Annotated in this window: 54 protein-coding genes (1 of these 54 running past the window's edge); 29 read left to right on the top strand and 25 right to left on the bottom strand. The window is 34.9% G+C overall.

Translation table 11 applies throughout. From position 1 onward, the window contains the following. From lepA to BW926_RS03680, 4 genes are all read right to left on the bottom strand, one after another. On the bottom strand, positions 1-241 hold the 5' portion of the coding sequence (gene lepA / locus BW926_RS03695; RefSeq protein ID WP_076444295.1) for a translation elongation factor 4. Its footprint begins 1,556 nt before the window's first position; the window shows 241 of its 1,797 coding nt (coding positions 1-241); the start codon lies at positions 239-241; the stop codon falls past the left edge of the window. Positions 242-589: 348 nt separating this feature from the next. Further along, positions 590-1,099, bottom strand: a complete 510-nt coding sequence (locus BW926_RS03690; RefSeq protein ID WP_076444447.1) for a hypothetical protein — start codon at positions 1,097-1,099, stop codon at positions 590-592. Positions 1,100-1,107: 8 nt separating this feature from the next. Continuing rightward, a complete protein-coding gene (locus BW926_RS03685; protein ID WP_228403388.1) occupies positions 1,108-1,743 on the bottom strand; it encodes a hypothetical protein in 636 nt (211 codons plus the stop codon). Between the two features lie 19 nt (positions 1,744-1,762). Beyond that, complete coding sequence (locus tag BW926_RS03680) at positions 1,763-2,314, bottom strand: RNA polymerase sigma factor (RefSeq protein ID WP_076444293.1); 552 nt, start codon at positions 2,312-2,314, stop codon at positions 1,763-1,765. 355 nt (positions 2,315-2,669) lie between these two features. On the opposite strand from BW926_RS03680, the gene BW926_RS03675 reads away from it, so the two are divergent. The 4 genes from BW926_RS03675 to BW926_RS03660 all read left to right on the top strand — a co-directional run bounded on the left by BW926_RS03675 (position 2,670) and on the right by BW926_RS03660 (position 7,212). Beyond that, entirely contained in the window at positions 2,670-3,419 is a 750-nt protein-coding gene (locus BW926_RS03675; RefSeq protein WP_076444291.1) for a Rossmann-like and DUF2520 domain-containing protein, read from the top strand. Then, the gene (locus BW926_RS03670; protein ID WP_076444289.1) at positions 3,409-3,927 is read left to right on the top strand and encodes a KdsC family phosphatase; all 519 of its coding nucleotides are present in this window, start codon (positions 3,409-3,411) and stop codon (positions 3,925-3,927) included. Before BW926_RS03675 ends, BW926_RS03670 begins: the two co-directional genes overlap by 11 nt. 10 nt (positions 3,928-3,937) lie before the next feature. Continuing rightward, a complete protein-coding gene (locus BW926_RS03665) occupies positions 3,938-4,492 on the top strand; it encodes a Maf family protein (protein ID WP_076444443.1) in 555 nt (184 codons plus the stop codon). A gap of 86 nt (positions 4,493-4,578) precedes the next feature. Then, the gene (locus tag BW926_RS03660) at positions 4,579-7,212 is read left to right on the top strand and encodes a type IX secretion system periplasmic lipoprotein PorW/SprE (RefSeq protein ID WP_228403387.1); all 2,634 of its coding nucleotides are present in this window, start codon (positions 4,579-4,581) and stop codon (positions 7,210-7,212) included. A gap of 15 nt (positions 7,213-7,227) precedes the next feature. Here BW926_RS03660 and tsaB read toward each other — a convergent pair whose 3' ends face one another. From tsaB to rpiB, 7 genes are all read right to left on the bottom strand, one after another. Further along, positions 7,228-7,908: a tRNA (adenosine(37)-N6)-threonylcarbamoyltransferase complex dimerization subunit type 1 TsaB gene (tsaB, locus tag BW926_RS03655; protein WP_076444287.1), complete on the bottom strand. Its 681-nt coding sequence runs from the start codon at positions 7,906-7,908 to the stop codon at positions 7,228-7,230. An 85-nt stretch (positions 7,909-7,993) separates the two neighbouring features. After that, positions 7,994-8,743, bottom strand: coding sequence for an SDR family NAD(P)-dependent oxidoreductase (locus BW926_RS03650; RefSeq protein ID WP_076444285.1), 750 nt, complete (start codon positions 8,741-8,743; stop codon positions 7,994-7,996). Between the two features lie 79 nt (positions 8,744-8,822). Beyond that, entirely contained in the window at positions 8,823-9,194 is a 372-nt protein-coding gene (locus BW926_RS03645; protein WP_076444283.1) for a YraN family protein, read from the bottom strand. Positions 9,195-9,225: 31 nt separating this feature from the next. Next, complete coding sequence (locus BW926_RS03640) at positions 9,226-10,152, bottom strand: S66 peptidase family protein (RefSeq protein ID WP_076444281.1); 927 nt, start codon at positions 10,150-10,152, stop codon at positions 9,226-9,228. Next, the gene (locus BW926_RS03635) at positions 10,149-10,835 is read right to left on the bottom strand and encodes a LysE family translocator (RefSeq protein ID WP_076444279.1); all 687 of its coding nucleotides are present in this window, start codon (positions 10,833-10,835) and stop codon (positions 10,149-10,151) included. Before BW926_RS03635 ends, BW926_RS03640 begins: the two co-directional genes overlap by 4 nt. A 64-nt stretch (positions 10,836-10,899) precedes the next feature. After that, a complete protein-coding gene (rnr, locus tag BW926_RS03630; protein ID WP_076444277.1) occupies positions 10,900-13,053 on the bottom strand; it encodes a ribonuclease R in 2,154 nt (717 codons plus the stop codon). A gap of 306 nt (positions 13,054-13,359) precedes the next feature. After that, positions 13,360-13,794 carry a ribose 5-phosphate isomerase B gene (rpiB, locus tag BW926_RS03625; RefSeq protein WP_076444275.1) on the bottom strand — a complete coding sequence of 145 codons (435 nt, stop codon included), beginning with the start codon at positions 13,792-13,794 and terminating at the stop codon, positions 13,360-13,362. Between the two features lie 555 nt (positions 13,795-14,349). Here rpiB and BW926_RS03620 point away from each other — a divergent pair. Continuing rightward, positions 14,350-15,540, top strand: a complete 1,191-nt coding sequence (locus tag BW926_RS03620; protein ID WP_076444273.1) for a phosphoglycerate kinase — start codon at positions 14,350-14,352, stop codon at positions 15,538-15,540. A gap of 264 nt (positions 15,541-15,804) precedes the next feature. Here the strand turns inward: BW926_RS03620 and BW926_RS03615 are convergent, their stop codons facing one another. The 7 genes from BW926_RS03615 to BW926_RS03580 all read right to left on the bottom strand — a co-directional run bounded on the left by BW926_RS03615 (position 15,805) and on the right by BW926_RS03580 (position 25,022). After that, a complete protein-coding gene (locus BW926_RS03615) occupies positions 15,805-16,626 on the bottom strand; it encodes a class I SAM-dependent methyltransferase (RefSeq protein ID WP_076444271.1) in 822 nt (273 codons plus the stop codon). A 102-nt stretch (positions 16,627-16,728) separates the two neighbouring features. Continuing rightward, complete coding sequence (mnmG, locus tag BW926_RS03610; protein WP_076444269.1) at positions 16,729-18,591, bottom strand: tRNA uridine-5-carboxymethylaminomethyl(34) synthesis enzyme MnmG; 1,863 nt, start codon at positions 18,589-18,591, stop codon at positions 16,729-16,731. A gap of 136 nt (positions 18,592-18,727) precedes the next feature. After that, positions 18,728-19,138: an rRNA maturation RNase YbeY gene (gene ybeY, locus BW926_RS03605; protein ID WP_076444267.1), complete on the bottom strand. Its 411-nt coding sequence runs from the start codon at positions 19,136-19,138 to the stop codon at positions 18,728-18,730. Positions 19,139-19,142: 4 nt separating this feature from the next. After that, positions 19,143-21,302 (bottom strand): patatin-like phospholipase family protein, encoded by a 2,160-nt coding sequence (locus BW926_RS03600; protein ID WP_076444265.1) that lies wholly within the window; start codon positions 21,300-21,302, stop codon positions 19,143-19,145. A 6-nt stretch (positions 21,303-21,308) separates the two neighbouring features. Beyond that, positions 21,309-23,756 (bottom strand): bifunctional UDP-N-acetylmuramoyl-tripeptide:D-alanyl-D-alanine ligase/alanine racemase, encoded by a 2,448-nt coding sequence (locus BW926_RS03595; RefSeq protein WP_076444263.1) that lies wholly within the window; start codon positions 23,754-23,756, stop codon positions 21,309-21,311. 282 nt (positions 23,757-24,038) lie between these two features. After that, on the bottom strand, positions 24,039-24,377 hold the full coding sequence (locus BW926_RS03585) for a hypothetical protein (protein ID WP_076444259.1): 339 nt from the start codon (positions 24,375-24,377) through the stop codon (positions 24,039-24,041). Between the two features lie 54 nt (positions 24,378-24,431). Next, positions 24,432-25,022: a thymidine kinase gene (locus tag BW926_RS03580; RefSeq protein ID WP_076444257.1), complete on the bottom strand. Its 591-nt coding sequence runs from the start codon at positions 25,020-25,022 to the stop codon at positions 24,432-24,434. A gap of 61 nt (positions 25,023-25,083) precedes the next feature. Between BW926_RS03580 and BW926_RS03575 the strand changes: the two genes are divergently transcribed. From BW926_RS03575 to BW926_RS03560, 5 genes are all read left to right on the top strand, one after another. Then, the gene (locus BW926_RS03575; RefSeq protein WP_076444255.1) at positions 25,084-26,508 is read left to right on the top strand and encodes a hypothetical protein; all 1,425 of its coding nucleotides are present in this window, start codon (positions 25,084-25,086) and stop codon (positions 26,506-26,508) included. An 8-nt stretch (positions 26,509-26,516) separates the two neighbouring features. After that, positions 26,517-27,191, top strand: a complete 675-nt coding sequence (gene rsmI / locus BW926_RS03570; protein ID WP_076444253.1) for a 16S rRNA (cytidine(1402)-2'-O)-methyltransferase — start codon at positions 26,517-26,519, stop codon at positions 27,189-27,191. 273 nt (positions 27,192-27,464) lie between these two features. Beyond that, entirely contained in the window at positions 27,465-27,632 is a 168-nt protein-coding gene (locus BW926_RS14145; RefSeq protein WP_143756495.1) for a WG repeat-containing protein, read from the top strand. A gap of 289 nt (positions 27,633-27,921) precedes the next feature. Further along, a complete protein-coding gene (fabG, locus tag BW926_RS03565; RefSeq protein ID WP_076444251.1) occupies positions 27,922-28,665 on the top strand; it encodes a 3-oxoacyl-[acyl-carrier-protein] reductase in 744 nt (247 codons plus the stop codon). A 4-nt stretch (positions 28,666-28,669) separates the two neighbouring features. Continuing rightward, positions 28,670-29,989, top strand: a complete 1,320-nt coding sequence (locus tag BW926_RS03560) for a DUF6056 family protein (RefSeq protein ID WP_143756494.1) — start codon at positions 28,670-28,672, stop codon at positions 29,987-29,989. A gap of 21 nt (positions 29,990-30,010) precedes the next feature. On the opposite strand, the gene BW926_RS03555 is transcribed toward BW926_RS03560, so the two are convergent. From BW926_RS03555 to BW926_RS03545, 3 genes are read right to left on the bottom strand one after another with little or no spacing between them, the layout of a single operon-like run. After that, positions 30,011-30,520: a hypothetical protein gene (locus tag BW926_RS03555; RefSeq protein WP_076444247.1), complete on the bottom strand. Its 510-nt coding sequence runs from the start codon at positions 30,518-30,520 to the stop codon at positions 30,011-30,013. 3 nt (positions 30,521-30,523) lie between these two features. Next, complete coding sequence (locus BW926_RS03550; protein ID WP_076444245.1) at positions 30,524-30,745, bottom strand: hypothetical protein; 222 nt, start codon at positions 30,743-30,745, stop codon at positions 30,524-30,526. Between the two features lie 2 nt (positions 30,746-30,747). After that, complete coding sequence (locus tag BW926_RS03545; protein WP_076444243.1) at positions 30,748-31,788, bottom strand: GMP reductase; 1,041 nt, start codon at positions 31,786-31,788, stop codon at positions 30,748-30,750. Between the two features lie 245 nt (positions 31,789-32,033). Between BW926_RS03545 and BW926_RS03540 the strand changes: the two genes are divergently transcribed. From BW926_RS03540 to BW926_RS03530, 3 genes are read left to right on the top strand one after another with little or no spacing between them, the layout of a single operon-like run. Further along, positions 32,034-32,795, top strand: a complete 762-nt coding sequence (locus BW926_RS03540) for a prolipoprotein diacylglyceryl transferase (RefSeq protein WP_076444241.1) — start codon at positions 32,034-32,036, stop codon at positions 32,793-32,795. Continuing rightward, positions 32,792-33,025 carry a hypothetical protein gene (locus BW926_RS03535; protein WP_076444239.1) on the top strand — a complete coding sequence of 78 codons (234 nt, stop codon included), beginning with the start codon at positions 32,792-32,794 and terminating at the stop codon, positions 33,023-33,025. Before BW926_RS03540 ends, BW926_RS03535 begins: the two co-directional genes overlap by 4 nt. Positions 33,026-33,034: 9 nt before the next feature. After that, positions 33,035-34,438, top strand: a complete 1,404-nt coding sequence (locus tag BW926_RS03530; protein WP_076444237.1) for a radical SAM protein — start codon at positions 33,035-33,037, stop codon at positions 34,436-34,438. Between the two features lie 103 nt (positions 34,439-34,541). On the opposite strand, the gene surE is transcribed toward BW926_RS03530, so the two are convergent. Continuing rightward, entirely contained in the window at positions 34,542-35,312 is a 771-nt protein-coding gene (gene surE, locus BW926_RS03525) for a 5'/3'-nucleotidase SurE (RefSeq protein WP_076444235.1), read from the bottom strand. Positions 35,313-35,743: 431 nt separating this feature from the next. On the opposite strand from surE, the gene BW926_RS03520 reads away from it, so the two are divergent. Further along, positions 35,744-37,873 carry a carboxy terminal-processing peptidase gene (locus tag BW926_RS03520; RefSeq protein WP_076444233.1) on the top strand — a complete coding sequence of 710 codons (2,130 nt, stop codon included), beginning with the start codon at positions 35,744-35,746 and terminating at the stop codon, positions 37,871-37,873. A 73-nt stretch (positions 37,874-37,946) separates the two neighbouring features. Here the strand turns inward: BW926_RS03520 and BW926_RS03515 are convergent, their stop codons facing one another. Next, positions 37,947-38,450 carry a superoxide dismutase family protein gene (locus tag BW926_RS03515; protein WP_076444231.1) on the bottom strand — a complete coding sequence of 168 codons (504 nt, stop codon included), beginning with the start codon at positions 38,448-38,450 and terminating at the stop codon, positions 37,947-37,949. 303 nt (positions 38,451-38,753) lie between these two features. Here BW926_RS03515 and BW926_RS03510 point away from each other — a divergent pair, with 303 nt between their 5' ends. From BW926_RS03510 to BW926_RS03465, 10 genes are all read left to right on the top strand, one after another. Continuing rightward, entirely contained in the window at positions 38,754-40,991 is a 2,238-nt protein-coding gene (locus BW926_RS03510) for a TonB-dependent receptor (protein WP_076444229.1), read from the top strand. A 95-nt stretch (positions 40,992-41,086) separates the two neighbouring features. Then, positions 41,087-41,737: a hypothetical protein gene (locus tag BW926_RS03505; protein WP_076444227.1), complete on the top strand. Its 651-nt coding sequence runs from the start codon at positions 41,087-41,089 to the stop codon at positions 41,735-41,737. Positions 41,738-41,871: 134 nt separating this feature from the next. After that, a complete protein-coding gene (locus BW926_RS03500) occupies positions 41,872-43,188 on the top strand; it encodes a 2TM domain-containing protein (RefSeq protein WP_083672252.1) in 1,317 nt (438 codons plus the stop codon). A gap of 14 nt (positions 43,189-43,202) precedes the next feature. Beyond that, complete coding sequence (locus BW926_RS03495; RefSeq protein WP_076444223.1) at positions 43,203-43,526, top strand: 2TM domain-containing protein; 324 nt, start codon at positions 43,203-43,205, stop codon at positions 43,524-43,526. A gap of 30 nt (positions 43,527-43,556) precedes the next feature. Further along, the gene (locus tag BW926_RS03490; RefSeq protein ID WP_076444221.1) at positions 43,557-44,126 is read left to right on the top strand and encodes a methyltransferase family protein; all 570 of its coding nucleotides are present in this window, start codon (positions 43,557-43,559) and stop codon (positions 44,124-44,126) included. 264 nt (positions 44,127-44,390) lie between these two features. Then, positions 44,391-44,687 (top strand): 2TM domain-containing protein, encoded by a 297-nt coding sequence (locus BW926_RS03485; RefSeq protein ID WP_076444219.1) that lies wholly within the window; start codon positions 44,391-44,393, stop codon positions 44,685-44,687. Between the two features lie 184 nt (positions 44,688-44,871). Beyond that, positions 44,872-45,147, top strand: a complete 276-nt coding sequence (locus BW926_RS03480) for a 2TM domain-containing protein (RefSeq protein WP_076444217.1) — start codon at positions 44,872-44,874, stop codon at positions 45,145-45,147. Between the two features lie 60 nt (positions 45,148-45,207). Beyond that, a complete protein-coding gene (locus BW926_RS03475; RefSeq protein WP_083672251.1) occupies positions 45,208-45,951 on the top strand; it encodes a LytR/AlgR family response regulator transcription factor in 744 nt (247 codons plus the stop codon). A gap of 313 nt (positions 45,952-46,264) precedes the next feature. Continuing rightward, positions 46,265-48,514, top strand: a complete 2,250-nt coding sequence (locus BW926_RS03470; RefSeq protein ID WP_083672250.1) for a TonB-dependent receptor — start codon at positions 46,265-46,267, stop codon at positions 48,512-48,514. 2 nt (positions 48,515-48,516) lie between these two features. Continuing rightward, complete coding sequence (locus BW926_RS03465) at positions 48,517-49,320, top strand: DUF4249 domain-containing protein (RefSeq protein ID WP_083672249.1); 804 nt, start codon at positions 48,517-48,519, stop codon at positions 49,318-49,320. 277 nt (positions 49,321-49,597) lie between these two features. Here BW926_RS03465 and mnmA read toward each other — a convergent pair whose 3' ends face one another. After that, positions 49,598-50,785: a tRNA 2-thiouridine(34) synthase MnmA gene (gene mnmA / locus BW926_RS03460; RefSeq protein ID WP_076444213.1), complete on the bottom strand. Its 1,188-nt coding sequence runs from the start codon at positions 50,783-50,785 to the stop codon at positions 49,598-49,600. Positions 50,786-50,898: 113 nt separating this feature from the next. Between mnmA and BW926_RS03455 the strand changes: the two genes are divergently transcribed. Continuing rightward, positions 50,899-51,426 carry a hypothetical protein gene (locus BW926_RS03455; protein WP_083672256.1) on the top strand — a complete coding sequence of 176 codons (528 nt, stop codon included), beginning with the start codon at positions 50,899-50,901 and terminating at the stop codon, positions 51,424-51,426. A gap of 151 nt (positions 51,427-51,577) precedes the next feature. Here BW926_RS03455 and BW926_RS03450 read toward each other — a convergent pair whose 3' ends face one another. Next, entirely contained in the window at positions 51,578-54,115 is a 2,538-nt protein-coding gene (locus BW926_RS03450; protein ID WP_076444209.1) for an ATP-dependent Clp protease ATP-binding subunit, read from the bottom strand. A gap of 343 nt (positions 54,116-54,458) precedes the next feature. Here BW926_RS03450 and BW926_RS03440 point away from each other — a divergent pair, with 343 nt between their 5' ends. Genes BW926_RS03440 through BW926_RS14320 form a run of 4 tightly spaced genes read left to right on the top strand, consistent with a single transcriptional unit; the run spans position 54,459 to position 57,211 of the window. Next, positions 54,459-55,553 carry a glycosyltransferase gene (locus tag BW926_RS03440; protein WP_076444207.1) on the top strand — a complete coding sequence of 365 codons (1,095 nt, stop codon included), beginning with the start codon at positions 54,459-54,461 and terminating at the stop codon, positions 55,551-55,553. A 46-nt stretch (positions 55,554-55,599) separates the two neighbouring features. Beyond that, positions 55,600-56,019: a SufE family protein gene (locus tag BW926_RS03435; protein WP_076444205.1), complete on the top strand. Its 420-nt coding sequence runs from the start codon at positions 55,600-55,602 to the stop codon at positions 56,017-56,019. 2 nt (positions 56,020-56,021) lie between these two features. Further along, complete coding sequence (locus BW926_RS03430; RefSeq protein WP_228403386.1) at positions 56,022-56,990, top strand: glycosyltransferase family 9 protein; 969 nt, start codon at positions 56,022-56,024, stop codon at positions 56,988-56,990. Between the two features lie 53 nt (positions 56,991-57,043). Next, positions 57,044-57,211 carry a hypothetical protein gene (locus BW926_RS14320; protein WP_179077975.1) on the top strand — a complete coding sequence of 56 codons (168 nt, stop codon included), beginning with the start codon at positions 57,044-57,046 and terminating at the stop codon, positions 57,209-57,211. Positions 57,212-57,671 lie beyond the last annotated feature (460 nt).

Raw genomic sequence — 57,671 nt, 5'->3', positions numbered from 1 at the left:
CGTGCCCCGGTGTATCAATTAAGTTTAATATAAATTTTTCGCCTTTATATTCATAATCCATCTGGATGGCGTGAGACTTAATAGTAATCCCACGTTCTTTTTCCAAATCCATATCATCCAGCGTCTGAGACTGTAATTCTCTTTGAGTCACCGTATTGGTGTACTCCAAAAGACGATCTGCCAAAGTACTTTTACCGTGATCGATATGAGCGATTATGCAAAAATTTCGTATGTTTTTCATTTAAGAACTTGTAATTTGCAAAGATAAGAAAATGATAGAGAATTTCTTATTCTTAATTTTAATAGAGAGAATTTAATTTGTGATTAATTTGATTTTGAACTTGCAACTCTTTTTGAGACAAAATTTATATCCTCTTTAACTTAAAGAGTATAAGAATTGTGTCCTAACAAAGTTAGCAACTCCAATATATTGTGTCTTCTGCGCAGAAACAACGACAGAAAATAACAGGAATAAAATAATTTTTTTCATAATGTTTTTAAGTTTCTGCAAAAATAGAGATTAATCTAAAAATCAAACGACCCTCACAAATAAATTGCAAGAGTCGTCCAACATTAAAAAAATAAACTATTATGGAGTTTGTCTTTGTCTTGGAGCGTTATTGTTGCCGCGAGGTTTTCTTTCGTTCATCTTATCTCTCATCATTCCCTCAGACTGAAACAGCTTCAAGACTTTTTGGCAAGGAATTACCTGCTGCATTTTATCCGCGTATTTTTTTCTATTATCCAATAACTTTTGTCCTACCTCAAAACTCTGCTGAAGTTTAGCCTTGGCTTCTTCATTGGACAGCGTTTCAGGGTTAAACTTAGAATTAAACTGGTTTTTAATCTGCTTCTGGCTTTCCAGATATTCATTATAGATCTCTGTAAATTCGGTTTTATCACTAGGATCTATATCCAGATTTTCCATCACCATATTGTTTCGGAACTTGGTAAGGAGCATTTTTCTTTCCTCCGGAGAAAGATTGTTTATTACTTCCTTTCTTTGTTTAGGGTCCATTTTTTTCCAGTCATAATCCATTCTTTGGGCATTCAGTCCAAAACCATAAATAATCAAAAGTGTAAATAATATCTTTTTCATCTTTCTCATTAATTATATAAATCCAGGTAAACGTCCTGTGTTGAATTGCTTGCCAACTCTGAGATTTCAGAATTTGTAAAAGAATCCAGGTATTCGTTCATCTGAGTTTCTTCTTGTTGTGAAACAGATTTTAAAGCTTTACTTATCGTTTCAGCTTTTGTTTCTGTTCCGCTGTTATCTTGAACTAAGACTTTATTATTATTTTGATTTTCAATTATTTGATTATTATTTTCGATAGAAGTTAAATCAGATTTCAAAGTTTCATAAGCCTTTTCGCTTTCAGACTTTTTTTCCTTGATATTCGAAGCATAAGCTGTCTGAGAATTTGTTCCTTTTGAATCATTATTGCTGTCAAAAATAAAAGTCGCTCCAAAAATCAAAGCCAGTGATGCGGCAGCTGCATAAGCCCAATTTAATTTAAAAATCGATACTTTTTTCTTAGCCGTCAGCACACTACTCAATACATTTTCCTGAATATTCTCAAACAGATTTTCAGGGACTGTGTAAATATTTTTACGTTCTAATTTTTCCAGATCAAAATTATTGAGCCCACTCAATACCCTCCCCTGAATGTTTTCAAACAAATTTTCAGGGACTTTATAGATGTTTTTGCGTTCTAATTTTTCCAGATCAAAATCTTTCATCTTGTCGTTTTCTCAAAAATTATCTCTCATAATTCTCTTTAATATATTCTTCTATTTTCTGTTTGGCATAATGATAATTCGTTTTCAGTGTCCCTACCGACATATCCACAATTTTGGATATCTCTTCGTAAGGCAGATCATCATAATACCGCATCATAAATACCAGTTTCTGCTTTTCCGGCAGGCTTTGTATAGCACTCTGTAGCAATATCTGTATTTCTTCGGCATCTCCGTCTGTATTATCCGCAACAAGATTCTGCATGTGATACTCAGCATCCCCATCAGTTTTCTGCATTTTCTTCAGTTTATTGACTTGCTGTAGTGCTTCATTGGTAGCAATTCTGTACAGCCATGTATATAACTGGCTATCATTTTTGAACTGGTGAAAATTCTGATAAGCTTTAATAAAAGTCTCCTGCAAAGTGTCCTGAGCAAGATCTCCGTCCACAATAATTCTTCTTATGTGCCAATACAATCTACTTTGATAAGCATCCATTAAAGCACGAACTCCTTTTTCCTGAGTTCGTGGATCTTGCATCAACGAAATAATTTCCGTGTCCTTAATCTTCATAAGATGCTTTCATTGTTTTGGATTACAAAAATAACTGAAAGTTAAATTACTTCTTCAATTTTTAGTCCAAATATTTTTTATTGTTAAAATTAATTTTTAAGATTTAAATTAAGAGGTAATATTTAACGCAGGTTCGTAAGGATTTTTTTAAAATAATTGAAAATATTTTCCGTTCGCAAGGCCGTTTCACCAGCCAAGGCTATATCACATTCATACTCAATTGCTGAGTAAAACGCCCTGCGAACGCATCCTACATAAAGATTCTCCGCAAACCCTGCATTGAAAATTACTCATACTAACTTTGTACCCCAACTTCTCTTCCAAAAAACTCAACACAAAATCCTATCTTTGTTATATGCAAATTGTAATCATCGGTTCCGGAAATGTAGCCTACCATATGGCAAAAGCTTTTGTTCTGAATAAAATTCCTTTAGCACAGATTTTTGGCAGGAATGAAGAGGAACTGAATAAAATCTCCGAAGAACTCAAAATCCCGGTTTCTACGCAGACCCTGGAGGATGCGGATGTGTATTTCATTTGCGTAAGTGACAATTCTGTGGAAGCCGTTTCTAAAATTATTACTAAAAAAGAAGCCTTGGTAGCCCATACTTCAGGTTCGATTTCCAAAGAAATTTTAGCAGGGGAGTACAGAAAATCAAGCTTTTATCCTTTACAGACCTTTTCAAAATCAAAAGAGCTGGATTATTCAAAGATTCCGTTTTTTATTGAAGCTGAAAATGAAAATGATCAAAAAACATTGTTTGAAATTGCTTCCAAAATCTCCAGAAATGTAATGGAAAGCACTTATAATAAAAGAAAATACATTCACTTGACAGCCGTTTTTGCTTGTAACTTTGTGAATCATCTTTTTTCAAGAGCCAAGGAAATTTCTGATTCCCAAGAAATTCCCTTTGAATATTTTTTGCCGCTTATTGATGAAACAGTTCAAAAAATACATGAAATTGATCCCAAATCTGCACAAACCGGACCAGCCGTGAGAAACGACAAAAGAATTCTGGAATTACACGAGCAGTTGCTAAAAGACGAAAGCCTTGAGATTTATAAAACAATGAATCATTCTATTCAAAAAATGTATGAGCTATAAAGACAAATTAAAAAATATTAAAGCATTTGTATTCGATGTAGACGGAGTTTTCACAGATGGGAACGTTTATCTGATGCCTGGAGGAAATATGTGCAGGGTAATGAACGTCCTGGATGGTTACGCAGTGGTTAAAGCATTGAAAAATAACTATATCATCGGAGTAATCACCGGCGGAAATGACGAAATGGTAAAACACAGAATGAACTATCTCGGGGTAAAGGATTACTATCCAAAATCACCAGATAAAATGATAGATTTTGAAGATTTTAAGGCTAAGTACAATCTTAAAAATGAAGAAATTTTAACAATGGGAGACGATATTCCCGATCTTCATATTATGAAAAATTCTGCTGTTGCTGCCTGCCCGGAAAATGCCGTCTCGGAAATTAAAGAAATTGCAACATACATTTCTTCAATAAAAGGCGGAAGCGGGGCAGTACGTGATGTAATTGAACAAGTAATGAAGGTTCAGGGAAAATGGCATGATGATAACACACAATCAGTTTAATTATTTAGAAATGAAATTATTACTAGCCTCACAGTCTCCTAGAAGAAAAGAATTATTATCCAGCCTAGGCTTCGATTTTGAAGTGGTAAAAATTGATTGTGAAGAGATTGTTCCCGAACATATCAAAGTAGGAGAGTCCGCAGCTTATCTGTCAGAATTAAAAGCGGATGCCTTCCGAAAACTGGAAGAAGGAGAAGTTTTATTAACAGCTGATACCGTTGTAGCCATTGACAATCAGTTTCTTGGAAAACCAAAAGACAAAGAAGAAGCTACACAAATGTTGAAAATGCTTTCCGGAAAAATACATCAGGTGTACACAGCTATTACCATTAAAACTTTAACAAAAACCATTACACAAACAGATATTGCGGATGTAGAGTTTGATAATATTACAGATGATGAAATTGTATACTATATCCAGCATTACAAACCTTTCGATAAGGCAGGAAGCTACGGCATTCAGGAATGGCTGGGGATGGCCAAGATCAGAAAAATGAATGGCAGTTTCTATACCATTATGGGACTTCCCACTCATTTAGTTTACAAAATTTTGAGAGAAATATAAAGAGTTTCAATACAAAATTTTATTATTTTTACAAAATCATCAATCCTACTGATAATAAAAAGTAGATTAGCGAGTTATATTGAATAATGAAAAAGAATATTTTATTCCTTTTAGTGCTTTGTATCGTAGCTTCCTGTGCCACAAAAACCAAGAGGCCGGAGCAGCGATCGAAGTTTATGAAAGGTTTTTCCACATACTACAATACTCTTTTTAATGCAAAGGACGCATTAAACAGTGAGTTTGAAACGAGAGACAAGGGTCATAAAGATAATTTTTATGCACCTTACATTCCTATTCTTACATACGAAGATCAGCCTTTGGGAAGTAACCTTGGACAGTCTACCGCATTTGCAGAAAACTCCATGAAAATGGGAGAGGTAAATAAGCAGTCTGCTTCAAACCAGAATAATAATAGTAGAAATGGCCCTCCGGAAATGCCATCTGGGATATCAGGAGGTTCTGGAAACAATCCACTTTCAGGAGCATTGGGAACAGGCTCCGGTTCGGGCACAAATCCTAATCAACCTGATCAGAAAGGAGCTACCGTATTAGAAATTGCAGAGGCAAAAGCTTTAAAGGCAATTAATAAATATTCTGTAATAAAGCATGGGGAAGAGCAAAACAAACAGATCTTTGATGCTTATATGATTCTTGCCCAAGCCAGGATTTATAGCGGAAAATCTTTAGAAGCACTAGATGCCCTGAACTACGTCTTTACCCACATGAAAGATGATAAAAGGCTTCCTTTAGCCAGAATTTATCAGGGTTTGGCGTATGATCAGCTTAAAAATTACCATAAAGCGCATGAAGTTTTCGCAAAATTAAAAGGAGAAACAATCAGTAAGGACTATGATAAATTATTAAGTATTTATTATGCAGAATCTCTTTTGGATGCAGGAAAAAAAGAAGAATCCGTAAAAGAGCTTGACCGCGCTTTTGAGCTTAACAGCAACAGAAAACTGAAAAGCAGAGTTGCCTATCTGAGAGGGCAGGTGTTATTCGGACTTAATCAACCGGAAAGAGCAAGGGAAAGCTTTATGGCCGCCTACAAATATGCCAATGATTTTGAATTTGAAGTGAAATCCCAAATCGAAATTGCTAAAACTTTCAACGGAAAAGGAGATTACAGCGGGGCAAAAAAGTACCTAGAAGACATCAGTAAAAAAGGAACCTACGGATCAAGAAAAAATGAATTTTACTATGCATTAGGTTTAATGGCCAATAAAGCCGGAAAAAAAGACGATGCCCAAGAATATTTCAGAAGATCTTTAAAGGAAAAAGTTTCAGATCCGCAGATTCGTGGTCTTACTTATTATGAAATAGGGAAGGGATATCTGGATAAAAATGACTATATCGGGGCCGGGGCTTACTATGATTCTGCTTTGGCTGTAATGACATATGAGCCTTCTAAAGTTCTTCTTACAGACCAGTCAATATACATAAAGAAAATCTCGAAAAATTATTATTTAATTAAAAAAAATGACAGTATTCTGAATTTAGCCAAAATGAGCGCTGAACAAAGAACTGATTTTTTCACAAAATATATTGCAAAATTAAAAGCCAAAGAAGAAAAGGAAGAGCTTGAAAGAAGACGCGCAGAACGAAGCAAAGGCTTTGATACAGGAGATTACAGCGCTAATTCTATTTTTGCCAATAGCTCAAATTCTTTCGAAGATTTTGGTGTAGCCACAAAAGGTTTTTATTTTTCAAATGCAGGAACCGTAAGCAAGGGAAGTTCTACCTTTAAGCAGACCTGGGGTGATAGAGCTTTGGTAGACAACTGGCGTTTCTCTAAAAAGATGGCAACCATTGATGATATGAAGAATGAAGCGCTGGGGGCAACAGATGTACCAAACCCAAGACGTTTCGAACCTGCTTTTTATATCGAACAAATACCTACTGATGCAGCAAAATTAAGCCAGCTGAAAAAAGACAGAGATACAGCCTCATTAGGACTTGGGGTAATGTACGAAAACTACTTTACCAACACTCCTTTAGCCACAAAAACTTTGTATGACCTGGTAGATGTAAAGCCGGAAGAAAAAGTAATGCTACAGGCCTTATATGAAATTTTTGCGATGAATTATCTGAAAAATCCTCAGGCTGCAGAAAGAGCAAAACAGATCCTCCTGACAGATTATCCGTATACTTCGTACGCAGAATTTGCCAGAAATCCTAAGAGCACAACATTTGTAAAATCTTCTGAGGATGTAGAAAACCAGTACAAACAGGCCTTTGCTTTGTATGAATCTGAGAAATTCGGGGAAAGTAAGGATATTATTAACCAGACGATCCAAAAGTACCCGAAAGATGCTCTGGTTCCAAAATTATATTTATTAAATGCCTTCAACGCAGGAAAAACGAATGGGAAAGAAGTAATGATCCTTCAGCTGGAGCAGATCGCATTGAATTACGGCAAAACCCCGGAAGGAGAAAGAGCCAAAGAAATGCTCAATTATCTGAAAAGTGACCTGAGCTTTCAGGCAACAGATAATAAAGGAAATGCAATTCCTCAACAGCCGGGAAATCCTAATAATAATGTTCCTCAACAGCCTTCACAGCCGTTCAACGGCACCGGGGCCCCGCCAAAACCGGGAATGAATAACGAACAACAGCTACAGCCTTCAAGCGGAAACAGCAATCGCCCTTCGAGAAGATCTGCCAACAGTAACGTTCCTCAGCAGCTACAGAATGGCACATTACCTGCAAAACCACAATAAAATAAAAAGCGAAGATTATTCTTCGCTTTTGTTTTTCTTTACTCCATGAAAATCTTTGAGATAAAAAGGCTCAAAATAGGCTATGTCCTCAAAGTTTTTTTTATTTATTTTTTCTAAAGTTTTTTTTACCAAATATTGGGCAGAAGGATAAACATTTTCATCATAAACAGCATCAGGAAGCAGTATAATTTCTTTTGCCTTTTTGGCTCCGTCTCCTACAAAAATTACTTTTTTATCCCTAAATTCTTCAAAAGAAGCTTCATCTAAAATTTTAGCCTCTGTCGGAGAGATTTCTTCCCCTGAATTCCCTTCATAAACAGCTGTATAAACTTCCATTCTCCTTGCGTCGATCAAAGGTATTATAAAATCATAGTTTTTTCCTAAAAAAGGCTCTATCATGCTTTCTAAAGAATTAATGGCAATTAATGGAACTTTTAATCCATAGCAGAATCCTTTTGCGGATGATGCTCCGATTCGTAAGCCGGTGTAAGAACCGGGACCTTTGCCTAAAGAGACGGCTTCAATTTCTTTCAATGAAATACTGGCACCTTCCAAGGCCCATTCTACAAAAGTATGAAGGCTTTCCGACTGCTTATAATTTTCCGAAACCTCTTCAGTAAGGCAGAGCAGTTTTTCATTATCAGAAATGGCCACTGAACAGTTTTTGGAAGAAGTTTCTATGTATAAAATTTTCATTTTTAAATATTAAGCTAATTTGCAAAATCGCGAAAAAGCGAAATTGCTTTTATTTTTTATCCAAATTTAAGCCATTCTTTTGAAATTATTTTCTGTAAATCGTTCTGGGTTCCGCCTGGGCAGCAGGGTAGATGGTCATATCAGAAATACAGATATGTTTGGGAGCATTCACACAATAGGCGATCGAATCGGCAATATCTTCGGCTTTCAATGGCTCATAGCCTGCATACACTGTTGCTGCCCTTTCCTGATCTCCTTTGAATCTTATCAAAGAAAAATCAGTTTCTACGGCTCCCGGCTGAATATTAGTAACCTTTATTCCAAATTCTGTCAATTCTAATCTCATGCCTTCAGAGATAACGTCTACTGCCTTTTTTGTCGCACAATACACCACACCGTTTGCATAGGTTTGTCTTGCAGCAACAGAGCTAATGTTCACAATATGTCCGGAATTTCTTTCTTTCATTCCGGGGATGATCATTTTTGAAACATACAAAAGTCCTTTCACATTTCCGTCAATCATAGAATCCCAATCATCCGTTTTGCCAGCAGAAAGGGAATCAAGACCATGCGCATTCCCTGCATTATTGATTAAAATATCGATATTTTTCCAGTCTTCCGGAATTGAATTGATCGCTGCTTCAACTTCTTCAAGGTTCCTGACATCAAATTTTAAACTAAATATTTCGGTGAAGGTAGAAAGTTCAGTTTTCAGTGATTCCAAAACCTCTTGTCTTCTCCCGCAGATAATGATTCTGTTGCCTTGTTTTGCCAGCAATTCTGCAGTGGATTTTCCTATCCCGGAAGTGGCTCCGGTCACTAATATTGTTTTCATAAAAATTTAATTTTTTAATGTAAAAATATAACAATGCAACAATTGGCAAACTGGTATATTGATACATTATTACATTGAATTAATTCGCATCGAATGCTTCAAAGGCATCCTGAATATGTTCGATCATTAATTTTCCTGTTTCATCGGGAAGTACAGAAATAATATCAAATCTTACTTCCAGATTTTTATTAAATTCTTCCAGATAGTGATTCGCTGCGGAAACAATCAGTTTAATTTTTCTTTTATTAACAGCTTCCTGCGGCAGAATAAAAGCATCTGTGGAACGTGCTTTTACTTCAATGATAATGACCAGATTATCTTTTTCGGCAAGAATATCAATTTCAGCCTTTTGAAATCTGAAATTTCTTGTCAGAATCTTATAGCCTTTTTTAATTAAATATTCTGCTGCGAGATCTTCTGCCAGTTTTCCGAGGTCATTGTGTTCTGCCATATTGTGTTTGAGAGTTTGAGGGATTTGAATATTAAAATTCAATCTTAACCTTATCCTTAACCTGTATTTTCACATCTCCACCAATAATCAGTGGACGGTTGTCTTTGATATGGCCATTCGGGAAACCAAAAACTACCGGGAAATTATACCTGGAAATTCTGTCTGAAATCAGTTGATAAGCAAATTCATCAAAGCTTTCTTCATATTGTTTATTCTCTTTTTCATCACCCATATTGGTCATTCCGCCGATGATTAAACCTTTTATTTTTTTGAAAACTCCGGCTAATTCCAGGCTCATAATCATTCGGTCCAGAGCATAAAAATTTTCACCGATATCTTCGATAAAGAGTATTTTATCTTTAAAGTCAAAGGAATATTTTGTTCCTAAAAGCGCGTAGATTAATGCTAAATTCCCTCCAACTAATTCACCTTCAATAGTTCCTTTTTTATTCAATTGATGAGATGTAAGGCTGTATTTTGGAGTTTTTCCTTTTAAAATATCAAATATCAATTCATAGCTTTCTTCGGTCACACCAAAACTTGAAGTTTTAATGGTCTGCCCGTGAATGGAAACAAAGCCTTTTTTTAACAAATAACTCTGGATCACCGTATTATCAGAATAGCCGATGTACCATTTTGGATTTTTGGTGAAGTTTTTTAAGCTTAGATTTTCAATTAAATGCTGGCAGCCGTAACCGCCTCTGGAAGCCCAGATGGCAGAAATTTCACTGTCATTTAAAGCCCAGTTGATATCTTTTATTCTTTCCTGTTCTGTTCCTGCATAATTGTATCCGTTGGAAAATCTGGTGTAAAGGTGCTCACCCAAAACAGGCTCATAGCCTTTATTTTTTATCATTTCTATTCCCTTTTCGAGTTGGGACTGATCTACGGCTCCGGCAGGGGAGATGATGGCAATTTTATCGCCTTTCTTTAATGATTTTGGAAAGATTTTTTTCATTTGTCTTTTTGATATTTTACTTCTTTTTTCTCGGCTTCTTCTAATCTTTTATCAAATTGATTAAATTTTTTAAAGCTTTGCAGAAAAATAAAGAAACTGAATATAATTAAGATTCCGCCTACGATTCTTCTGATCTGATTAGCGAGCTTTTGTGTTAATCTGTCGTGAAATTGTTTGGCAAGAAAGATTTTAGCAAGATCAATACATAGGTAAGTAGCAATGACAATCCCGATGTATAAAATAAAATTGCTGGTATCCGGATATTGATTCCTCACAGAAATTACCGTTACCAGCCAGAATAAGATCACTCCTACATTCAAAAGATTAAAGAAAAAACCATTAATAAATGTTTTAAAATAATTCTGATTAATGATTTTCTCTTCACCGGGCATGTGCATTTTGGTTTTTGTAACCATCATTACAATTCCGTATACAAAGATGAGTATGGCTGTGATCCTGTAAAAACCGGGATGTTTGTCAATTAAAGTTACAATGTCTGCACTTGCATAATAGGCAGCCAAAATACACAGCAGATCTGCGGAAATTACTCCCAAATCCAAAGCAAGGGCATGTTTTGGGCCCCTGGAAAAGCTGGTTTCTATTAAAAGGAAAAAAATTGGGCCGATAAAAACCAGACTCAACATAAATCCTAGTACAATGGCAGAAAGTATAAGTTCAAACATTCAATAGCTTTTTAAATGAAAAATTTTTTATCCCATTTATACAAAGTTAGCCTTTATGTTTTAGTTAATCAACAATCTTAAAATCCAACTGTTTCTGAATAAGGTTTGCCTTCACTACTTTTATCTGAACCTGGTCTCCTAGCTGATATCTTTTACCATGTCTTATGCCATAAACAGCGTGGGTTTTGGCGTCAAACATATAAGAATCGTCTACTAAATCTCTTAATTTAATTAACCCTTCCGCTCCATTTTCAGGAATTTCAACCCAGAAACCAAATTCTGCAACTCCGGAAATCACTCCATTGAAAGTTTCTCCCAAATGTTTTTCCATGAATTTTACCTGCATATATTTGATGGAATCTCTCTCCGCGTCGGCAGCCAGCCTTTCCATAGAACTGCAGTGTTTTGCTTTTTCCTCAAGATCTGCTTTGTTCGGAGATTTTCCTCCGTCCAGATAATGCTGAAGCAATCGGTGTGCAATTAAATCCGGATAACGACGGATAGGAGAGGTAAAGTGTGTATAATATTCAAAACCAAGACCGTAATGACCAATTGGCTCTGTAGAATATATTGCCTTGCTCATACTTCTCATAGCAAGCGTTTCGATCATATTTTCTTCGCCTTTGCCTTTTACATCATGCAACAACCTGTTTAAAGATTCAGCCACTTTTTTAGTATTGGCAAGATCCATTTTATATCCGAAAGTCGAAACAAAATCTCTCAAAGATTCCAGTTTTGCAGGATCCGGATCATCATGGACCCTGTATATAAAGGTATTTTGAGTGATGTCTCCTTTTTTGTTTAATGAAATAAATTCAGAAACTTTTTTATTAGCCAACAACATGAATTCTTCTATCAAATGATTTGAATCTTTACTTATTTTAAAATATACACCAACTGGCTCATTGTTTTCATCTAAATTAAATCGAACTTCACTTCTGTCAAAGGTAATTGCCCCTTCTCGGATACGTTCTACACGCATGATTTTTGCTAATCTGTCAAGGATATTGATTTCCTCCTGAAGATCGCCTTTTTTAGTTTCAATTCTTTCCTGAGCTTCTTCATATGTAAATCTTCTGTCGGAATGGATAACTGTTCTTCCAAACCACTGTTTTTTAATCTTAGCATCATTATCAAGCTCAAAAACCGCTGAAAATGTATATTTATCTTCATTAGGACGAAGCGAACAAACATCGTTACTCAAAACCTCCGGAAGCATCGGTACAACACGGTCTACAAGATATACAGATGTTGCTCTCTGATACGCTTCATCATCCAAAATAGTTCCCGGAACTACATAATGGGAAACATCTGCAATATGAATACCTACTTCCCAGTTTCCGTTTTCTAACTTCCTGATAGATAATGCATCATCGAAATCTTTTGCATCTTTCGGATCGATTGTAAAAGTACATATTCCGCGCATATCCCAACGTTTTCCCACTTCTTCTTCAGTAATTCTTCTGTCGATTTTATCGGCATCTCTTTCCACTTCTTCAGGAAATTGGTAAGGCAGGCCATATTCAGCCAGAATAGAATGAATCTCTGTTTCGTGCTCTCCCGGAGCTCCTAAAACCTTGATAATTTCTCCTTCCGGATTTTTATCTCCCGGTTTCCATTCTGTCATTTTTACGATCACTTTATCGCCATCCTGTGCACCTCCAAAATTTCCTTTCGGAATAAAAATATCTGTATTAATGGTCTTTTTATCGCAAACTACAAATCCAAAATCCTTATGAGCAACTACTTGCAGTGTTCCCACAAATTCAGTTCTGGTTCTTTCTAAAACCTCTAAAACCGAACCTTCTAGCTTTTTCCCTTTATAAGTATAGGTCACGATTAAAACCTTATCACCCTGAAGTGCATCTTTTACATTTTTGGAATGGATGAAAATATCATCTTCCAAGCCTTCAACTTTAACATATGCATTTCCGGACTGATTAAAATCGATAATTCCGGTAAGTGTTCCTTTGATATTAAGGTTAATAATGTATTTTCCTTTTTCAGTTTCTTTAATTCTTTCAGCACCCTGCAACTTATGCAATGCCTGGATTACAAGCTCTCTCTGTCTGGGGTTTTTATAATCAATTCCGTCAGCGATCTGCTTATAATTGTAGATCTTTGTGGAATTTTCATTCATAAATCTCAGGATCAGCTTTCCTATTTCCAGTAATTTATGCTCATTTTTATGACTTATATATTTTCTTTTTTTTGGCATATTAATTTAATTTTTATTTTTAAAAGATTTTAATAACAACCTTCATTAATCATATTTATGACTTATATGATTTATAATTTAATAACATCAATTTTCTTTCCAATTGATCTGTATAAGGGGTTTTTGTTTTGTATAAATTTAATACAAATATTGAGAAGAGAGGGGAAAAACCTTTTATTAAATATCTTTTAAATATTTTCAGGCTTACTTGGGAATGAATAGACTGGTAAATTCTATTGATCGATGCAAATATACGAAATTAAAAATAAATAAGGCTTGCAAATTGATTTACAAGCCTTTTATAGTTTAGCAAAATGCTATTTTATCAACTCTGGTCTGGTGTCTTCCTCCTTCAAAATCTGTAGAAAGGAATTTATCAGCAATCTCAATAGCCAACTCTTTGGAAATGAATCTTGCAGGTATTGAGATCATATTGGCATCATTATGTTGTCTTGCCAATACTGCAATTTCCGGTATCCAGCACAGTGCACAACGGATCTTTTGATGTTTGTTGGCTGTGATCTGAACTCCGTTTCCGCTTCCACAAAATAAGATTCCCAATTCATTTTCTCCGTTTTCAACAGAGGCTGCAGCTGGATGCACAAAGTCCGGATAATCCACACTGTCTGCGGAAAGCGTACCAAAATCCTGAACCTCAAATCTTTCAGAAAGATGTTTTTTCACAATCTCTTTATATTCGAAACCTGCATGGTCAGCGGCAATGGCGATTTTTCTTTTCATAACTGTTTTATATAAGTCTTTTCTTGATTTATTTCCTTACAAAGGTAAGAATAATAACAACGTCTGTTAGTCTTTCGGGAGTAAATTGTGAAAAGCATTGCGAATAACTGTGGATAAGTATGGTAAAATAAATGTTTCGTAACATCAGAAAAATTTGTAATGAAAATAAGAACCTAAAATTTTTTTACATTTTTAAAAAAACTTTTAGGTAACAATTCTCTGGTTTTTCCGGAAATCGGTTATTCATAAAGGGAATTTGGGGAAAGTTATCCATATTTGTTAGTAACAAAGAGAAAAATCAGATTTACAATAAATTATATTGTGAATTAAATATGAATTGAATTAAAATTTCATGTTATCAAGTTTTTCAAAAAAAGTTATCCCCTAAATTAACATCACTCAACAACAAAGACATATTCTTTTTTTTTAAAGAGAAAAAATTGTTGATTAGTAAATGTTGAGCTTGCGAGAAAGTTTTTGAAAACTTTTATAAGGTTGGGGCTTTTCAAAAATTTTAAAATCTTACATTTGTGAAAAGAAAATTCCAGGTTATTTATGAAAACAATCAATGATTTCAATTTTAAAGATAAGAAAGCTCTTGTAAGGGTAGATTTCAATATTCCGCAGGATGACCAGCTGAAAGTTACAGACAATACAAGAATCGTGGCAGTAAAGCCTACGGTAGACAAAATTCTTAATGATGGAGGTTCTGTAATCTTAATGGCTCATCTGGGAAGACCTAAAGGAGAAGTAAAAGATGAGTTTTCATTGAAACATATCGTTGAAGAAGTATCCAAAGTATTAGAAAAAGAAGTAAAATTTGTAGATGAATGTGTAGGAGAGAAGGCTGAACAGGCTGCTTCGGATCTTAAGCCGGGCGAAATCCTTTTATTGGAAAATCTGCGTTTTCATAATGAAGAAGAAAAAGGTGATGAGGCCTTTGCTGAAAAGCTTTCTAAGCTAGCCGATGCATATGTGAATGATGCCTTCGGGACAGCTCACAGAGCACATGCTTCAACAGCTGTAATTGCTAAATTTTTTCCTTCAACTAAATTTTTCGGTTTACTGATGACTAAAGAGCTTCAGGCAATTGATAAAGTTTTAAAAAGTGGAGAACGTCCTGTAACTGCTATACTTGGAGGCTCAAAGGTTTCAACTAAAATTACCATTATAGAAAATATATTACCTGCGATTGACAATCTGATCATAGGCGGTGGTATGGCTTTTACTTTCATTAAAGCACTTGGCGGAAAGATCGGGACCTCATTGGTTGAGGAAGATAAATTACCTCTGGCTTTAGAAATTCTGGGAAAGGCAAAACAGCATAATGTAAAAGTGTATCTTCCTTCGGATATTATTATTGCAGAAAGCTTCAGCAATGATGCAGATAGAAAGGAATCTGATATTTATACCATTCCTGAGGGATGGATGGGCTTGGATGCAGGACCAAAATCAAGAGATCAGTTCAATGATGTTCTTTTAGATTCCAGAACCATCCTTTGGAACGGGCCGATCGGTGTTTTTGAAATGTCAAATTTTGCAGCTGGCACAGTAGCCCTTGGTGACAGTATTGCCGAAGCAACCAAACAAGGGGCTTTCTCATTAGTTGGGGGAGGAGACAGTGTAGCTTTTGTTAAGCAGTTTGGATATGGTGAAAAAGTAAGCTATGTTTCTACCGGTGGTGGAGCAATGCTGGAAAGTTTAGAAGGTTTGGAACTTCCGGGAGTTGCTGCAATTAATAATTAATAATTTAATTTTTATAATTTTTTTGTCCACTGAATTTTATTGGTGGACTTTTTTGTTAAGAGAATTTGAAAATTTGAGTTTGTTAAGTTACTTGATTTTGATAAATTTTGTTATTTGCATTTTATTCTAGAAATTTTATTTATTAAAAAAGAGTGCGAATAACAGAATTAATAAAAAATAAACTCAAGAAAATTCTCGAGTTTTTAAATTTTATTCCAAAAATGTAAAAAATTGGCTTTTAGAAATAGGTCAAATTTCCATTTTCTACTTTTTTTCGATAATATATATCAAACTTGAAAATTCGTTCGAAAAAAGGGCTTTTACATTAGAAATTGTTCCATAGACTACCGCTTTTAGCCAAAATAGAGATGATTTTTTATATTTCTCGCTTAACATAGAGATATAGTAGGAATCTAAAACTAGAGGTTTTATTTTTCTCATTTTCCAATTAGGTTTTTTGGCAATTAAATTTTCCATTCCGTTTTTTGAAAAATGATAGATGTGTCTGGGTACATCATAGGCTGCCCAATATTCTTTGTAATGTTTTGCATCATAAGAAGTAGGGTTGGGAACAGCGATAATCAGTAATCCTTTTTCCTTTAATTTTTTGTTGAAAATTTCAAGCATTTCATCCTGATTTTCTACATGTTCAAAAACATGCCAAAGTGTAATTGCATCTATACTTTGATCCTGAATGATATTAATATCATCTAAAATTGTAGCTTTTGAAATTTTATTTGTTGCTGCCTTCCTGGCATCTGCATCAGGTTCAAATCCAAAAGTTTCAAAGTTATTTTCAATATATTTTACAAATTCTCCTGCTCCGCAGCCATAGTCTAATACTTTTGAACCTTTTTTAATTCTGTCTAAAAGAATTGTTTTTTTGTACTGTAAATTAAAAGACTGCAAAAATTTATAAAGTTTTTCTTTTAAACTTCCTGAGTCCTGATGATGAGAAATATAATCTTCACTTTCGTAATATTTGGAAATATTTGACGGAATAGGGGAGGTTTTAAAAACTCCTTTTGTTTCAGTCTCTTTAATTTCAAAAGTTTCCTGAGATAGAAAATGATCTTTAATTTTCATTTGATGTCCTGGTTTAAAAATGAAAATTGAAGCTGTTTTTAGCCTCAAATTTCAATTAATTTTTCAATTTTATGTTGATGTTTCACGTGAAACATATATTGATTATCGCCCTAAATAGACCAATAAAACATTAATATCTGCAGGAGAAACACCACTGATTCTTCCGGCCTGTGCAATCGTTTTTGGCTTTACATTAGACATTTTTTGTTTAGCTTCTGCAGATAAGCTGGAAATTTTATTGTAATCAAAATCTTCAGGAATTTTAATATTTTCCAAACGATTCAGCTTGGCAACATTTTCTTTTTCTTTTTCAATATAGCCTCTGTACTTGATATTGACTTCAGCCTGTTCTCTTACTTCACCATCATAAGTAGATGAAAATTCATTAATAAAGTCAATTTCCTCTAGTTTTTCCAAAGTCATATTCGGTCTTGTAAGAATCTGGGCTGCTCTGTAAGCCTGATCTACAGGGCTGCTTTCAATAGTTTCAAGAATAGGATTGATAACTCCTGGCTTTAAAGAAGTTTCTCGAAGAAAGTTCTCAAGTTCCTCACTTTTAGTAATTTTCTTGTTTACTCTTTCTAATCTGTCTGCTTTTGCAAGACCTAATTGATAAGCCCTTTCTGTAAGTCTGATATCTGCATTATCCTGTCTTAAAAGAAGCCTGTATTCTGCTCTTGAAGTGAACATTCTATAAGGTTCTTCTGTACCTTTTGTGATTAAGTCATCAATTAAGACACCTATATACGCTTCGTCTCTATTTAAAATAAATTCATCCTTTTCATGAACTTTATTATGTGCGTTGATCCCTGCAATAAGACCTTGCCCTGCGGCTTCTTCATAACCTGTCGTACCATTAATTTGGCCGGCAAAATAAAGATTATCCACTAATTTTGTTTCTAAAGTATGCTTTAGCTGAGTAGGAGGGAAGTAGTCATATTCAATAGCATAGCCCGGACGGAATACTTTTACGTTTTCAAAACCTGGAATATGTTTCATTGCTTTGATCTGAACATCTTCAGGAAGCGAAGAACTGAATCCGTTTACATATATTTCTACAGTTTTCCAGCCTTCTGGCTCTACAAATAGTTGATGTCTGTTTCTTTCCGCAAAACGGTTGATTTTATCTTCGATACTTGGGCAGTATCTTGGCCCTAAGCTTTGAATTGTACCATTAAACATCGGGCTTCTGTCAAATCCTTCACGTAAAATATCGTGTACAATTTCGTTGGTATAAACGATATGGCAGCTTAATTGTTTGGTTAATTTAGGAGTATCTAAATAGCTGAATTTTTGAGGGTTTTCATCTCCTTTTTGTTCTTCCATTTTAGAATAATCTAAGCTTCTTCCGTCTACTCTTGGTGGCGTACCTGTCTTCATTCTTCCGGCTTCAAAGCCCAGAGAAACTAATTGTTCTGTAATTCCGAAGGCTCTAGGTTCGCCCATTCTTCCACCGCCTAATTGTTTATCTCCAACGTGGATTAAACCGTTCAAAAATGTACCGTTTGTAAGTACGACAGAACGTCCTTTAATTTCAATTCCTAATGAAGTTACGACACCTGTTACTTTATTATTTTCGATAATAAGCTGCTTTACCATATCCTGAAAGAAATCAAGATTTGGAGTGTTTTCTAATGCTAATCTCCATTCTTCTGCGAAAAGCATTCTGTCATTCTGTGTTCTTGGAGACCACATAGCAGGACCTTTTGAAAGGTTTAGCATCTTAAACTGAATAGCAGATTTATCCGCCACAATTCCTGAATAACCTCCCATTGCGTCGATCTCTCTTACGATCTGTCCCTTCGCAATTCCTCCCATTGCTGGATTACAGCTCATCTGTCCTATCGTCTGCATATTCATTGTAACGAGTAGAGTTTTGGAACCCAGATTCGCAGCAGCAGCAGCAGCTTCACAACCTGCGTGTCCGGCACCGACTACAATTACATCATATATTTCTGAAATCATCTTCCTTTTGCTTATTTTAAGCCTTAAATTTTAATTTTTTTTGTAAATGTTTCACGTGAAACATTGTTTATTTTTACAAGCTAAAACAGCTTGTAAGAGATCATTAAAATGAATATTGATAAATTAAAAACTATAACTAATCTTTAAATTTATACAAATACTCATCTTCTTTGCTTCGCATCAGCTGTTCTTCTTCCTCTGTTTTGTCTTTATAACCACAAAGGTGAAGAATGCCATGAGCCAATACTCTTCGCAATTCTTCTTCATAATCTTTGGAAAGAGTAGAAGCGTTATCTGAAATGCGCTGCAAAGATACGAAAATCTCTCCGCTTATCGTTCTGCCTTTTACATAGTCAAAAGTAATGATATCTGTATAGTAATCATGCTGCAGATAATCCTGATTTACTTTTAATAAATATTCATCATCACAGAAGATATAATTGATTTCTCCAAGCTTTTTTTGCTCTGAAATTATAATATCTTCCAGCCAGGGTTGGTATGCTTTACTTACAGTTTCCGATAAGTTTTCGTAAAAGAATTGTATCATTGTTTTAAAACCAGTGCCCTAAAATAACACTGAATATACCTTTTTGATTATTTTTAAGTGAATGGCTGAAATTGACCTTGATCTGCCCGAATGGAGATCTGTATCCTGCAGTAATTCCCAGTGAGCTGTAATTTAATTGTACTGCATCTTCGAATTTAAGATCATCGGAAAGGTTAGCAAATGAAAAATTTCCGATGATAAAGTAGTTTTTATTAAATTTAAACTGGAGATCGTTTGATATCAAGACCACATTATTGGAACTAAGTTGTCCGAAATAAAACCCTGAAAAGCTTTTGAAATTTATAATATTCTGTTCAAAAATACCTCCGAGCCTGTACTGATAAAACTGAGGAAGATTATTACCTATACTGATCCCGCCATATAGATTAAGACGATAAGTAAATTGTTTCGATAAAGGAATGTTGATTCTTATGTCTGCTTTTACCTGAACTAGCCTTTTTTCAACTTCGGATTTCATTAAATCTATTACTTTCCCTTCCGCGTTGATATAAATTCCGCGGGTAGGGAAATCTCTATCGTTTTGCGTATCACTTTTTAAGAATATATAAGGGTTCAAAAAACGACTAAATCTTTTATTATTACCATTGGCTTCAGCTTCAAAATAATCGTGGCTTATTCCGCCTCCTATGGCAAATTTATCTTTCCAGATGGACTGGATATAAGCTTCATTTCGAAACCATTTCCATTGATCTACTCCATAGTTATTAATATCCTGTAGATTAAAACTCATCCCCGAGGAATATATTCCAAACCCGGGAATATATCCGTTATCAATAAAATAATTTAAATAATATCTTGGCTTGTCACCCACAATGACATCGAGGGAAAGATTAGAATTTTTAAATAAAAGACGTTTCGCGGAATAGTTGAGAAGCAGACCGGTTTTAAAAACTTCATCATAATGAAGGCCAAACTTTAAGAAATGTCTTGCATCGTCTTCTGTGACATAAAGCTTCAGATAATTGGCGTCATTATCTGGAACAATATCATAATTGATAAATTTATAGTTATTGGTAGCAACCAGCTTATCTATTTTTTTATTGATGCTTCCATAAGTCTGTAATGAAGGAAGCCTTAATCCCATTTTTCCTAAAACATGGTTTTTCCCGTAAATTTTACTTCCTATTATTTCTATGTCATCAATTTTATAAACATTGGAATAAATAGGGTTTACTTTTTCTCTCAGCCGGTCGAATGGCCTTTTCGGAAGCTGATTCAGAATTTGGGTATATTTTAATCCTTCTGTATACCCACTATCGAGAATTTTTTTCTTGTCATCATAGCTTGTGGCTGTCATTCCTTTTAAATCAGGCTTGATATTAATATCGGTATATTTATACTGACTTTTTGTATCCTTATGAATGTTCATATCAATTACCTGATTAAGAATCGCTATAATACTATTTAAATCTTCTCTTTTTGATAGATCCTGGTTCAGATCCACACCGATGACGATATCGATTCCTTTGTCCTTTAAAGGCTTTGAAGGATAGTTTACAGTCATCGCTCCGTCAATATAAATGCTGTCACCAATTTTTACAGGATCCATTAACGAAGGAAAAGCTGAGCTCGCCATTATCGATTGTACAAGATCTCCTTTTTCAAAAATCTCCATATTCCCACTTTCAAGATTGGTTGCTATACACATGAAAGGAATTGGTAGCTTTGAAAAATCGTTAATATTAGAAACATTTTTCAAGAGTTCTTTAAGAAGGTAAACATTTTTTTGGCCGGAGCTTATAGAAGAAGGAAGGGTAATTTTGCCGTCTTTAAGAGGAATTGATAAAAGATATTTGTCAACAGATTTATTGAAAAAAGTAGTCTCCTGACGCTGTGCTTTCGGATCCATGATTAAAGAATAGAAATCTGTATCCATTACAATTTTTTCAATCTCCTTTCCTGAGTATCCGGATGCGTATAAACCTCCTACGATGGCACCCATGCTTGTTCCTGCGATATAATCGACCCTTACGCCCAGAGAATCCAATACTTTAAGCACCCCGATATGAGAAAAACCCTTAGCGCCGCCTCCAGCAAGAGAAAGTCCTATTTTTGGGTTTTTAGGAATTACCAGATTTTTCTTTACCTGAGAATGAATCAAAAGTAACTGGAATGTCAATAAAAAGATCAGGAGCTTTCTCATGGGATATTAATCTTTTATATAAATCCTTTTCACCCGGGGTGAAATGGAGGTTAGTACTTCATATGTAATGGTTTTGCAATAGTCTGCAAATTCTTTCAAGCTTGGGTGAGCGTTAAAAATGGTTACCGTATCACCTTCCTTCACATTTTGGATATGGTCTATATCGATCATCATCATATCCATGCAGATACTGCCTACAATCGGTGCCAGGGTTTTATTTACACCTACACTTCCTACTTGATTTCCTATCAGTCTTGGAATACCGTCTGCATATCCGACGGGGATTGTGGCTATTTTCGTAGGATGGTCTGTTTTAAATCTTCTGCTATAGCCAACTGATTCTCCGTTTTCTACTAAGGAAATCTGTGAAATTACCGTTTTAAAGCTGACAACAGATCGTAATTGTTTTTGTATATCACTATTTGGTGATTCTCCTAACATTCCAATTCCGATCCGTACCATATCATATTGATGATCGGTATAGTCTGTAATTCCTGACGAATTCAGAATGTGGCGGACAGGAGTATAGCCTAATTTTTCTATCAAATAGTTTGAATTTTTTCCAAATATTTTTAGTTGATCTAAAGTAAACTGTCTTTCACCAGGCATATCTGATGATGAAAGATGGCTAAAGATACTTTGAACCTTTACATTCAGCCTATTTAAAGTTTCTCCCAATTGATCCAGTTCAAAATCCTTAAAACCAAGACGATGCATTCCTGTTTCAAGTTTGATATGAACAGGGTATTTTTTATCATAACCAGATTTACGGACGGCTTCATAAAACAGTTCCAGCACGCGGAAACTATAGATTTCTGGCTCCAGATTATATTCAATCAGGGTTTCATAGCTGTGCTGTTCGGGATTCATCACAACTATAGGAACGGTAATTCCTTTTTTGCGAAGTTCCACTCCTTCATCCACAAAAGCAACACCCAGATAATCAATGTGATGATGCTGTAGAAACTCTGATATTTCATAGCTGCCCAGCCCATAAGAGTTTGCTTTTACCATGGCCATCATTTTGGTGGTAGATTTCAGGAGTGATTTATGATAATTGATGTTATGCAAGATTGCGTTCAGATTAATTTCTAGAACCGTGTCATGCTTTCTGAGCTCAAGAATATCTTTAAGCCTTTCTATTTCAAATTTTCGAGCTCCTTTTAAAAGGATGATCTGATTTTCAAGTTCTGTAAGATGCTTACTATCAATTAATTCTTTAGTATTAATAAAAGTAAAGGTATTAGAATTAAATAAATCACTAAATTTTGAAATTTCATTTCCGATGAGAAAAACAGAATCAAATTTTTGCTCATTCACTAGCTCAGAAACCTCTTCATACAACTCCTTTGAATTGGAATTGACACCAACAATATCCGTTAGCACAAGAGATTTTTTAGGTTTTTTGTATTCATTTAAAAATTGGAGGGCAGTTTTTAGAGAATCAAGGTCAAGATTAAAGGAATCATTAATGACAATATTGTTTTTAATCCCTTCAATAGCTTCAAGACGCATTTCCACAGCTTTCAAAGCATTGATTTTTTCAACGATTTTATGATTTTCAATTCCAAGTTCTTTTAAAACGGTTATCAGTGCCAAAGCATTCGTTAAAGTTGCTTCATCCTTCTGATGCACAGGAAAAGAGATTTCTTCACCGAAATATTGCACAACAACATGTTCGTCCTTCGAAAAATTGTCTTTAAAATAAACCTGGTTGTTTTGTTTAAAGCCGTAAGAAATTAATTTTTTACTTGAATATAAGGCTTTTATCTTATTATTAACTAATGAATTATCACCGTTGTAAATAATCACTTCAGAATCTTTAAAAAGCTTAATTTTTTCATCAATCAACTCTGTCTCAGACGTAAAATTAGCGAGATGGGCAGTCCCGATATGAGTGAGTAAACCGATCTGCGGATGGAAAATATTTTCCAATTTTTCCATTTCGTCTGGCTTCGAAATTCCGACTTCGAAAATTCCCAATTCATGAGAATCATTTATTTGCAGCAAAGAAAGAGGAAGACCAATTTGAGAATTAAAACTTTTTGGGCTTTTTACGGTTGCAAATTCATTCCAAAGGCATTGATAAAGCCACTCTTTTAAAATGGTTTTTCCGTTACTTCCCGTAATTCCGATAGATTTTAAATGAGAATTTTCAAAATGATATTGGGCTAATTTTTGAAGAAAATCAACGGAATTATCAACAATAATCCAGGTAATATTTTCATACTGAGGATGATGATGCTCTGAAATAATGACATTGATACCCCTGTCAACTGCTGCTTCAATGAATTTTTCGCCAGAATTTTTCTGTGTATTAATAGCAATAAACGCTGTATTTTTAGTAGAATAAATAATCCTGCTGTCGAAAGCAATGTTTTTAATCAATATACTTTTGTCCCCAATAATTTTTGAATTGGTGATTTGTGCAATATGTTGTATAGTGTAGTTCATAAACTACTTTCAGTAATTAAATTATAATTAGACCCGGGGTTTCGAAAATTATTAATCATATTCAAAAGATTTATTTGGGCTCCTGAGACTTCATAAATGATAGTATTATGCTTCGTTATCAGCAATTTATGAAAATCTGTATCTTCATATTTTTGATGTATAACATTTTCATTCCCAAGCAAAACTATTTTTCTTTCTAAAATTTCATAAAAATCTTTTAAAACATCAAAGCCCCAATTTTCGATCAATAAATCTTCCAGAATTTCTAAATCCGATTTTGTCTTATTTGTCCAAAAAACGTGCATTTTTCTTTTTTGTAATTCGTTCCTTTACTTCATCCATTACCAATGAATGTTCCGTTATTCTGCCATTTTTTACATCATTTAAACCCTCCTGAATAGCATTCAGAATTTCATCCTTAGAAATTACTTCCGGCTCGATAATTTCTGCAATTTTCAGCAATTCTTCCGGGAGAAACTTTTTTTCTTTCATTTTACGAAAAAACGTAGGCTCAGAAATACCACTTTTTTCAATAATATATTTCAACTTAAAGGGCGAATTTCTCAAAATCTCATCAATAGAATTACTGATTTCTATATAATTTTTAATTTCTAATATCATTTTTTGATAGTATTTACTATTAATTTATAATCAAAATTAAAAATAAATTTGATATTAAATTCTTTTTTTATTTAAAACTTCATCCACAAAAACTCTTCTGCTTACTGCATCATAAGACTCTGTTTCTCCAAGCTCTACCAAGTCTTTTCCTGCAGATGTCCTCATTGAATAATTGGCCAGATTACCTGTTCTCCTGCAGATGGCATGTACTTTCGTAACGTATTCTGCTGTTGCCATCAGGTTCGGCATTGGCCCAAATGGTCTTCCCAAAAAATCCATATCCAGGCCAGCAATTACAACTCTTATCCCACTGTTTGCCAGCTGATTGGCTACATCTACAATGCTTTCATCAAAAAACTGCGCTTCATCAATACCAATCACATCACAATTGGAAGCCAGCAAAAGTATTTCATTGGGGTTTTCTACCGGGGTGCTTCGGATTTTATTCTGATTGTGGGAGATGACATCTTCATCAGAATAGCGGGTATCTAGTTTTGGTTTGAAAATTTCCACATGCTGCCCAGCCATTTCTGCTCTTCTCAGCCTCCTGATCAACTCTTCGGTTTTTCCGGAAAACATTGAGCCACAAATAACTTCCATCCAGCCGCTTTGTTTGGAATGATTAATTGTATTTTCTAAAAACATTTGTTAAATTAGCCGTATCTTTTTAAGATCAAAAGTAAGCAATTTTAACAAGATTCTTAATATGCAGAACATCCAAGATTTAAAGGAAAAGATTTTTTTTGAATCCAAGAATATCATTAGTATTCTGGACAAAATAAACAATGTAGACGAACTGTCAGCCAAACAGGATCTTGTGGATGAGCTTTCTAACAGGATTTCGTTCTTAAGCCTTCTGGAAAAAAACATCAAATATTTCGAAAACGAAAATATTTCATCAGGAGTTACCATCGTTGAAGCTCATAAGCTGAGCAATCAAGTTACAGAAGAAGAGGCTATTTTTAACAATCGGTTAAATGAAATTGTTGAAGATGAGTTTCATGAAACATTAGTTGATCTGGCTGAAGAGAATTCTGAGTCGGGAATAGAAGATAATGAAGAAAGATTTGAAAAAAATATAACTGCCGAAGAAGATATTTTTAATAATCAATTAAACGAAATTGATGAAAACGAACCTTCGGATTTAAATGAATTCTCATTGATTTTTGTAGATGAGGAGAGGATTTTAGCAGATTCTGAGCCGGATCATCATGATGATCTTCATGAAAATATGTTTAGTGATAAAAAAACGAATGAAGAAGTCATTTTTAATAATCAGCTGAACGAAATTGATGAATTTGAAAATGAAATTTCCGATAACCAGGGAGATGATCTTAATGATTTTGATGAAGAGGAAAAAATTCAGAATAATTTTGAATCTGATATAAAAAATACAACAGAGATTTTTGATATTACCGATGAGATTCCTAGTATTTTTGATACAGAAATTTTGGAAGAAGATCTGCTTATTGAAGAGGTTGAACAACAATTTGTAGCTTCAAATATAATGATGGAGCCGAGAGAAATGGCAACTGATGTGTCCAATGCAGAGAATATTGTAAATGAAATCAGAAACGAGTCTATCACTGAAGAGAAACAAGACCAAACGGTTTTAGCAGAAATTAATGACAGAAGAAAGATTGTTGAAATAAAAAGACCAATTCCTGAAGATAAAGAAAAACCGGCTTCTGACGAAAGTTTCGAAAATCTTGAAGCTTATCAGCAGGAGAAGAAAATAAAGCTTGCCAATATCAAAGGCTTAAAAGCAGTACAAACACTTTTTGATGATGATCATCTGGAAAGGGAAGTGCCTGTAGAAAGACAACCCCCCATGGAGAAAAAAGATGATACGGGAAGTATTTTGAAAACCAATATTCCGACCGATTTTATGGAAGCGGAAAAACCTAAACCTCAGTTTAAGCTGGATTTGAATGACAGAATTGCCTTCACCAAAACATTATTCGGGGGAAGCCAATCTGAGCTTAATGAAGTTGTAGGTAATCTAAACAGTTTCAAAACATTAGAAGAGGCAAAAGAATATCTGAGCGATCTTTATTACCAGAAAAAATGGAGTAAAGTAGACGAATATGCCCAAAGACTATGGATATTGGTGGAAAATAAATTTTTATAAACTAAATTTTGAGCGGAATCCTATATTTTGTTCCTACACCGATCGGGAACTTGGAAGACATGACTTTCAGGGCTATACATGTTTTGAAAGAAGTTGATTATATTTTATGTGAAGATACCAGGACTTCCGGAATCCTTTTGAAGCATTTCGAGATTTCCAAACCTTTAAAATCTTATCATCTGCATAATGAGCATCAGGCAACGGAAAAAGTGATTGCAGACCTGAAAAGTGGTCAGAATATCGCCATCATCACTGATGCAGGGACTCCTGGAATTTCTGATCCCGGCTATTTGCTGGGAAAAGCAGGTGCGGACAACAATATCGACATGATTTGCCTTCCCGGAGCTACAGCTTTTGTGCCGGCGCTGGTGGTTTCAGGGCTGCCGAATAATGAATTTCTTTTTGCAGGATTTTTACCCCAAAAAAAAGGAAGACAAACTAAGCTGAAACAGCTTGCTGAAGAAAAAAAGACCATCGTTTTATATGAAAGCCCGCATAAGATCAACACGACTTTAGAACAGATCAAAGAGTTCTTTGGTGAGGAAACTAAAGTAAGTCTCAGCAGGGAAATTTCCAAAAAATTTGAAGAAACTAAACGCGGGACTATCAATGAATTAATTGAATTTTCAAAAAGCAAAACTTTAAAAGGTGAGATTGTACTTATCGTAAATAATTCCATTTAATTGAAAAAATTAATTTTAGTATTGTTTTCGTCGGTTTGCCTAGGCCAGACAGATCATACAAACAAATACTTCTAACCAAAAAACTGGGCAAAGAGGTATGTTCCGAGATAAGGATTTTAAAAAAATCTTACCAGTTGAGTATGAAATAGAAAAAATGGTCCCTAATACTTTGATATTGAGTAAAGATGGCACTTATTCAGCTATTCTCCAAAAACCGGACAATACAAAGAATTAAAAGGTTTTGCAGAAATAAAATATTTTGAATCTTATCCGATGCTGATAGGGAAAAGCACGACCAACCTTTACGGAGTGGTTGATGAGGATGGAAATGAAGTGGTACCTTTTATTTATTATGAAATTATTACTTTTCCTGAAGTCAATGAATTTATCGTTAAAAAGAATAAGAAATTCGGGTTGACGAATCATAAAATGAGCCTTTGACAGGTCATTTTCGATAAATATATTCAGGATAAATGGGGATTAAATTGATCAAAGGAAAAGATTCCGAATACATTTTCTTTACAGAGCAGTAATAATTTTCTTTGCTTTAAGGTTTTCTTTCACTGTTATATAACAAAAAAAGGTATAAAATTTTGATAAAAAAATGATTTAAAATGCTTTGAATAACATTTTGTAATATCTTTGCGGACTGCTTAATTTTGAATAAATTTAAATAGATTATATTAGCAGACTTCAAAGTGCTGATAAATTATTAAGAAAATAATTAGATATGAAACTATTAGAAGGAAAAGTAGCGCTAATCACGGGAGCTACAAGAGGAATCGGAAAAGGAATTGCTGAAATGTATGCCCAGCACGGTGCTAAAATAGCATTTACCTATGCCGGATCTGTAGACAAGGCGAAGGAATTAGAAGCGACTTTAAGTTCTGTAACTCAAATCAAAGGTTACCAATCAGATGCGTCAGATTTCGATGCAGCCCAAACATTAATAGACGAAGTAATTGCAGAGTTTGGTAAAATTGATATTTTGATCAACAATGCCGGTATTACAAAGGATAATTTATTGCTGAGAATGTCAAAAGATGATTGGGATAAAGTAATTAAAGTAAATTTAGATTCTGTATTCAACCTTACAAAAGCCGTAATCAAGCCAATGATGAAGGCAAAAGAAGGATCTATCATCAATATGACTTCTGTAGTAGGGATTAGTGGAAACGCAGGACAAGCAAACTATGCAGCTTCTAAAGCAGGTGTAATAGGCTTTACCAAGTCTGTAGCGCTTGAATTAGGCTCAAGAAATATCCGTTGTAACGCGATCGCGCCGGGATTCATCCAGACGGAAATGACGGATGCGCTCGACGATAAAGCAAAAGAAAAATGGAATGAATCTATTCCTATGAAAAAACTGGGACATACTGAAGATGTTGCAAACGCCTGTGTATTTTTAGGAAGCAAAATGTCTTCTTATATTACAGGGCAGACATTGAATATAGATGGTGGCTTGCTGACATAAAAAAATGAAATCTGTACAGAATATTCTCTTATTCTTATCGATTTTACTACTAATCGGTCTGATGTACATTGCTCTTTTTAATGTATATCAGACCGACGATTATATCTACTCATACGGAACCAGAAAGCTAGGATTATTAGGAAATATCCAGAATTTTTACATGAATTGGGGCGGCAGGTATTTTGGATATACCATTAATATGTTTAATCCTGTTTCCAGAGATCTTGAAAATATTTTACCCAAAATATATCCTGTGTTTTTATTTTTAGCTTTTATTAGTATTTTAGCTTTAAATTTTAAAATATATTTTAAGATTTCGTTTATTAATTCCATAACAAAAGGGCTTCTTTTGTTTTTCTTTTACACCGTTATTTTGGTGAGCCTATCAGAACATTATTACTGGATCACGGGAGCGAATATTTATTTTCTGCCGATTATTTTATTCGGGATTTTGCTGCTTTTTTATCATCAATTTCAGGAAACAGGTAAAAAATATTGGTTTTATTTATCCGCTTTTGGAATTCTGATTCTAATGGGTTCTAATGAAATAATGGCATTAATCCTTTTAGGAATATTAACCGTTCTATATTTCCAGGATAAATCCAAAGAACACAAAATAGTATTATTTGTAGGATTAGCAGGATTTTTATTAAGTTTTTTAGCCCCAGGAAATTTTAAAAGATTGGCAGATTCTACTGATATTTTCTATATCAAATGGCTGAAAAGAGGGGGAATTTTTGGAGTAAATACCGTTTATATTTCATTTAAATTGATTTTAATTCTTCCTCTTTTCATTAAAGTTTTTGAAAGAGAATTAAAAAGAATTATTAACAAGATCAGCTTTAAAAAAGCGATTATAATTTGGGCAATTTCCTTTTTGCCGCTGGTTTTTACGGGGTATATTATGAATACGATAGGAAGGCAGTTTGAGAATCTTATTTTCTTTTATCTGATTAGTTTTTCTGTTGTAATGACGTTTAAGTTTGAGAAGATTAAAAAATTCTGGCCTATTTCATTTGTGATTATATTTTTACCAAAAATCAATATTTTTACTGAAAAATATTCTAAATTTAATGTTAATTACAACTTAAATTCAATTCTCAAAGAAATCCTTTATACAGATCTTAAAGCTTATGATCGGGAAATAGAAAACCGTATTTCTACAATTAAAAACTCCCCAAAAGATTCTTTGATTTTAGATAAAATAAAAACAGTTCCGCAGGTTTTATATTTTGACGAAATGTCTTCTGTAAACGAAGAGAAAAAGTACGTAAATGACCAGCTTCAAAAGTATTTTGACAAGAAATATATCAGAACAAAATAGGGCATCTTTCGATACCTTTGTTTATTTTACTGCTGAAATTTTATCATAAATTACTTTCACCTGAAGGTCTCCAAAACCAAGAATTCCCAATTCATCTCGAAACTTTTCAAAGATTTCATTAAAATCTGTCGTTCCGTTTTCTATTAAATTTTTAATAAAATTCTCAGGATTTATGGTAAGATAGGCATGAATAACGTCCTTTAAAAAAGGAAAACAAATTGATTGATTTTCAGATAGTTTACTCAGTAATTCCTTATTGTTTTCCTGATAGGCTTTCCAAAGATCAATTCCCAAATCAATATCGTTTTTATCGAACAAAATTTTTGAACTAAATGATTTTTCCAGATTAGAATTTGTGGAGGCAGAAAACCCTTTCCAGTGATCTTTTTCATCTGCTTTTGGGAGAATCCTGTAGATGGTTAAATTTTTATTTTCAGGCAGTATAGACAAGCAGAACCACATATTGACCTTGCAGAACAGATCATCCTCAAACCAAAGATTTACCTCAGAACCCTCCGGAATATTCAGCATTTTTTAAAATTCCGGGAATACTTTCTGATAGTAGCTTTTCTTTTCCACTGTATAATCATTCAAAACAGATTCAGCCCTCACTTTCCAGAAGTCCTCCAAAGAATACGCCTTCAAATTTCCTAAAACCAATGCTTCACGGCAGACGATAATCTCCCCCTCAACGGAAGTTTTCTCCAATTGATAAGCGAGATAATCGCCATTTGTAATATGAAATATTCTTTTCATTTTTAATCTTTAAATATCTGGTTTTCCTGCTCCTGAACCCTTATAAAAGTGGTTCTTTTTGAAAGTTCTTTTAATTTGGATGCCCCGACATAAGTGCATGTAGAACGTACACCTCCTAAAATATCTTTCACCGTTTCATAAACCGGACCTTTATAAGGCACTCTCACAGTCTTTCCTTCAGAAGCACGGTATTCCGCAACACCTCCGGAATGCTTATCCATTGCTGTTTTAGAGCTCATTCCGTAAAAAAGACGGAATTTTTTGCCATTTTCTTCGATGATTTCGCCGCCACTTTCATCATGCCCGGCAAACATTCCGCCCAACATCACAAAATCTGCCCCGCCACCAAAAGCCTTAGCAACATCTCCAGGCACCTTGCATCCGCCGTCTGCAATAATATGACCGCCTAAGCCATGCGCAGCATCAGAGCACTCGATAATTGCCGAAAGTTGAGGATAGCCGACGCCGGTCTTTACACGAGTGGTGCATACAGAACCAGGGCCAATGCCCACCTTTATAATATCTGCACCTACAAGAAGAAGCTCTTCCACCATTTCACCGGTTACCACATTTCCAGCGATGATGATTTTATCAGGAAAATTGGCCCTTGCTTTCTTTACAAATTCCACGAAATGCTCAGAATAACCATTGGCTACATCGATGCAGAGAAACTCGATTTTTGGGTGTTTTCCGAGGATGGTCTTTATTTTTTCTTCATCTGTCTTTCCGGTTCCGGTACTTAAAGCAATATATTGATGGATTTCTTCCGGCTGGCTGTTCAGGAAATCTGACCATTCTTCCGGTGTATAATGCTTATGAATGGCGGTAATGATTTTATCTTTAGCCAATTCTACAGCCATTTCGAAGGTTCCCACCGTATCCATATTCGCTGCAATGATGGGTGTTCCTTTCCATTTTTTTTGAGTATGTCTGAAAGTAAATTCTCTTTCTAAGTCAACTTCTGAACGGGATTTTAACGTTGAACGTTTCGGACGGAACATTACATCTTTAAAACCTAGCTTTATATCATATTCTATTCTCATAATTTGGAAAATATTTTACTTAAAATTAGGAAAAAGTTTGATTAGAAGATTCGCTTAAAGGATTTTTAGTAAATTTTTAATAAAAAAATTCACCTGACTTTGCAGATGATACGGATTTTAACCAATTTTTTATCTTAAATTATTATCAATATTAAAACTAAATATTTTAAAAATTCATATCATCTGCAAAATAAGCGAGAGAAACAACAAAAAATGTTTAATTAAAAATTGATACTTTTGAACTAATGGATTTTCCAGTTACATTTCACATTTTCGGTAAAACAATTCTCGCACATCCACTTTTTGAGACGGTCGGAATTTTCATCGGGATGCGTTATTATTTCTATTTAAAAAGAAAATCAAAGGAAAAGCTTTCTTTCAATACCTCTGCAGCAGTTTTAATAGGAGCCACGGCCGGAGCTTTAATCGGATCCAAATTGATCGGAAATCTTGAAAATCCCTACACGCTTTTCGAAAATTTCAGTTTTAAAAGATTTTGGACCAATAATACCATTGTCGGAGGTCTTGCATTTGGCCTCATCGGTGTGGAATGGGCAAAAAAAATTGTAGGGCACAAGGAAAGCACCGGAGATTTAATTGTTTTTCCATTAATTCTTGCGATGATTATTGGCAGAATCGGGTGTTTTCTTACTGGTGTTCACGAAGAAACGTATGGCGTTCCTACAGATTTTATTTTCGGGATGCACCTTGGGGATTCATACCTAAGACATCCGGTTGCTTTATATGAAATTGCATTTCTCATTCTTCTTTGGATTATCTTAAAGGGAGTTCAAAGAAAGAATAAATTCTCATCAGGCTTTGTTTTTCAATTGTTTATGCTCAGTTATTTCAGCTTTAGATTTATGCTGGATTTTATTAAACCCAAAATAGAAATTATTGCTGGTTTAGGAACAATACAATTGGTCTGCCTGGCCATAATTTTTTATTATTTCTTTAAAATCAGGGAAACAAAAGTTGTAACTTCACTTAAAAATATTAAATCATGAAACTAATTACATTAATTGAAGTTGGGAATCTTGATGGTCTGTTTGTGATGATCATTGCCATTATTTTAGTTGTGGTTTTTGTTATTTCATTGGTTGTTGCCGCCATTACAAAAGTCATTTACGAATGGCACAACAAAAAGAAATTTTCAACCGGTCAGTTTTGGAAAACCGTTTTGTTATCAATGCTTATCGGAGGACTTATCAGTGGCCTTGTTTGTGGTGGAATGTAAAAATAAATTATGAAAGTAAGAAATTATACCTATTACGATTATACGATCAGCCTTTGCCCTGAATGTTTAAAAAGAGTCGGAGCCAAGATCATTCTTGAAGATGAAACCGTTTTTATGACAAAAAGATGTCCGGATCACGGTTTTTTTAAAACTAAGATTGCTTCTGATGTTCATTATTATAAAAACATAAGAAACTACAACAAAGCGTCTGAAATGCCTTTGCATTTTGGAACTGATGTAGAATACGGCTGTCCTTACGATTGCGGCTTATGTGTTGACCATGAGCAACATAGCTGTCTTTCCATTGTGGAAGTGACAGACCGCTGCAATCTTACCTGCCCAACCTGCTATGCCATGTCTTCACCGCATTACGGAAGCCACAGGAGCTTAGAGGAAATTGAAGCTATGTTTGATGTGATCGTTAAAAACGAAGGCGAACCGGACGTTGTACAGATCAGCGGAGGCGAACCGACGATCCATCCTGAGTTTTTCAAAATAATGGATATTGCAAAATCAAAGCCAATTAAACACCTGATGCTCAATACAAATGGGGTGAGAATAGCCAATGATCCCGGTTTTGCAGAAAATCTGGCGACTTATGCTCCGGAATTTGAAGTGTATCTTCAGTTTGACTCTTTTAAGCCTGAAGTTTTGCAGGATTTCAGAGGAAAAGATCTTACCGATGTCCGAATGAAGGCTTTGGAGAAACTGAATGCCTTAAACCTTTCTACAACGCTTGTCATTGTTCTTCAAAAAGATAAAAACATAGATGAAATAGGGAAGATTATTGAATTTGCATTAAAACAGAAATGTGTCCGCGGAATTACTTTTCAGCCCGTTGAAATTGCCGGAAGAAACAGGGAAGATTCTACATATGAAAAAATTACGCTTACAGAAGTAAGGCAGGAAATCTTAAACCAATTTCCATTAATGAATTCGGATGATATAATCCCGGTTCCTTGTAACCCGGATGCTCTGGCAATGGGATACATCTTAAAGCTGGAAGGTGAAATTATTCCTTTAACAAGATATATCAATCCTGCTGATTTACTGAATAATGAGTCTAAAAATACCATCGTCTATGAGCAGGATATCGGCCTCCACATGCAGCTTCTGGATATTTTCAGCACTGGAATTTCTGTAGATAAAGTAAAGCCTAAGGTAAACCAATTATTGTGCTGTCTTCCTGAGGTTTCAGTTGCAAATCTAGATTATGATAATCTCTTCAGAATCATTATTATGAATTTTATGGATGCTCATGATTTTGACGTTCGTGCCGTGAAAAAATCCTGTGTGCATATCGTTAATAAAGATTTAAAATTGATTCCTTTCGAGACGATGAATCTTTTTTATCGGGATGATAAAAGTAAATATTTGGAAGAGTTGAGAAAAGAGGATAAAGTTTTGTTTTAAAATAAACTTCCACAGATTTGCGAGGATGATTGAGGATATAAAACTGCCACGAATGCACAAATTATTTAATATTTATATTAGTGAATTCGTGGCAAAGTAATCTTTAATCAAAATTCATCACTTCTTCCAGCGTTTTCATATATTCATACGCCGTAAGATCAAATTTTACAGGGACAATAGAAATATATCCATTCGTCAGAGCCGTTTCATCTGCATCGGGAGAATCATCCATATTATTGAAATAGCCTGTAAGCCAGTAGTATTTCTTACCATGCGGATTTACCCTTTCATCAAAGCTTTCTTCCCATTTGGCATGAGCCTGCTTGCATACTTTTACCCCTTTTATCTCTTCTTTTGAAAGCTTCGGGATGTTTACATTCAAAACAATACCTTTAGGCATTGGCTTTTCAAGTATTCTTCTGACAATATTCTGAATATGTTCTTTAGCCTGCGTAAAATCTGCTTCCCAGCTGAAATCCAGCAGAGAAAAACCTATCGCAGGTAGACTTTCAACGCCTGCTTCAACAGCCGCAGACATCGTCCCGGAATAGATAACATTAATGGAAGAGTTGGCACCGTGGTTAATCCCCGAAACTACAATATCCGGTCTTCTCGGCAAAATTTTATCAAGAGCCATCTTTACACAGTCTACAGGGGTTCCGCTGCAGGAAAAGTCTCTCTGTGGGCCTTCAAGATGTACTTCTTCATAGCTTAAAGTAGAATTAATGGTAATGGCATGGCCTTTACCGCTTTGTGGAGAATTGGGCGCAACGACGACGACTTCTCCAATTTCGTTCATAAAACTGATAAGATTTCTGATACCGGGTGCTGTAATTCCATCATCATTAGTAACCAGAATAAGTGGTCTTTCCATATAAAATTTTAATTTTAACAAATATACTATAAAGACATTCTTTAAAAAAACTTTGTAATTTATTTTTTAGAAAGAGAAATTTTTAAATTCAATTTTTAATGATTTTTGAGTTAATTTAAAGTGTAAATCCTTGCAATTCTTAATTTTATACTGTACAGTTGCCAAACAAAAGTATGTATTATCTGAAACAAATATGTAAAAACTATTTTTTAACTAGTAAAACAAGGGTGTTTCATTTAATTCCACAATACAAAGATTCTAAATTCACAAGGGTTTTGACTATACTATTTCATCCATAAGTTCAAATTTATGTTGAAATCTAATCGCTATTTACAAATAAGGTATTAAATTTGATATTTTGTAACATTAAGCCAAAATTTACTACCAATTAATATAGTTTTTAGAAATTAATAAAAATACATGACAGATTTATGTGGAAAAATTTTAAACTAAATAAATTTTTACTCTTAATTCCATTAACAAGCCTAATGTTTTGTTTCAACTCGCCGAAGAATGACGACGAAAAGATGCAGACAATAATGGTGAGCGTAAAAAATACACTTTCTTATTTACATTACAGCCCGAAACCTATTAACGACGCATATTCAAAGGATGTTTATAAACATTATTTCGAATTGGTAGATCCTGCAAAAAGATATTTTTTGCAGTCTGATATGGACGAGTTCGGAAAACATGAAACCAAGCTTGATGATTACATTAACATGGGTGATCTGACGTTTTATAAGCTAACAATTGATAGGCTATACCAGAGAGTAGATGAAATAGACAAAATCACCCAAGATATTTTCAGCAAGCCGATTAATCTTGAAGAAGATGAAAGCCTTACCATTGAGCCAAAGCTGAAAAAAGTACCTGCCAACAAACAGGAACAGTACAACGAGTGGAGAAAATTTATCAAATACAATATCCTACAGGAAATTGAATCCATGAACAGTAAAGAAGAGGCTCAGAAAGAGAAAAAAGATTCTGTTCAGAAATATAACTTAAAGGATACTATAAAATATCAGCCTCTTTCTGCTGATCAGAAAATGAAAAAAGCAACAGATGAGGTGAAAGATCTTGTAAAAGAAACCTTTACAAGGTTCAAAAAGAGAAAGAAAATGGATTGGTTTACAGTATATATGAATGCTTATGCTGAAGTTTTCGATCCTCATACCAACTATTATTCTCCAAAAGATAAAGAAGATTTTGATACCAATTTTACAGGAAAAGTAATTGGGATCGGAGCAATTATCCAGGAGAAAAAAGGGAATCTTTACCTGGGAGCTTTAACAATCGGAGCTCCTGCATGGAAGTCCAAGCAGCTTTCCGAAGGAGACAAAATCTTAAAGGTAAAATCCAAGCCGAAAGATGATGCCGTAAATGTTGTAGGAATGCTTTCTGATGAAGCGGTGCGTTTGATCAGAGGTGAAAAAGGAACGCCTGTTACTTTAACAGTTCAGAAAAAGGACGGAACTATTAAAGACGTTACCATGATCCGTGAGGAAGTGGCTATTGAAGATACTTTTGCAAGAAGTATCATAATCAATTCTCCAAACGGTAAAAAGTATGGTTTTATCAATTTACCAAGCTTTAATGCTGATTTTGAAGATGCAAAAGGAAGAAATGCTTCAGACGATATCAAAAATGAAATCATTAAGCTTAAACAGCAAAACATTGAAGGAATCGTTTTAGATTTAAGAAATAACGGGGGTGGCTCTTTGACAGAAGTTGGAGACATCATGGGGCTTTTCATGGAGGCCGGGCCTTACGTTCAGGTAAAAGACGGAAATGGAAAAATCCAGACTTTGAAAAATAAAAATGAAGCTCCGATCTGGACAGGTCCGCTTGTGATCATGCAAAATGAGCTTTCTGCTTCAGCTTCTGAAATTCTTGCCGGCGTAATGCAGGATTATGGAAGAGCAATGGTAATAGGTTCTCCACAGTCTTTCGGGAAGGGAACGGTACAAACTTTTGTTGATCTGAATAGATTTTTAAATACAGAAGATGATTTTGGATCTTTGAAACTGACGATTCAGAAGTTCTACAGAATTACAGGGGAATCCACTCAAAGAAAAGGTATTGTTTCTGATATTCAGATGAAAGATTTCTTTACATATGCTGAAGTCGGGGAAAGATATGATGATTATGCTTTAGCTTGGGATAAGATTCCTTCTACAAATTTTGAAAAACTTAATTATTTCAATATTAAAGCGTTGGAAAAAGCAAGTGCAGACAGAATGGCTAAAAATGAGAATTATCAGCTGATGCTTCAATCTGCTCAATGGAGAGAGCAATTAGGCAAAGAAGAGATGATTACGCTTAATATCAATAAGTTCAATGAACTAACGAAACAGAGAAAAGCACAGATTGAAAAATTTAAATCTTTAACAAAATTTGAAAACGGGCTTCAGTTTACTATGTATCAAAACGAAATTGAAAGAGAGAAAAAAGATGAAGCTTTTAAGAAAAAATCTGAAATCTGGATCAAAAACCTTAAAAAAGATCTTTACCTTCAGGAAGCAATGAACATTATTGCAGACATGAGTATAAAATCTTAAATAGAAATAAAAAACATAAAAACCGTTGCCTGAGGTTCTCGAAGACAACGGTTTTTATGTTTTGGAATATAAATTATTTTATTTCAACACATCCTACTCGTCCGCCTGCATTCCCTGTAGGTTGCGTATGGAAATCATCGGCGGCAGCATGTATGATCATTCCTTTCCCAATAATGTTCTTAGACTCATCTGTACAGCCAAGACACCATTTATTTGTCTTGAATGTCAATATTGCATTTCCGCTCTGATCAGCCACCAGATTACCTATATCTCCCATATGGAAGTGTTCGGCACCCCATTTTCCGTGATCGTCTTTTGCGGGGTTCCAGTGGCCCCCTGTGGAAGTTCCGTCGGCTGCGGAACAGTCACCTTTTTCATGGATATGAACGGCATGAATTCCCGGTGTAAGGTTCGTTACATTAAGTTTCATGATAACTTCATCCCCTTTTTGGGTAAACTTGGCTGTTCCTCCCGTTTGTGTGTTGCTTTTAGACATGACTTGATATGTATTTGTCGTTCCACAGGAAACAGCAAATAATGTACATACGGATAATAATGCTAATTTTATACTTTTCATTTTTAAATGATTTAAAAGTGATTTTATGATAAAATTAAAAAAGTTTTTCCGAAAAGCCCTATAAATGGAACTGTTTTTTAAAGTTAAGTAAAAACTAAGCTACTTTTGCAATAGTAAAGGGAGATTGTAAATTCTCTTCCTCTGGCGGGATGTCAAAAATTCAAAGAATTTTTGACACAGAGTGGTTTAATTATTTCTCGAAAAGTTAAAATTTACCATTCAATCCAAAAAATCAACCGTTCAGCAAAAAAAATTTTATAGCAACAAAAAGGTCATCCTATTTTTGAATCGAAATTAAAAACAATGAAAACAAAATTATTATTCCTTATCTCTTTTTTATCATTTGCCCTAAGCCTCGCCCAGACAAAAATCTCCGGAAGAGTAGTTTATAAAAATAGAGGTGTAGCTGAGGTAAATGTAACATTAAAAGATACTTACGACGGGGCTACAACAGACGTCAACGGGAATTTTTCTTTTGAAACCTCTGAAAAAGGAAACAAGGTACTGACGTTCACCCATCCAAAATATATAGATGTTGAAAAACCAATTGTAATTGAAAGTCAGAAAGTTTCTGTAAACGCCGAATTAAAAGAACAGATCAATGAAATTGATGCGGTGGTCGTTTCCGCAGGATCTATCGAAGCAAGCGATAAAAAAAGGGCTACAACTCTTTTAACACCAATTGATATTTACACTACAGCCGGCGCAGACGGACAAATTTCTTCAGCACTGACTTATCTTCCGGGTGTTCAGAAAGTTGGTGAAACGGAAGGCCTTTTCATTCGTGGAGGCACGGGTACGGAATCTAAAATTTTTATGGATGGAAGCTTAATCAATAATTATTTCTCAAATTCAGTTCCAGGAATTGCCGGGAGAGACCGTTTCAATACTTCTCTTTTCAAAGGAAATGTTTTTTCCAGCGGCGGATATTCTGCACTATACGGGCAAGCCCTTTCCGGAACATTAATGCTGGAAAGTGTTGATCTTCCGGATCAAAGCTCCTATGACTTCGGGGTTTCTCCCATTTTTTTAAATGCAGGATTTCAAAAACTAAGCGACAGTAAAAATTCTTCTTTCGGAGCAAGTTTAGGATATTCAAATTTAAAATTAATGCAGGAAGTTTTTAATTTTAATACCAATTTCAGTGAAGCACCACAAGGTCTTAATGCAGATTTTAACTTTAGAATTAAAACAAAATCCGGCGGATTTTTTAAATATTACGGAATGTATGATTCCAACAGAATGGGCGTGACCGTGAATAGCTTAGACCCTGAAAACGATTTTTCGAGGATTAATTTAAAAGGTAAAAATACATATCATAATTTATCTTTCAAACAAAAATTCGGAAAATACCTGTTGAGCACCGGAGCTTCTTATTCTTACAATTCGTCTGATCTTGATTTTTCAACTCAAAAAGATAATATTGAATCCGGAAATACAAAACTTTTGAATGACGGAAATTATATCAACTTCAAAGCAGTTTTAGAAAGGAAAATAAATAAAATTAGCGCCTTACGGGGCGGTTTTGAACTGAACAGCACAAGCGAAAAACTCAATTTCAACAATTTTGTAGATAAAGATTACAAAGATCTGATTTCTGCAGCCTTTGTAGAGACAGACCTGGGGTTCAGTAATCAGCTATCTGCAAAGATAGGAGTTCGCGCAGAGCATTCATCTTATCTTGGAAAGAGCAACATTGCGCCGCGTATTGCCCTTGCTTACCGCCTTGCCAAAGACTGGACGACTTCATTTGCCTACGGTCTTTTTTATCAGAATCCGGAAAGTAGATACATTAATGGACCGGCCAACCTGGATTTCCAGCAATCACAGCATTATATTTTCCAGGTTCAGAGAGCAACGGACGGAAGAAGCCTCAGACTGGAAGCCTTTTACAAAAAGTATGAAGATTTATTAAAAGTTAAAAATCTTCCTTACGTTGATGGGCAGAATCAATATGTACAAACTGCAGATAATAATAGCGGATATGGCTATGCAAAAGGGCTTGAGCTATTCTGGAGAGACAAAAAAACGTTCGAAAATATTGATTACTGGATCAGCTATTCTTTCCTGGACTCTAAAAGGGATTTTATGAATTATCCAGAAAGCTTAAAACCCAATTTCGCTTCAGAACATACCCTTTCTGCTGTTGCGAAAAGATTTATTCCAAAATGGAAAACAGGTGTAAATCTTTCTTACACCTACGCAAAAGGACGCCCTTATTATGATATTGCAACAAAAGATATCAATGGGGAACAAGCATATTACGTAAGACATGAGGGGAAATTAAAAGATTATAATGCGTTGAATTTCAGTATTAATTATCTTCCGAATTTGGGTAAAAAAGAGGCAAAAGCTTTTACGGTTCTGGTTTTAAGTGTTTCCAATATTTTAGGATCTAAAAATGTGTACGGGTATAATTTTTCAATGGACGGAACGAGAAGTTCTGCAGTTGTTCCGCCGGTAAATACTTTTGTTTTCGTGGGAGCTTTCATCAGTTTTGGAATTGATAAAACACAGAATGCAATCAATAATAATTTATAAAAATCTCAATAAATGGGACTTTTAATAACTTAATTGTATCAATTAAATACATATCTTTGAAAAATATAAAATATAACCTTAAAAAAATAGAAAAAATGAAGAAATATCTATTAAGTTTTGCCTTAGCCTGCATGAGCTTAACAGCTTTCGCACAGTCTGATTATGAAAAAGCAATGACTGAAAATATTGCAAAAATCGAAACCGCCAAAACGCCGGAAGAGTTTACCACTTTGGCAAATAATTTTCATCGAATCGCAGGAAAAGACGAAAACAATTGGTTGCCTTTTTATTATGCTGCATTAGCAAATATACAGAAAGGAAGAGCCTTGATGAGAGACGGAAAAATGCAGGAGCTTGATTTCATTGCAGGACAGGCTCAGAAATATATTGATGCGGCATCTCACGTGGCGCCTACAGATAATGCAGAAATTCACCTTTTAAATAAAATGGCAGCATCTTTGAGAATGATGGTGAATCCTCAGCAAAGATATATGACAGACGGAGCAAAAGCAACTGAAGAAATGAAAAAGGCAGAAACGCTGGATCCAAATAATCCAAGAATAGCTTTGATTAAGGCTGAAGATACCTACTTCACGCCAGAACAATACGGAGGCAGCAAAACTAAGGGAATGGAGCAGTTTAAAGATGCTTTAGCGAAATTTAATTCTTACAAGCCAAAATCTGCATTAGAACCAAACTGGGGAAAAGCAGAAGCAGAATACTTCGTAAATGGAGCTAAAAAATAAATTGAAAATACTTCACCAAGCCTTCCTTCACGGAAGGTTTTTTTATGCAGCTCAGTCAGCAAAAATGACGGTTCGGCGAAAAATTATTTTTAATACTTTTAATATCTGCTAATTTTGAACCAAGAAAAATGTTCATGAAACGCAAAAGCATAATCATATTACTTTGGGTAACGCTGGGAACCACATTGTTCTTCTTTTTATTTTTCAATGATGAAAAGACCTTCAAAAATTTTGGAATCACTTTCCTGATCTGCACCATGTATTCTTTCATTCTCGGTTTTGGGAATATGATTATCAATGATTTTCTCAACAGGAAATTTCCATGGTCGGAAACTACGAGAGTAAGAGCTTTTCTGAGTGTTATTTCCATTATTTTAGGAAATTTTATTCTGGTGTATTTCTGTAATTATATCAATTATGTTCTTATCCAGAAAACAGCAACTGTTGAAGAGTTTTTCTCACAGAAATATGGCTTTACCAATTGGTTTATGATCAATGTAGCCCTTCTTATTTCGGCATTTCTTCATGCCAAAAGCTTTATGGAAGAGCTTAAAAAAACATCCAAAAAAGAAGTAGTAGAGCAAAAATTAATTGCAAAATCAGCGAATGCACAATTTGAAAGCTTAAAAAATCAGCTGGATCCGCATTTTTTGTTTAATTCATTAAATGTTTTAAGCTCGTTAATTGATGAAAATCCACAACAGGCACAGAAGTTTACAGCCTCAATGTCAAAGATTTACAGGTATGTTTTGGAGCAGAAGGATAAAGAGCTGGTCACTGTAGAAGATGAACTGGAGTTTGCAAAAACCTATTGTGAATTATTAAAAACAAGATTTGAAGACAGTGTGGATTTTGTTTTTGATGCGGAAAAAGAAGATTACAGGAGATTTGTGGTTCCACTTTCGTTGCAGCTGCTTCTGGAAAATTGTATCAAGCATAATTTTGCCACATCATCCAAGCCTTTGGTTATCAGGGTTTTTTCTGAAAATGATACACTCTGCATTGAAAATAACGTGCAGGTAAGGGAGCAGATAAAAGAAAGTTCAGGCATCGGTTTGGCGAATATTGTTCAGCGGTATTCATTGCTAACGAAAAGAAATGTATTTATCGAAAAATCGGATGATTATTTTAAAGTAAAGCTTCCGGTGCTTGCAGATAAGCCAAACGTTGTGAGTGAAAAGGGTGAAGATAAAGATAAAGCCTACGAAAGAGCTCAAAAGCGGGTAAAGGAAGTTAAAAGCTTTTACGGAAATCTTATCTCTTACTGTATCGTCATTCCTTTTTTGATTATAATAAATCTTACAACAAATCCTAAAAATATATGGTTCTTTTTTCCAATGCTAGGTTGGGGAATAGGGCTTATTGCCCACGGAATGAGCGTTTTCGCGATTGGCAAAAAATGGGAAGAAAAGAAAATCAGGGAAATTTTAGAAAAACAAAATAAACGATAAAAAAACTAATCACGATGGAAAATATCAGCAAGGATGATATCAGGTATAAAAAAGCGGAAAGAAGAGTGAAAAAAATTAAGAACTTTTATGTCTTTACCTTTATTTATTTCGCAGTAAATATTTTTATTCTTTTCCTGAATTACAGAGAATTAAAACCTAATGAAACTATCTGGCAATTGAAATATTTCTCACTGCCGCTTTTCTGGGGAATAGGGGTAATTGGCTATGCAATGAGCATATTTTTACCTGGCTTTTTATTTGGAAACAGGTGGGAAGAGAAAAAAATTAAAGAGCTGATGGAAAAAGAAAAACAAAATAACGCCAAAGAAAGCGAATAAACCCTTGCTTTTAACACTAAAAAAGTAACAATGAAAACCTTATACATCATATTTACCGTCTCCATGTTTGCCTGGTTTTTAAGTGAATTTCTTTACAAAAACATTTTAAAATCAAATGAAAAAGACAAAAAAGGAAAAGACAAATCCACACTGAATATCCTGTGGATCGCAATTCCGGGGTCTGTTGCGCTGGCTGTAACGGCTTCATACATTACAAAGTTTCCTATTACACAGGAAAACTGGATCTATTACCTGGGTGAAGCCTTTATTCTGATAGGAATTATTGTCAGGCTTATTATTATCAGGTCTTTAGGTAAATATTTTACCGTTGATGTCACGATAAAGCAGGATCATAAAATGAAGAAAGAAGGGTTTTACAGATATATGCGACATCCTTCCTACACGTTTTCTCTGCTTACTTCGCTCGGATTGGGATTGTATCTGAATAATTGGCTGTCATTGATACTGGCCTTTATTCCTCCGTTCATTGCTTTTAGCTATCGAATTAAAATTGAAGAAAAAGCTTTGATCGAGCAGTTTGGGGATGAATATCTGGAATACAGAAGGAAAACCAAGAAACTGATACCATTTGTTTATTAGCAGGAAAGGTGATTACATTATGGAAAACTTTGCATAAAGATTGTAATTCTGCAGAGATGTGGCTTAGATTCCTACGGAACAATAAAAGCCGTTTAAATTCTTTTAATAAAAATAATAATAAAATCCCGATTCTCCGTTGAGTCGGGATTCTTACAATTCAGGTAGCATATTCTACGGTTCGGTGATATAAAATTGATTTGAGGATTGGGTCCGACATACATTTGTATCAACAAAAACAAACAGTTTAATTAAAAAACAAAAAATATGGAAACTACATCATTCAACAAAGAAAACCTGTCTTACGAAAGAGCAACAAAAAGAGTAAAAGAGCTGAAAGGATTTTACGGAAATCTTACTTCATACTGCCTGGTGATTCCTTTTTTAATAGTATTAAATATTCTTACGGATTCTAGTCATTTATGGTTTTTCTGGCCGATGCTGGGTTGGGGAATCGGCCTTGCAGTACATGGGATCAATACTTTCGGGATAGGGAGAGACTGGGAAGAAAGAAAAATCAAAGAATTAATGGAGGAGGAAATAAAAAACACGAAATCACTTTAAAATTTTCTGATTGTCCTTAATATTTTATAATTAAAACTTTTGTGTCCTTAGCTGAGTGAAACGCCTTTGCGAGCCTTAAAAACAAATATTAGTAAAAATTCTTTGCGAGCTTTGCGTTAAAAATAAGCATTATGACAAGCCACAGATAATCAAAAAATTAATAAAAACCTTAAAAATTACTAAGATGAACTACAATCAGGCACAACAAAGGGTAAACGACTTAAAAAAATTCTACAAAAACCTACTTTGGTTCGGAATTGTTTCGCTAATCGTCTTCTTTAATGATATTTTCGACAAAGGAGAATTTGATATCTCTTTATTTGACGGCTCTATCATTTTAACAATTTGGGCTACCGTCTTAACGTTAAAAGCCGTAAAATTATTCATCCTGAATGCTGACTGGGAAAACAAAATCTTACAGCAGGAAATGAGAAAGACAAAAGAACTTATTCAGTTTTAATAGCTGATAACTTTTAAGTATTTTTATTTCAAATTTATAAACGAAAAAATCCGGGGTTCCATGATCAAAACTGTCATTATCGAAGACGAAAAACCTGCTTCAAGGAAATTAGAAAGAATGCTTAGTGAATTTCCTGATGTACAGGTGGTTGCAAAGATAGAATCTGTAGAAGAAGGCATACAATGGTTTTCTGAAAACGAACATCCGCAGCTGATCTTTTCTGATATAGTGCTTGGAGACGGGCTGTCATTCGATATTTTTGAAAAAATTTCTACAAAAGGATTCATTATCTATACAACGGCATTTGATCAATACACTTTAAAAGCTTTTAAGCTGAACAGCATAGATTATCTTTTAAAACCAATTCTTGATGAAGACCTGGCAGGGGCAATCGAAAAATTTAAATCATTCCTTCCTGCAGATAACTCTGTAAGCTCACAGGAAATCAAGCAATTGATCAAGAAAGAGAAAACAACGTTGTCAAGAATTTTAGTTAAAATCGGATATAATCTTAAAATTGTTCAGATCAGGGAGGTCAGCTGTTTTTATAGCGAAAATAAAATTGTTTACCTTCAGACTCATGAGCGGTCATATCCATCAGATTTTACACTGGACGAGCTGGAGGATGTGTTGGATGATAAAAAGTTTTTCCGTGTAAACAGGCAATTTATTATCAATTCAGATTATATTAAAAATATTCATACCTCGCCCAATTATAAGGTAGAATTGCAGTTTCAGCCGCAGGAAGAGATTACGGTAAGCCGCGACCGAGTGAAAGATTTTAAAGAGTGGCTGGTGAGCTGATTTTGAACTACTTCATTGCGTATTTCAAAATTTCATATTTCTTAAAAATATATTAAAAATTGGATGAAATTTACATTAAAATAGAGTTTTTAGTTAAATTGTAATAAATTTTAAAAAAATTTATGCTTTATTTCATTCGTTGATTTTGGCATAATCAAATAAAAAACATCGATTTGTTTTTATTTGCATTATTTAGACCAAACTAAAATTTGTTTTTTAACTAAAATTTTACCGCTTTGCTCTGATTGTCTTGCAAATAAGTTTTGTAAAAGTTATTCGTTTAAGAATTTATATTTGCAAAAAGAAAATACAAATGATGAAAACAACAATGCTGGCAATTTTTTTGTCAGCTTTTTCGTACGCACAGCAAAGCTATTCCATTAATGGCATGGTGAAAGATGAAAGCAGTGGCGAGCCTATTACAGGAGCCATAATCACCATAAAAGAAAACCCTAATATCAGCATTGAAACCAATGGTTATGGTTTTTATACGCTTTCTCTCCCGGAAAATGATTATACACTGGTTATTACTCATCCAAAACACAAAGCCTTAACCAAAACCATCCATCTTGCGGAAACTCTTAAAATAGACTGGGCGCTGGAAAAGGAAAATGAAATCGAAATGGTGGAAATTAAGGGGAAAAAATCTCCTGTTGTTACCAAATCCAAATTAGGGGGTGATGTTTTAGATGTCATGGCAACATCCAAGCTTCCGGTACTTTTCGGGGAAAGGGATATTCTCAAAACATTACAGTTTTTGCCGGGGGTTGTCTCCAATGAAGGAAGTTCCGGGCTGAGTATCAGAGGTGGAAATACGGATCAGAATCTTGTTTTGTTTGATGGGGCACCGGTCTTCAACAATTCACATTTTTTAGGATTCTTCAGTACCTTTAACAGTGATGCATTGAGGGATGTGACTCTTTATAAAAGCAATATTCCGTCACAATTTGGGGGAAGGCTTTCATCTGTTCTTGATATTAAAGGAAAAGAAGGAAACAATCAAAAATTTGGGGTGAACGGAGGCATCGGCCTTATCAGCAGCAGGCTGAGCGTAGAAGGGCCTATCCAGAAAGGGAAGTCGTCATTCATAATTTCCGGAAGGCGGACATACGCGGATCTTTTATATAGATTAATTTCAAAAGAAGAATCTGCTAAAAGTGCAAAGCTGTATTTCTATGATTTGAACGCCAAGTTGAACTTCCAGATCAATGCTAATAACAGTATTCACTTGTCCGGCTATTTAGGAAAGGATATTTTTAAATATGATGAATTTCATAATAATTGGGCAAACGCAGCTTCATCATTACGCTGGAATAGCATCATCAGCAGCAAATTGTTTTCAACCACTTCTTTGATATATAGTAATTACAACTACAATATAGGCGTTGAAAATATCGTTAGTGAAACCGTTGATATTAAACCCAATATTAATAACTTGGTCTTTAAGCAGGATTTTTCGCATTCTATTAATCAGAAACATTCTTTAAACTATGGTATCCAGGCATCTTATTATAATTTTAGCCTGCCGAAAATTTCAGGATCACAAACGGATCTTTTTGTCGATGAAAAAAGATCCATGTGGGAGAATGCCCTTTATATTAATGATGATTTTAAACCTATGGAAGGATTATCTCTTAATTACGGAATCAGGGCGGCCATGTACTCAGCGGGGAAAGATCAGTTAGCCTACGGAGATGCGGGAGAAAAAACATCCCACATTATTTTTGAACCAAGGATAATGATGAATTATGAATTGAATAAAAGTAATCTTATAACCGCTTCCTACAATAGAAGCTCACAGGGAATCACTGCCTTAAGCGCAAATGACGGAAGCTTTACGAATGATATTTGGATCAATCTTAAAAAGCCTATGGTTTCGGATCATTTTGGCTTAGGCTATACTAAAAAGTTTGAAGGAGGCTATGAGATCGGTACCGATGTATTTTACAAAAAGATGTCCAATATAGCAGATTATAAAGAAGGAGTCAAAATCAGCCAGGTTGATGATTTACAGAATAACCTTCTTTTTAATGGTATTGGCAGGGCATATGGTATTGAATTGCTGGCTAAAAAAACAAGCGGCAAACTTACAGGCTGGATTTCTTATACTTTATCTAAATCTGAAAGAAAGATCAACGGAATCAACCAGGGTAACTGGTATAATGCCACACAGGATAAAACGCACAACTTATCTATCGTAGCCAATTATTCTGTAAGCCCGAAATGGACCTTCTCAGGAGCATTTGTATTTGCAACAGGAAATGCAGTAACTTTCCCTGTCGCGAAATATACGATTGATGGAAATACTGCTTTACAATATGGGGCAAGAAATGGAAATAGAATGCCTTCATACAACAGGCTGGATATTAATGCAACCTATGAGCCGCAGAATAATAAAAGGTTCAAGAGCTCATGGTCTTTCGGATTGTATAATATTTATGGAAAATTGAATCCTTATAGTATAGAATTTTCTTCAGATGGTTTTTTCCCTACTGATGTCAAGATATCGAAGTTTGTACTTTTTGCTATTGTACCCAATATAACTTATAACTTTAAATTTTAATAATGATGAAAAATATAATTAAGTATCTAATTACATTTTCACTACTTACACCCTTAACCGGTTGTGAAGAGATAATAGAGCTTCCTCTTGCAGATGAAAGCGGGAAAATTGTAATCGAAGGCGAAGTAGATGATGCTCCGGGGCCTTATTTTATAAGAATAACAAGATCAGCAAAAATCTCAGATTTTATAATTTCTGATTTTCCTGTAGTAGAAAATGCTCAGGTAATCATTAAAGATAATCATGGGCAGACGGAGACTCTAAAATATCAAAACGGATATTATGTGACTAAAATTTTTACCACAAAGCCGGGGGATATATACACTCTTTCAGTAAAAGCAGATGGTATAGAATATGTGGCAACATCTCAAATGCCTAAAAAAGTATATCTGGATGATCTCAGTTATAAAGTGGTTTCGGATCAAAATGCAAATAGGTATTATATTTTACCAGTCTATAATGATCCTGTACAAAAAGGCAATTATTACCTTTTCCGCATGTTCGAAAGACGATATACTAATCATGATACCGCCCTACATAATGATGATATTGGAAACGGGGAGACAAATACTAAATATCTTTACTCACAAAACTTTTTCTTAGGAAAAAATGATACTGTTGATGTAGAAATGCAGTGTATTGATAAGCCAGTGTTTGATTATTTCAAAGCCTTACCTTCGGTAATATTAAATGGTGATCCCAGTGGAGGGGTGCCGCCTGCAAACCCCGTAAGCAATATTAGTAACGGAGCTTTGGGATATTTTTCTGCGCATACTTCTGATGAAAAAACCATTGTTCTTAAATAAATTGCCATAATAGATTATTATTTAAGAGGCTGGCTTCAGCCTCTTTTTATTCTAATTATTTGTAGCTAATTCTGTTAGCCTCTGTGCCTTCAAGCTGTTTTACAATGGATTCCGGGATTTCATCGATGTTGATAGGTGGTTATAAATTACCCGTTTCTTATATCAATACATTTAATTAGGTTTTAAACAGTAATTCTTAAATTAAAATAAAACCCGAAACAAAAACGTTCCGGGTTATATTATTGAGTACTTTTTTCTTTTGATCAGAAATGCATTGTTATGAAATCACACCGCTTCCTAGCAGCTCCTCACCATGATACCACGCGGCAAACTGTCCTTCTGCAATGGCAGATTGCGGATCTGCAAATTCAATATAAAAAGCATCCTCAAACTGATGTAAAACGGCTTTCTGTAAAGGCTGCCTGTATCTGATCCTTGCCATTACGTCCATAGATTCGCCATTTTTTAACCTCATATCATCGCGCACCCAGTGCAATTCTGAATGATCAATTTTTAAAGCCTTTCTGTGCAGCCCCGGGAAGCTGTGCCCTTCTCCTACGAAGAGAATATTATTCTCCATATCTCTGGAAATGATAAAACAGCTTTCTTTATGACCACCGATTCCAAGACCTTTGCTCTGTCCGATCGTGTAGAATTGGGCGCCCTGATGCTTTCCGATGACTTTTCCGTCCGTTTTTTTATAATTGATTTTTTGACTTAAAAATTCAAGCTCCTGCTGTTTTGAAGAAAATGAAGGGATTTCCTGTGAAAAAAGAGGAGAATCTTTAAATATTTCTACAATCTCACCTTCTTTTGGAACCAATTGCTGCTGCAAAAACTGAGGAAGACTTACTTTCCCGATGAAACATAATCCCTGAGAGTCTTTTTTATCAGCCGTTACCAGCCCGATTTCTTTTGCAATTTCTCTTACCTGAGGTTTTGTCAATTCACCAATCGGGAACAACGCTTTAGACAATTGATCCTGGCTTAACTGACACAAGAAATAAGACTGATCCTTATTATTATCCTTTCCCGCTAACAAATGAAAAACTTCTTTTCCACTTTCATCAATCGTTGAATCTACTCTTGCATAATGTCCGGTTGCTACTTTATCTGCACCCAAAGACATCGCTGTCTTCATAAAAACATCGAATTTTACTTCTCTGTTGCACAAAACATCAGGATTCGGAGTTCTTCCTTTTTCGTATTCCTCAAACATATAATCAACAATACGCTCCTTATAAAGGTCGCTCATATCAATCACCTGAAACGGGATTCCCAGTTTTTGGGCAACCATTAAGGCGTCATTACTGTCCTCGATCCAGGGGCATTCATCTTCCAGGGTAACGGAAGCATCATTCCAGTTTCTCATAAACAAAGCCACCACCTCATGGCCCTGCTGCTGAAGCAAATATGCTGTAACACTGGAGTCTACACCTCCTGAGAGGCCTACTACTACTTTCATTGTATTCAATTTTACGAAACTCTTAACGGGAGTTCTTAGTTTGATGCCGCAAAAATACAACTAATAAATTCGTAAAAAAACCATAATTTTAAACATTGATAAAAACAATGTTTATGAGAAAAATTATTATTCCGTTGATGCTGATGATTTCAGTATCAGCATTTTCCCAGGTTTCAATAGGTACAACGCCACAAAATAACAACAGATGGACGTTTGGAGGGGGCATTGGTTTAGGCTTTGGAAACAACAGCTCTTTTAGTTTATCTGCTTCACCAAGGGTAGGGTACAGGCTTACGAATGACCTTGAAGGGGGAGTTGCGGGAAGTATTGCCTGGCAGACTTCAGATTATTATAGCTCCACTATGTTTGGGATAGGACCGTTTTTGAATTATTATATTGCAAGAACGTTTTATGTAAGTGCTAATTATCAGCATTATTTTATCAACTATAAGGACAAATATTACGATTTTAAATCGAATACGGACGAAGATGCATTATATCTTGGAGGCGGCTATATGCAGAGAATTGGAAACAACTCTTACATGCAGCTGGGAATCATGTATAATGTTCTTTGGAAAGAAAATAAAAGTATTTTCTCGAGTGGCTTAGTTCCCAGTATTGGATTTGTTGTGGGGCTTTAAAGTTTATTTCCCACAGATTTCACGGATTTGCTCGGATATTTAAGTTTTAATTTTTTTTAAAAATTTGCAATCTGTGGGAGAAAGGCTTATTTAAAAACAAAAAAGCAGCGGGAATTTTCCCGCTGCTTTTTTAATGATCAAATTATTTTATTTAAGATTGAGAAGATTTTTCAGTTGCAGATTTCTTCGATTTTGAAGATTTTCCAACAAGTCCGTCTTTAGCCTCATTCAGATCAAGAACTACAGTTTCTCCTTCATTCAATTGTTTACTTACAAGCATTTCGGCTAATAAATCTTCAATGTATTTCTGGATTGCTCGTTTCAATGGTCTTGCTCCGAAGTCTTTATCCCACCCTTTTTCAGAAATAAAGTCTTTCGCTTCTTCAGTTAATTCCACTTTATATCCTAGCTTTTCTAATCTGCTGTAAAGCTTATTCAATTCAAGATCGATGATTTTCTTGATATCGTCCTGTACAAGAGAGTTGAAGATGATAATGTCATCAATTCTGTTTAGGAATTCAGGAGCAAATGCTTTTTTCAGTGCATTTTCGATAGTGCTTCTTGCTCTGGTATCGGAAGTCGACTTTTTCGCAGAAGTTCCGAATCCTACACCGTCTCCAAAATCTTTAAGGTCTCTTGTTCCGATGTTTGAAGTAAGGATGATGATCGTATTTCTGAAGTCGATTTTTCTTCCTAAACTGTCTGTAACGTGACCTTCATCCAAGATCTGCAACAAGATGTTGAATACATCCGGGTGAGCTTTTTCAATCTCATCCAAGAGAACCACAGCATAAGGTTTTCTTCTTACGGCTTCTGTTAATTGTCCACCTTCCTCGTATCCAACGTATCCCGGAGGCGCTCCAACCAATCTTGAAACTGCGAATTTCTCCATGTATTCACTCATATCAATTCTGATCAGTGCTTCGTCAGAATCGAATAATTCTCTTGCCATTACTTTTGCCAACTCTGTTTTACCGACACCGGTTGTTCCTAAGAAAATGAAAGTACCAATCGGACGGTTAGGGTCTTTAAGACCCGCTCTATTTCTTTGGATAGCTTTAACGACTTTTTTCACAGCATCTTCCTGACCGATCACTTTTCCGTTTAGCTTTCCATCCATTTGAGCCAGCTTATCAAGCTCATTTTTACCAACTTTTGTTACCGGAACACCACTCATCATAGAAACCACTTCGGCTACATTTTCTTCTGTTACGGTTTCTTTTTTCTCCTTCACGTCTTTGTCCCATTTATCCTGGGCAGAATTCAGCTCCATTTGAAGTCTTTCTTCTTCATCTTTCAATTTTCTAGCTTCAAGATAATCCTGAGCTTTTACAGCCTTTTGTTTCATTTCCTTGATATCTTCGATTTTCTTTTCAAAATCAATGATTTCTGTAGGAACTTTCATGTTTTTAATATAAACACGAGATCCGGCTTCGTCCATCGCATCGATCGCTTTGTCCGGTAGGAAACGGTCTGTAATATATCTTGATGTCAAATTGACACACGCTACAATCGCTTCAGGAGTATAAGTTACATTATGATGCTCTTCATACTTGTCTTTAATTTGATTTAAAATCTGGATCGTTTCGTCAATAGAAGTAGGCTCTACCATTACTTTCTGGAATCTTCTCTCTAAAGCTCCATCTTTTTCGATATACTGACGGTATTCATCCAAGGTTGTGGCCCCAATACATTGGATTTCACCTCTTGCCAAAGCCGGCTTAAACATATTTGAAGCATCTAAACTTCCCGTAGAACTTCCCGCACCAACAATGGTATGGAGCTCATCGATGAATAAGATAACATCTCTGTTTTTCTCCAGCTCTGTCATGATGGCCTTCATTCTTTCCTCAAACTGACCACGGTATTTTGTTCCGGCAACTAAACTTGCCAAATCCAAAGTGATCACACGTTTTCCGTAAAGAACTCTGGAAACTTTTTTCTGTTGAATTCTTAATGCCAAACCTTCCGCAATCGCAGATTTACCAACTCCCGGCTCACCGATAAGGAGAGGGTTGTTTTTCTTTCTACGCGATAAGATCTGAGAAACTCTCTCAATTTCTTTTTCACGACCGATTACTGGGTCCAATTTACCGTCTCTGGCCAAAGAAGTTAAGTCTCTTCCAAAGTTATCCAAAGTTGGAGTTTTACTTTTTGCAGAACCCAAATTTCCTGTAGGCTTTCTCATTTGCTCAAATTCTTCTCTTTCATCGTCATCGTCATATGCACTCATCTGCGGTGCTTGCCCTGAATTTTTAAGCATGGTTTGATACTCTCTTGAAACACCTTCATAATCAATATCGTAAGCTCCTAAAATGTTTGAAGTAGGGTCCTCATATTTGTATAGAATGCCTAAAAGCAGATGAACGGTATTAATCTCATTGCTTTTATATTGTCTGCATTCCAGCTCTGCACGCTTTACGGCATGATCTGCCATCTTCGTGAAAGAAATATTGGTAACCTCCTCAGAAATAGGATTAAGACTTGCTGTATTTAGAGTTTCAATTTTTCTTCTGATTTGTGTTAAGTCCGCATTAAGGTTTTGAAGGATTTCTTTTGCAGAGTTTTCCGTTTTTATAATACCTAAAAGTAGATGTTCTGTATTAAGAAATTCACTTTTCAGCCTTTTCGCTTCGCTTTTGCTTTGTTTGAACACCTGGCTCAAACCTTGTGAAAACTTATAATCCATAATATATCTCATTAGAATAAAAGCAGCATTGCTATTTATCCATTATCTAAATTACAAATATTTTACCAAAAACCAATAAATGACTTTATGGCAGAAAAAATTTTATTATCTTGTTGAAAATGATTAAGTTTGTTTACCCTAAATTTTTCCCATGAATAGTGAAATTACCACTTATATAGGTTATTCTGCCTCTGTCTTTATCGTATTGAGTTTCATACTGAAAGATGTGAAAAAAATTAGGATTGTTAGGATAATTGGCTGTATTTGTTTTGTTATTTACGGTATCTTTAATGGCTTATTTGTTTCATTCAGATCTATTATTAATACTAGATAAGAAAGATTGATGAAGAAAAAAATAATAGTATCTGCCTTTAGTAATCTGTATACCGATCAACGAATTGAAAAGGTATGCAAAACCCTTTTTGACAACGGATATCCTATAGAGCTGATAGGAAATGACTGGGATGGACATGAAAAAATGGAACGTCCTTATCTTTTTTCCAGAATAGGATTGAAGTCAAAAAGTCTAAAGACCGCTTATTTTGAGTTCAATTGGAAATTATATAAAGAATTGAAGAAAAAAGCGGACAAAGATACTATTCTTCATGCCAATGACATAGATGCACTTCTGCCAAATTATCTCATTGCCAAAAAACTGAATATTCCTTTAGTCTTTGACAGTCATGAAATTTTCACGGAAATGCCATCGGTACAAAACAGATTTTCACAGAAGTTCTGGAGAGTGCTCGAAAGAAAGCTGGTTCCTCATGTGAAATTCATGATGACGGAGAGTGAAAGTTATGCAGAGTGGTTCCATGAAAAATACAATGTCAACCCGATTGTTGTAAGAAATATTCCGAGAAAAATACTTTCTGTTCCTGAAATTCCAGACAATCAGCCTAAAATTATTCTGTATCAGGGAGCAATCAATCAATCCCGAGGGATTGAGAAAATGATCGTTGCCATGCATCATATTAAAGATGCTGTTTTGAAAATTGCCGGAGACGGACCTAAGAAAAAAACATATGAAGAGCTTGTTGTTCAGGAAAAACTACAGGATAAAGTCATTTTCCTTGGTAAACTGAAACCGGAAAACCTTAGAGAAATAACCAAGACAGCAGATGTGGGATTCAGTCTTGAAGAAAATAACGGAGTTAGTTATTATTATTCTCTTCCTAATAAAGTTTGCGACTATATTCAGTCCAGAGTACCGCTGGTTATGATTAATTTCCCGGAGATGCAGCGAATAAGAAATCAGTTCAATGTAGGAGAAATAATCACGGATCATCAACCTGAAACGATTGAGAAAGCAATTAATCTTGTTCTTGATAGAGGAAGGCTGTATTATCAGAGTGAATTGAATAAAGCGGCGGATGTATTTTGCTGGGAGAATGAGGAAACAAAAATCCTACAACTTTTTGAAAAAGCATCTCATTAATAAATTTTACAAAATTGGTTATCTTTGCACAAAGAAATTAATTAAAATGACCATTAAAGAAAAACAGCAGGAAATCATTGACGAATTTGCGTTTCTTGAAGATTGGGAGCAGAAGTATGAATATATAATTGATTTGGGGAAAGAATTGAAAGGGCTTTCTGAGGAAAAAAAAACGGATGAAAACCTGATCAAAGGCTGCCAGAGCAAAGTTTGGATCGATGCTGAATTCAAGGATGGAAAATTGTTTTTCAATGCTGATTCTGACGGTATTTTACCGAAAGGAATCGTTTCTCTTTTGGTAAGTATCTACAGTGGTCATTCAACACAGGAAATTCTGGATTCCGACTTCGATTTTATCTCTGAAATCGGGCTGCAGGAATTTCTTTCTCCTTCAAGAGCCAACGGTCTGATGGCCATGACAAAACAAATTAAATTTTACGCAGTTGCTTATCAGTTGAAATCGTAATTGTGACAAGAATTTTAGCATATCGTTTTTCTGCATTCGGTGATGTTGCCATGACAGCGCCCGTTTTCCGTGAGTTTCTGAAACAAAATCCCAGTGTGGAAATCGTAATGGTTTCAAGGAAAAATTTTGAAAGCTTGTTTGCTGATATTCCGAATGTTATATTTAAAGGAGTGAACCTTGATGATTATAAAGGCTTCTTTGGTTTAAACAGACTGGCGAACGAATTGATTAAAGAATTTAATCCAGACCTTGTGGCCAATCTTCATGATGTGATTCGCACGAAAATTTTAGATAAATTTTATAGAAGAAAAGGGCTTAAAGTCTTCAAAATCAATAAAGGAAAAGAAGAGAAAGAGTATTTGACCGATGTATGGAATCTTAATAAAATTCAATTAAAAAAGACCGTTGAGCGCTATGCCGATGTTTTTCGGGAAATGGGTTTTACTGTTGAATTATCACATCAGTTAAGACCGGCTTCAGTCAGCAAGTCAGGAATTGGTTTCGCCCCGTTTGCGCAGCATCGCGGGAAAATGCTTCCATTAGAGAAATCATACGAATTGGCAAGGATTTTATCAAAAAAATATAAGATCTATTTTTTCGGAGGAGGCAAAAACGAAACGGAAACCTTGGAAAAATGGGAAAAAGAGATCCCTAATTCAGAAAGTTTATCAGGAAAATTAAGCCTTACGGAAGAGCTTAGGAAGATTTCAGAATTAGAATTAATGATTTCGATGGATTCTGCTAATATGCACCTTGCAAGTCTGATGGGTACGAGGTGTATTTCCATTTGGGGGCAGACTCATCCATTTGCCGGCTTTTTAGGCTTTGGACAATGTGAGGATGATGTAGTCCAGGTAAAAGATCTTACATGCAGGCCATGCTCTGTTTTTGGAGATAAAGAATGCTATCGTGGTGACTGGGCTTGTCTGGAAGAGCTTGATATTCAGAGGATAGTCGATAAAATTTTGTAAGCTTTTATATACTGTATTGGCATAATATTTTAATATACTTTGAAAAAAGGATTATGAAAACACTTAAAAAAATAGGAGCCTTTATGATAACAGGATTATTTGTAATGTCATGTGCACCTGTTATAAAATCTAATGGTAACAACGGCCTTCCTCCTGGACAGGTAAAAAAGATAAACGGTGAAAAATCGGCAAGGAATTATGCGCCGGGACACCGTAAATAAAATATTGAATGAACCGTAGCAAGCGTTGCAGTTTTTTTAAGAAATAAAAAATCTCCCTTAAAAAAGAGAGATTTCTGTGGGTCCTGAGGGACTTGTACTTTTCAAAAAAAGTCCTGTTCATCAGGTTTATGCTGTTTTCTTGTTTATTGGGTCACCATATAGGTCACTTTTATAAACTGAAGTAAAAGCGTTTGTCATAAGTGGTACAAAGATATAGATTTTTTTGATTATTGCAAATAAATTAGCTTTTTTATATTTCTTTATTGTAAAGCTCGGATTATTAAACTATCATACTCGGTGGTCTCTATGTATTTTTTCTTTTATTAAATGAATCTGCCATAGATCGTAATGATAACTTTGAAAGATGGATATACTAATTTAGCTTCCAGTTAGAGTTAAGCATAAAACCTTAATTTTAACGTATGAAACAAGGGCGAAAAATCTATGATCCAGCTTTTAA

It is taken from the genome of Chryseobacterium sp. RU37D (assembly GCF_900156075.1).
Taxonomy (GTDB): Bacteria; Bacteroidota; Bacteroidia; order Flavobacteriales; family Weeksellaceae; genus Chryseobacterium.
This window is presented reverse-complemented; position numbering and strand designations above follow the sequence as displayed.

Coding starts and splice junctions, on each gene's coding strand:
- mnmA (WP_076444213.1), bottom strand. CDS start 50,785: ATGAAAGTAGTAGTAGGCCTCTCAGGAGGTGTAGACTCCAGTGTTACA.
- BW926_RS03455 (WP_083672256.1), top strand. CDS start 50,899: ATGAGAAAAATTATTATTCCGTTGATGCTGATGATTTCAGTATCAGCA.
- BW926_RS03595 (WP_076444263.1), bottom strand. CDS start 23,756: ATGAACTACACTATACAACATATTGCACAAATCACCAATTCAAAAATT.
- BW926_RS03620 (WP_076444273.1), top strand. CDS start 14,350: ATGAAAACAATCAATGATTTCAATTTTAAAGATAAGAAAGCTCTTGTA.
- BW926_RS03680 (WP_076444293.1), bottom strand. CDS start 2,314: ATGAAGATTAAGGACACGGAAATTATTTCGTTGATGCAAGATCCACGA.
- BW926_RS03510 (WP_076444229.1), top strand. CDS start 38,754: ATGAAAACAAAATTATTATTCCTTATCTCTTTTTTATCATTTGCCCTA.
- BW926_RS03475 (WP_083672251.1), top strand. CDS start 45,208: ATGATCAAAACTGTCATTATCGAAGACGAAAAACCTGCTTCAAGGAAA.
- ybeY (WP_076444267.1), bottom strand. CDS start 19,138: ATGATACAATTCTTTTACGAAAACTTATCGGAAACTGTAAGTAAAGCA.
- BW926_RS03465 (WP_083672249.1), top strand. CDS start 48,517: ATGATGAAAAATATAATTAAGTATCTAATTACATTTTCACTACTTACA.
- BW926_RS03500 (WP_083672252.1), top strand. CDS start 41,872: ATGAAACGCAAAAGCATAATCATATTACTTTGGGTAACGCTGGGAACC.
- BW926_RS03660 (WP_228403387.1), top strand. CDS start 4,579: ATGAAAAAGAATATTTTATTCCTTTTAGTGCTTTGTATCGTAGCTTCC.
- BW926_RS03690 (WP_076444447.1), bottom strand. CDS start 1,099: ATGAAAAAGATATTATTTACACTTTTGATTATTTATGGTTTTGGACTG.
- BW926_RS03665 (WP_076444443.1), top strand. CDS start 3,938: ATGAAATTATTACTAGCCTCACAGTCTCCTAGAAGAAAAGAATTATTA.
- BW926_RS03635 (WP_076444279.1), bottom strand. CDS start 10,835: ATGTTTGAACTTATACTTTCTGCCATTGTACTAGGATTTATGTTGAGT.
- BW926_RS03450 (WP_076444209.1), bottom strand. CDS start 54,115: ATGGATTATAAGTTTTCACAAGGTTTGAGCCAGGTGTTCAAACAAAGC.
- fabG (WP_076444251.1), top strand. CDS start 27,922: ATGAAACTATTAGAAGGAAAAGTAGCGCTAATCACGGGAGCTACAAGA.
- BW926_RS03615 (WP_076444271.1), bottom strand. CDS start 16,626: ATGAAAATTAAAGATCATTTTCTATCTCAGGAAACTTTTGAAATTAAA.
- BW926_RS03435 (WP_076444205.1), top strand. CDS start 55,600: ATGACCATTAAAGAAAAACAGCAGGAAATCATTGACGAATTTGCGTTT.
- BW926_RS03520 (WP_076444233.1), top strand. CDS start 35,744: ATGTGGAAAAATTTTAAACTAAATAAATTTTTACTCTTAATTCCATTA.
- tsaB (WP_076444287.1), bottom strand. CDS start 7,908: ATGAAAATTTTATACATAGAAACTTCTTCCAAAAACTGTTCAGTGGCC.
- BW926_RS03685 (WP_228403388.1), bottom strand. CDS start 1,743: ATGAAAGATTTTGATCTGGAAAAATTAGAACGCAAAAACATCTATAAA.
- BW926_RS03675 (WP_076444291.1), top strand. CDS start 2,670: ATGCAAATTGTAATCATCGGTTCCGGAAATGTAGCCTACCATATGGCA.
- rpiB (WP_076444275.1), bottom strand. CDS start 13,794: ATGAAAAGAAAAATCGCCATTGCCGCTGACCATGCAGGTTTCGAATAT.
- BW926_RS03545 (WP_076444243.1), bottom strand. CDS start 31,788: ATGAGAATAGAATATGATATAAAGCTAGGTTTTAAAGATGTAATGTTC.
- BW926_RS03585 (WP_076444259.1), bottom strand. CDS start 24,377: ATGATATTAGAAATTAAAAATTATATAGAAATCAGTAATTCTATTGAT.
- BW926_RS03485 (WP_076444219.1), top strand. CDS start 44,391: ATGGAAACTACATCATTCAACAAAGAAAACCTGTCTTACGAAAGAGCA.
- surE (WP_076444235.1), bottom strand. CDS start 35,312: ATGGAAAGACCACTTATTCTGGTTACTAATGATGATGGAATTACAGCA.
- mnmG (WP_076444269.1), bottom strand. CDS start 18,591: ATGATTTCAGAAATATATGATGTAATTGTAGTCGGTGCCGGACACGCA.
- BW926_RS03530 (WP_076444237.1), top strand. CDS start 33,035: ATGAAAGTAAGAAATTATACCTATTACGATTATACGATCAGCCTTTGC.
- BW926_RS03470 (WP_083672250.1), top strand. CDS start 46,265: ATGATGAAAACAACAATGCTGGCAATTTTTTTGTCAGCTTTTTCGTAC.
- BW926_RS03560 (WP_143756494.1), top strand. CDS start 28,670: ATGAAATCTGTACAGAATATTCTCTTATTCTTATCGATTTTACTACTA.
- BW926_RS03550 (WP_076444245.1), bottom strand. CDS start 30,745: ATGAAAAGAATATTTCATATTACAAATGGCGATTATCTCGCTTATCAA.
- BW926_RS03480 (WP_076444217.1), top strand. CDS start 44,872: ATGAACTACAATCAGGCACAACAAAGGGTAAACGACTTAAAAAAATTC.
- BW926_RS03650 (WP_076444285.1), bottom strand. CDS start 8,743: ATGAAAACAATATTAGTGACCGGAGCCACTTCCGGGATAGGAAAATCC.
- BW926_RS03495 (WP_076444223.1), top strand. CDS start 43,203: ATGGAAAATATCAGCAAGGATGATATCAGGTATAAAAAAGCGGAAAGA.
- BW926_RS03600 (WP_076444265.1), bottom strand. CDS start 21,302: ATGAGAAAGCTCCTGATCTTTTTATTGACATTCCAGTTACTTTTGATT.
- rnr (WP_076444277.1), bottom strand. CDS start 13,053: ATGCCAAAAAAAAGAAAATATATAAGTCATAAAAATGAGCATAAATTA.
- BW926_RS03575 (WP_076444255.1), top strand. CDS start 25,084: ATGCAGAACATCCAAGATTTAAAGGAAAAGATTTTTTTTGAATCCAAG.
- BW926_RS03645 (WP_076444283.1), bottom strand. CDS start 9,194: ATGGCAGAACACAATGACCTCGGAAAACTGGCAGAAGATCTCGCAGCA.
- BW926_RS03535 (WP_076444239.1), top strand. CDS start 32,792: ATGAAACTAATTACATTAATTGAAGTTGGGAATCTTGATGGTCTGTTT.
- BW926_RS03670 (WP_076444289.1), top strand. CDS start 3,409: ATGAGCTATAAAGACAAATTAAAAAATATTAAAGCATTTGTATTCGAT.
- BW926_RS03540 (WP_076444241.1), top strand. CDS start 32,034: ATGGATTTTCCAGTTACATTTCACATTTTCGGTAAAACAATTCTCGCA.
- BW926_RS03640 (WP_076444281.1), bottom strand. CDS start 10,152: ATGAAAAAAATCTTTCCAAAATCATTAAAGAAAGGCGATAAAATTGCC.
- BW926_RS03440 (WP_076444207.1), top strand. CDS start 54,459: ATGAAGAAAAAAATAATAGTATCTGCCTTTAGTAATCTGTATACCGAT.
- BW926_RS03555 (WP_076444247.1), bottom strand. CDS start 30,520: ATGCTGAATATTCCGGAGGGTTCTGAGGTAAATCTTTGGTTTGAGGAT.
- BW926_RS14145 (WP_143756495.1), top strand. CDS start 27,465: ATGCTGATAGGGAAAAGCACGACCAACCTTTACGGAGTGGTTGATGAG.
- BW926_RS03580 (WP_076444257.1), bottom strand. CDS start 25,022: ATGTTTTTAGAAAATACAATTAATCATTCCAAACAAAGCGGCTGGATG.
- BW926_RS03505 (WP_076444227.1), top strand. CDS start 41,087: ATGAAGAAATATCTATTAAGTTTTGCCTTAGCCTGCATGAGCTTAACA.
- BW926_RS14320 (WP_179077975.1), top strand. CDS start 57,044: ATGAAAACACTTAAAAAAATAGGAGCCTTTATGATAACAGGATTATTT.
- BW926_RS03490 (WP_076444221.1), top strand. CDS start 43,557: ATGAAAACCTTATACATCATATTTACCGTCTCCATGTTTGCCTGGTTT.
- BW926_RS03515 (WP_076444231.1), bottom strand. CDS start 38,450: ATGAAAAGTATAAAATTAGCATTATTATCCGTATGTACATTATTTGCT.